Raw genomic sequence first — 57671 nt, 5'->3', positions numbered from 1 at the left:
CACCATTTGTGGTCGACGATCAAGACTTCGACTATACATCAACGACCGGGGAAGATGGTGCACGGGTTCAGCACATCAGCACGGCACTGGGCCTGAGTCGTCGTCAATTCCTGCTGTTGGCTGATAGGATCGCCTGCCAGTACGGCGATGTCATTGAGTCTAAGTTGACCTGTAGCTTGTCGATGGTGTCAGCATTCTACCGGCTCACCACGCTGGCGCGCACGTTGGGCTTCAGTGTCGAAGCTTTTTGTGTGCTGCTCGATCGGTTGGATAACGGCACGGGCGGGGCGGCAGCCTGGAAACACAAAGGCGCGCTTTGGCAACAGTTGGCTAGGCAACCGTCCGTCAAACAGCTGGCACAGTTTGACGCAATTACCAGCGATGTCTTATCCCTGCTGCAAGCTTTGAGCACGGTTGCGCAGTGGCAGCATCAGCATCAATTGCCGATGCAAGCGCTGCAACTGCTGACGCTTCCGCCTGCAGGCTACTATGGCGTCGTTTCCACAGGCGATCAGATGCAGCGCGTCTCCGTTGGTTGGAAAGATCTCCTCTATGACAGTGGCACAGGTGAATTGACACTTACTCAACAAATTAAATTTCGCGGAGGCGAGCGCGCTAAGACCGATGGGATTTCAGTATTTCAATATACGCTTCCCAACGGATTAAGCCGAAATGGTGACTTGAATTGGCAAGGGGAAGCTCTTAAAGATGCGGTTCTGCAAAACGACAAGTACGATGGCAAAGGCGCTAACAGTGACAGGCCGATCGATTGGCCAGGTACGTGGTTGTATCCTGATAAAAATAAAACGTATGTTCTCAACATTCCGCTCAAAGGGAAGTTTAAGGATATTTCTAAACTAAATGTGTTGTCGTCAACATTAATAATACATAGTTATAATTTTAATACCACCTTGACTTTTTCTGAAGGTGCGATACTGACAGAAAATATGGGGTTGGCCGCGCAAGGTACGACCGATCAGCTGAACTTTATTCAGCAGGTATGCAATAGCCTGACGAACACCTTTGTGGATGCTGCACTACTGAATCGCAGCGGCGCGCCGGTGGTGGATGATAAGAACCAAGCCATTGACTGGCTTAATTTGTTGTCCCCCGGTTTGCTCGACCTGGATGTTGTAAAGGACCATAGTGGCCACAGCAAGCCCAGGTATGGTTTAGTGAAGGACGTAGAAATTACCGAGGAGACGGTAGGCGCGGTACTCAACGCAAAATTTTATGATAATGGGAATGCCCAACCGGTTGGTGGTAAGCAGCCTCTTTCTAAGCAAGCTCAAATCCAAGCCAGTAAAGCGTTAACCAACACGCTGATTCAGGCACAACAAGCCCAATATGGGGTGGCGATAGGCCTTTTGGCCCAATCGCTAAACGTCAACCAATCGCTGCCTGCATTGCTGCTGCGCTGGACCGGGCAAAGCGTCTACAGCTGGCTAAAAGACACCTGGGTGCTAAATAACAACAATGACGCAAAACTCGAGACAGCAGCCGATATTCCAACAGACTATCTGCGTCAATTGCGCGAGGTGGTACGCTGCGCGCTGCTTACTACGCAGTTCGCGCTCAGCCCCGCGCTGGTACAGACGCTATTGGACCATCCGGAGTATTTTGGCTTCACCAAAGAAAACGTTAGTCGCATCGACTTACAAGCACTTTACCTGCTTAGCCGCTACCATGATCTATTAACCCAAGTAGGTGCAGTGCATGGCGGTACCGAAGACGATGTGCTGGCCTATTTGCGAGCTGCTAATGCGACTCCGCCATTGAACAACACAGAAGCCGCTAAACTGTTGGCGCCATTGCTAGGGTGGGAGCAAAATGAAGCGCTGCACGCGTGCGACATGTTTGACGGCAAGGTCGCTAAAACTATCGCACAACTCGATACGGTACTGCGGCTGCAACAAGCTCAAAAGCAAACCGGCCTGAGCGTACAGCAGCAGCGGCAAGGTTTTTTATTGAATCGAGACAGCGCTTATGAAGACTGGCAGAGCGCGGGCCGCGCGCTCGTCACCGGGGTATCGCATCTGAAAGGTAATCTCTGATAAGAGTCAGGTAAGCGTCAAAAGAATTAGCTATCTGTGTGTATAGGTGGTATTCGGGCGATAGATTCGCACCCGGTCTTCTATAAAAGGTAAATAAGGATGCTATCAAAAATCGAGAAACAGCTGAATGAATCGCAGCGCGACGCGCTGATTACAGGCTACCTGACGTTTGTGGCACCGAACTTGAAAGACGCCGCCGGCCTAAAAATTGGCGACCAACAGGAACAGGTTACTGTCGAAGATTTGTATGAATATTTGTTAATCGATCCAAAAGTCGGCGATGAAGTTCAGACGAGCCGGGTCGCGCAGGCGATTGCGAGTGTGCAGGAGTATATGACGCGTATCATCAACGGTGTCGAGCCGGGATTTCAAGCAGTCGAGCCGTCAGTGGTTAAAGCTTGGCGCGAGACGGAGAACCAGTATGCGATTTGGGCCGCCAGCATAGATGTGCAGAACTACCCGGAAAATTATATTTCGCCGACCACGCGTCTGGAAAAAAGCCATTATTTTAAAGAGCTGGAGACGAAGCTGAATCAAAACCAGCTCGATCCGGACCGCGTACAAAATGCGGCGCTCGCATATCTGAACGACTTCGAGGCGGTCAGTAACTTGACTGTGCTTAGCGGTTACATCAATCAAGACGACTTAAGCCAAGCCATCTACTACTTTATCGGTCGGACCACAACCAAGCCGTACCGATATTACTGGCGGCAAATGGATTTGAAGAAGAATCGTAAAGACTACCAGGCGAAACCTGTTACGCCAAATTGCTGGAGCGACTGGCAGCCGATTAACTTACCACTCTCGGGTGATAATGTACTCGAGCATACGGTGCGGCCTGTATTTTACAACGATCGCTTATTTGTGGCGTGGGTTGAGCGCGACCCAACGCCGCAAAAAGGTGAGGATAATAAGAATACGAAAAAGCACGCCTATCGTGTAGTCTTCGGCTACAAGCGCTACGATGGCTCATGGACGGCGCCGAACAGCACGACCCTAGCGACTCGTCAAGACGACGATCCAGTTGATGGTAACGACATGCAGGAGTTCGAGCGTGCTGCACTAATGGTGGATGAAAAAGATTCATCATTTAAACTTAGTGACATTAATTTACTCGCGACGACTGATTACAGTATCGATCCGGCCGGCGTGACCGAAAGCAATCCGTACGGCCGACTGATGCTCAGTGTGTTCGTGCGAAATTTTATAAGCGGAAGCGATAAGGAAAAGAATGTCCCAGACGTATATGGCTATCTGTACTGTGATTCAGCCTTTAACCGTCGTGAATTGATGCCGCTGCTTAAAAAGCAGTTGTTCACCTCCTTTAAGGACAAGACCGACACGAAGACGCTGCAGTATGGGATTTACCAGGAAGAGTATGTAATCGAGAAGGTCGAACCCTACGGTGAGCATGAAGAGGCGCCCGATGGCTACAATATCCACTGCTCAAGTCGAGACGACCTTGGTGACTGGTGGAAAAAGATTTCGGGTCTTGTTGAGACGGAGACTGGTTCGACATCGCGCGTCTATATGAAGGACTCTCAGACGATGCGCATTGAGATGGCACTCACAGACGACTTTTTAAATGATTTTGAGTTCACTCGACAAGAAACTACTTTAGATAGTAATACGGGTTACGGTTTCTGTCGACCTGGCGGTTACGCGGGCGTGACTATACGCTATCATGATAACGATTCGTACACGTTTGAAGATACCGTATTTAAATATAATCCCGTTTTATTTTCTGGAGGGGGGTGAGCGATGAAACTAATGCTATTGTTTTTCCTGTTGATGAGCTTGAGGCTACGGGTGATATAATAAATATTGATGTTAAATCAAATAAAATTAGATTTTCTGGGTCTGGTGAATATGCTGACAGTCTCGTTTTATCGGGACGGTCTCTGTCAAATAAATCCATGAAATATGCGATCGCTTGTAACTCATTGAAGCCGTTCTTCCAGGGCGGTGGTGTGAGCGACTGGCCCGCCTCAATTAAAAAATTTGATAAAACCGCTGAGATACGTAAATTCTTTGAGTTGATCCAAATTTGGACGCCCAAAGGCGGAAATTCTTGCTGGCGCAGCTCGGGCTATACGTACGAACTCAAGGCTAATTCGAAAGCAGCACATTTTTCTCACGAATACACGCTATCTGAAAGCGACTTTACAGAGAGTGAGCGCTATCTGAGTGTTAAATTAAGCGTAAAATGGGATCACATCAAACACTTCTCCGGAGAGACGGGTACTCAATGTGGCGTCTGGAAGTGGTTCAAAGTCTACGTTGAAAAGCGGGACGTCGACGCGCCGGCCAATCTGCCGCAGTTGAAATCACGCTATGACAGCAAGCGCGGTCTGGTTCAGTACTTAGATTTTTGCGACACTTCGCTACCAGCTAAAACACGCCTGAATACGACTTTCGTGCGTACGCTGATTAAGAAGGCAAACCAAGGCCTCGATAGCTTGCTCGATTATGCGTTGCAGGCTAACGCCTCACTTGAGGCGGACCTCGTGACCGACGGTAAAAGTGAGGCGATGGACTTTAATGGCGCCAACGGCTTGTATTTCTGGGAGTTATTTTTTCATATGCCGTTTCTGGTGGCCACGCGCTTTGCAAGTGAACAGCAATTCGATCTGGCGCAAAAGTGGTTGCATTACATCTTTGATCCGTCGGCGCGTAATAAAGGTGAGGACTCAGATTCAGGCGTTACCCCGCCCGATTACTGGAACGTGCGACCGTTGATGGAGCACAACGGCGATTTATCACGCTTGCTGGCCGATTCGCTGGATCCTGACACCCAAGCGTATGCGAACCCTGAGGTGTATCAAAAGGCGGTGTTTATTGCCTATGTCCGCAACCTGATCGCGCAAGGCGATGCATGGTATCGTCAGCTGACCCGTGATGGACTGACGCAAGCACGCGTCTATTACAATTTCGCGGCGGAGCTGCTTGGTCCCCGTCCTGACGTGTCGATCAGCAGCAACTGGCAAGCACGGTCACTGGGCAAACTGGCGGAAAAAGAACCTATTGAAAATTCCGCTATACGTCGGTTTGAGCATACGCTTGATCCTACCGTCTTGCCGGCCCTGCCGGGTCGCTATACGAGCTATTTGAGTTCGGCTGACAACCCGTATTTCACCGAGCCACTGAACACGCTGATGCTCTCGCATTGGGATACGCTCGAGGCGCGCCTGTATAACCTGCGCCATAACTTGACCGTGGATGGCAAGCCGTTGTCGCTGCCGCTGTACGAAGCGCCAGCTGATCCGGTTGCGCTGTTGAGTCAGCGTGCTCAGGCCGGTACGCTGAGTGCAGGGGTGAGTGGCGCGATGCAGATTGTGCCGCCGTATCGATTCAGCGCGATGCTGCCGCGTGCCTACAATGCTGTCGCGACACTCAGTCGCTTTGGCGAGACGCTGCTCAGCTTACTTGAGCGCAGCGAGCGCGCGGGCCAGGAAGAGCTGGCACAACAGCAACTGCTTGATATGTCTAGTTACGCGATCACGCTGCAGCAGCAAGCGATCGACGGTCTAGTGGCCGACCGCGCGGCGCTGCAGGCGAGTCAGGTTACCGCGCAACTGCGCCATGATCGCTACTATGCGCTGTATCAAGAGAATATCTCCGATGCCGAGCGAAAAGTGATGGATACACATACGCTTGCGCAGGGCTTTTTTGTCGGCGCACAGGGAGTACAAACTGCAAGCGGCGTGGCCAAGGAAATGCCCAACATTTTCGGCATGGCGGACGGAGGTTCTCGCTACGAGGGCGTGACCGAGGCGGTGGGCGGCGTGATGCAATTACAAGGTCAAGTCGCGACGCTGATCGCCGAGCGTTTGGCCACAGCGGAAGGTTATCGACGTCGGCGTCAAGAATGGCAGATCCAGTACGAGCAGGCGCAAGCGGAAGTCGATGCATTGACTAAGCAGCTCGATGCACTAGTGATTCGCGAAAAAGCGGCCCGCACTGCATTGCAGCAAACGCAGGCGCAGATGAAGGCGATGCTGACCTATCTCAAATCGCGTTTTACGCAGGCGACGTTGTATCAGTGGTTGTCTGGCCAGTTGGCTGCCCAGTACTATCAGGCGTATGACGCGGTGGTCTCGCTGTGCTTGTCTGCGCAGGCGTGCTGGCAATATGAGATGGGAGACTTTAGCACTAGATTTGTGCAGACCGGTACATGGAACGACCACTATCGAGGCCTGCAGGTTGGAGAGACTTTGCAGTTGAACCTACACCAGATGGAGGCGGCGTATCTGGCGCGGCACGAGCGGCGTTTAGAGATTACGCGCACCGTGTCATTGAAGAAACTACTAGGTGACTTTGAGATACAGAGAGACAAAAAGGGCTGTTTTGTATTTGACCTAGAAGAAGAATTGTTTGATAAAGATTATCCAGGTCATTACCTGCGTCAAATTAAATCCGTGTCCATTACTTTGCCAACATCGCTAGGCCCGTACCAGGATGTGAAAGCAACACTAACGCAAACGAAAAGCAGCACGTTGCTGCAGGCCGATCTGAATGGCGTGAAGTATTTGATTAAGAAAGGTAAAGATGGCACGGCCGACGCTATTATCACCAACCTGCGTGCGAGTCAGCAGATTGTGCTATCGTCCGGCTTGAACGACGCTGGCCAGTTTGAATTGAACTTTAGCGATGAACGTTACTTGCCGTTCGAGGGGACGGGGGCGGTGTCCAGTTGGGTGCTGAAGTTTCCGCGTCCTGATAAATCGACACAATCCGATCTGTTGACTAAACTTGACAACGTAATCGTGCATGTGCGTTACACTGCACTGGATGGCGGAGAGAGCTTTGCGCAAGGCGTGGAAAAGCTGTTGAATTAATCGATTAAGCGCTGATCAATGCACAGTTATGCCGGGACAATTGCCTTTGTGTAATGGTCCCGGTTTCCTACCGACTACTGACACAGTGGCTGGCGCACTCGCGCTAGCTACTTTGAGGAAGCAACCGATTATGCAGATGGATTCGACTGTTTCCATCCAGACTCCGTCTTTACCCAAAGGAGGCGGAGCCATTCAAGGCCTGGGCGAGTCCCTGAATCTAGGCGGCCCCAGCGGCACCGCTTCGCTGACGCTGCCCTTGCCGATTTCTGCGGGCCGGGGTTACGCACCCGCACTGACCCTCGCGTACAGCAGCGGCAATGGCAATGGGCCGTTTGGTATTGGCTGGGACGTGGGGTTGAGTGCGATCCGCCGCCGTACCAGTCGAGGCGTGCCCCAGTACGATGGCACCGACACGTTCATTGGGCCGGACGGCGAAGTGCTGGAGCCGGAACGGGATACGTCCGGCAACATTCAAATCACCCAATATTCCACATTTCGAGATAAGCCGCTCAATGCGACTTTCACGGTGACACGCTATTATCCGCGCATCGAGGGCGCATTTCATCGCATTGAGCGCTGGCAGAAACAAGACGTGGACTTTTGGCTAATCCACAGCGCCGACGGTCAACTACACTGTTTGGGCAAAACCGGCCAGGCGCGTATCGCTGACGCCGCTTACCCCAATGCGCGGATTGCTCAGTGGCAGATTGAAGAATCGCTGTCGCCTACCGGCGAACATATCCGTTACGTGTACGAAAGCGCTCAATCGGCCGGGATCGTGGATAATGATGGGCGCGATACCAAAGCAAATCGGTATTTAACACGCGTGCATTATGGAAACCAGGCTGCTTACGATGGCTTATACACGTGGGCCGATTTATACCGCAACACGGAAGACCAGCCACAAGACAGTATCAACTGGCTCTTTACGCTAGCGTTCGATTATGGCCAGCGCGGCATAGACGCACGCATCCCACCGTCGTTTGACGACAAAAGCCAAGCCTGGCCACCTCGGCTAGATCCTTTTTCGCACTACCGCTATGGGTTTGAAGTGCGAACGCATTATTTGTGCCGCCAGGTGTTGATGTTTCATCATTTTGGGCCGGAACAAGGCGAGCCGAACACGCTGGTGAGCCGATTGTTGCTCGAATATGATGAAACGCCCATCATGAGTTGTTTGCAGGCCGCGCAGCGCTTGGCCTATGAGCCGCAAACATCTGCTTTACAAGAACTGCCGCCGCTGGAATTGGGCTACACGGCTTTTGCTCCTCTGCCTGCTGCGCCTGAATGGCAGCCATGGCCGATGCCAGAAGGACCAAACCAGTCTCCCTATCAGCTCGTGGACCTGTACGGTGAAGGGCTGCCCGGCATGCTGTATCGGGCCGGCACCGACTGGCGTTATCGTCCGCCGGTGCGAGATGCTCAAAAGCCAAAGCAGCCCGATGCCGTCACTTACGATGCTTGGCAGTCGTTGTCGCAGGTGCCTGCGCTGCAGGGGCAGCATGCGACGCTGATCGATATCAATGGCGATGGCCGGCTCGAATGGCTGGTGACGCCTCCAGGCGGGCCGTTTGGCTATTACACGTTGAGTGCAGATCGCAACTGGTCAGCTTTTACGCCGCTCACGCAATGGCCGATTGAATACCTGCACCCACAGGCAACACTGGCCGATTTGCATGGCGCGGGCCTGCCGGATTTGGCGATGATCGGGCCTAAAAGCGTGCGTCTGTATACCAACCAGCGCACTGGATTTAGCACCGCATGTACGACGCCACAGGATCACGCTGGTTCGCTACCGATTCGCGGGCGTGATGAGACTGAACTCGTTGCGTTTAGCGATGTGCTCGGCTCAGGCCAGGGGCATCTAGTTAGCGTGCGCCATGATCAGCTCACATGCTGGCCCAATTTAGGCAATGGTCGGTTCGGCGCGCCGTTGACGTTACGCAGCTCCCAACCGTTTGATGCAGAACAGACGTTTGACCCACGCCGGGTCTTCCTGGTGGATGTAGATGGCTCAGGCGCGGCTGATCTTGTGTATGCACAACCGAACTGTCTGCGCCTATTCTTTAACGAGTCCGGCAATCGGTTTGCTGAGCCAATCGAGCTTAAATGGCCGGATGGCGTGCACTACGATGATCTGAGTCAGCTCAGCTTCGCCGATGTGACGGGCCAAGGCACCACCAGCGTGATTCTGAGCCAATTATATTCGGGACCCGATCTCGCGCCGCAGCACTGGCGTTATGACTTCGCGCCAGCCAAGCCTTATTTGCTCAATGCGGTGGACAATAACCGAGGTGCCCAAACCACCTTTGAATATCGCAGCTCGGCGCAGGAATGGCTCGATGAAAAGCAGGAGCTAAAAAACGAGGTGCTTAGTTTTCCGTACCCAGTGCATGTTACCTCGCGTCTGCTCGGTGTGGTAGACAATGACGAAGACGCCCAGACCACCTTTGAATATCGCAGCTCGACGCAGGAATGGCTCGATGAGAAACAGGCGCGGAAAAATGGGATGCCCGGCTTGCCTTTTCCAGTGCATGTTGTCTCGCGCATCACCCATACGGACGCGATTACCGGCAAACAGTTGACGCAATGCCATCGCTATCGCAAAGGGTTCTATGACGGTCGGGAGCGAGAATTTCGCGGGTTCGGCTATGTGGAGAGCATCGATAGCGCGCCTGCGTCAGCCACTCACGGCAACGATGACGTGCAGCCGCCACCGTTGCAGACCCGGAGTTGGTATCACACTGGTCAGCAAAACGATGAAAACAGCTTGTATGGTGCGCCTTATAAAGACAGCTCGGCGTTCACGGTGGGAGCCACGTGGCTGACCTGCTTTGACGGTCACCAAGATGTTGACCTGGTCCCATCTCCCGAGCAGACATGGTGGTTATATCGGGCGCTGAAGGGTCACTTGTTGCGTCAGGAAGTCTACGGTCTGGGCCAAGCTGGCCACGCGTTCACACCTTACAGCGTCAGCGTATCGCGTTATCAAGTCAGAGAGCAGCAGTCAACACCGACGAGCGGGCACTCTTCGGCTGTGCCGGTTGCGTTGCCGTTGGCGCTGGAGCATACGACTTATACGTACGAGCGCATCGCGCTGGATCCGGTAGTCAGCCAAAGCGTGCAACTGCAGTACGATGCGTACGGGTATCCGACCTGCAGCGTCACGATTCAGTATCCGCGCCGATTACAGTCAATTGATTCGAGCAACAATCCTTATGCTGACACAGCGCTGCCATCGATCAGCTTAAGCAGCATTTTTGATCCGCAGCAACAGGTGTTGCGTCTGCAAGAGCACCGTAGTGCCTATCTGCATCAGGACAAGCCGGATACGTGGCGGATAGGGTTGCCACATCAAGCACGTCAAAATGCGCTGGCGTTTTCTTCAGCGCAGGTGCCGCCGGGCGGGCTGTATCGCGAGAACCTCGGTACCTTGCTGGGCGCTGATCAGCCGCGCGTGCTGATCGGCCAAAATGTGGTGCACTACACAGCGGGGCTGCCTGACGTCGTCAAACTGGTTGCGTATCACGAAACCGCGGTACTGGATCAGGACAGCGTCAAAGCCTACGCGGACAGCCAGTTTGGCGAAACAATTGAAACGCTGTTGCAAGGGCAAGGCGGGTATTGCAAGGGCCAATACGTGCTGTCCGTGCCCGGCCAAGATGAAGCGCGGACAGCACCATTGTGGGTCAGCCAACACAGCTTGACGACCTATGCGCCACCCGATCAATTCTATCGTCCGATTACGCAGCAAAGCACGAAGCTTACCGGCGTTACCACGTACACCTACGATCGGTATAACTGCTGTCTGATCCAGACGAAAGATGCGCTGCAAAACGAGGTACAAGCTGAATACGACTATCGTTTCCTGGCTCCGAAAAGCATTATTGATATCAATAACAATGTTCATGAAGTGCAGTTTGATGCGCTAGGCCGGGTGATCGGCAGCACCTTCTATGGTGAAGAGCTTGGCGGGTCGGATGGCTCTCAGCCCACTAAGGTCGGATTTGAGTCGGTCTCGAAAGCGCCCGTGTCGGCGGGCTGGACGGTGACTGAGGCCATCGCTACTGCGTTAAAAAAAGAAGCACAGCAGTTCGAAGGTGCAGGTGAGCCAGCGCAATTACTGGCCGCGATCAGCGTCTACGATGCATTAAGCTGGATGGGCAACGCGTGTGAGTTGTCGATCAACGGGCAGAAGATTAAAGAGACGAATCTTTGGCAAACGCTCATAGCGCTGCGCTTTATCACCGTATCCGGCGCGGTGCGTGCCCGAGGCTGGCAATGGGCGGAGTCGGATGACACTGTCGAAGGACTGTCCGAGGACCTGCGCCGTCTACTAAAGGCTTTGCCACGTTGGCCCGCCCACGGTGCGACATTAACCGCGGATGCATATCCGCCTATTGAGTCGCAGCCGAAGGTCAAGCAACAAATCCATATCATCGTCGCTTATACGGACGGCTTCGGGCGCGCGCTGCAAACTGCGACGCGCGTGCCAGCGGGTAATGCCTGGCAACGGACAGGCGACGGTGAACTGGCCGCTGAGACAGATTCCAAAACTCCCGTTTGTGCGCCAGCCAACCCCCGCTGGAGCGTGACGGGCCGGATCGAATACAACAACAAAGGTCAGCCGATGCGCGTGTACCAGCCGTATTTTATAAACGATTGGCACTATGTGGCGGACCGCGCGCTGCGTGCTGGTGGTTATGCCGATACGCATTGCTATGACGCGCTGGGGCGCGAGGTGCGGGTCGTGACAGCGAAAGGCTATGAGCGGCGCAACCATTATTTTCCGTGGTTCACGATTGCCGAGGATGAAAACGATACCGGCGTTCTGCCAGCGCCAGAAGAGGAGCTACGCGATGCCTGAGACACTTCATAGTGGTACGCCGACGATTACGGTCACGGACAACCGCGGTTTGATGGTGCGCACCGTGCAGTACAGTCGTGAGAAACTGGGCAGCCCGCTGGACGAACGCATCACCGCAACGACTTATTCGCCAGCGGGTTTGGTGCAACGCCAGACAGACCCGCGCTTGTTCGCGCAATCCGATCCGTCGGTTGCCAATTTTAACTACGGCCACGATTTGCTGGGCCACACGTTGTGGACCCGTAGCGTTGACGCGGGCGAGCACTGGAGCGTGTTAAACAGTGAAGGGCAGCCAATCGCGCAACAAGATGCGCGTGGCACGGTGACTCGCACCGAATACGACAGCCTCGGGCGGCTCACGCAAGCCATCGAACAGCTCACCGGTCATGATCCAATTGTGCTGACCAAATTGACTTATGGTGATGCAGATAATAATGATCCGGAGAAAAAAGTCGCCGCGCAGCGGGCCAATCTGTGCGGTGTGGTGAGTCAGCAGTGTGACACGGCCGGGCAATTGACGACACCCGGCATGACCGTGACTGGCCAGCCGCAAGCGCAGCTTCGCCGTTTACTCAAGGCGACGCAAGGCGACGCTGATTGGGGGGCGGCAATGCCACCTGACCTGGAGATAGACGCCTACACGACAGCCTGGGCCTATAACGCGTTGGGCCAGCCACTGACACAGATTGACGCGATAAGCAATGTGCAGCAGTCAACTTATGATGTGGCAGGCCGACTCGCATCAGTTAAGCTGAAACAAAAACAGGACACAAATTTTAAAACGCTGCTCGCGTCGATTCAGTATAGCGCACAAGGTCAACTCGAGCGCGAGGCGGCGGGCAATGGCGTAACGACGACCTACACGTATGATCCGAAAACGCTTCGCTTGATGCAGAGCCAGGCGAAAGATGGTAACGGTACAGTTAGGCAGCAGCTGGCCTACGAATATGATCCAGTGGGAAATATTGTAAGCGTTGAAGATCAAGCGATCGCGCCAGCGTTTTTTAATAACGAGCAAATTCAAGCCAAAGCTACATACGCATACGATTCACTGTATCAGCTGGTGCGTGCGACGGGACGAGAGCAAACGGACGCGCAGCAGTCTAGCCAATTGCCACCACTAATCCATCCGCCTTCGCCAGGCACACGAACTAATTACACTCGAACTTATACGTATGATCGGAGTGGTAATTTGATTGGTATCTGCGGTGAGCGGGGCAGCCGTTTTACGCAAAATATGGCGATTGCGCAGGGTAGTAATCGACTCGCAGCGGTCACGGGTTCAGGCCTACAAGCGGGCAATACTATCAGTAATATGCAATATGATGCCAATGGCAATCCGGGTGCGTTAGGCACTAATGTCCTGAAACAGCTGCAGTGGGATGGACGCAACCAACTGCGTCATGTGATCATGCTCGAACGCACGGGTGGGGCGCCAAACGATGAAGAGTGGTACCAATATGACGGCAATGGGCAGCGGGTTAGGAAAACCACGTCTACGTTAGCTAAGGAGGAGGACCAATCCCAGCATACCGACGAAGTGATCTATTTGCCTGGGCTGCAATTGCGCCGACGCTTTAACATAAAAAATGATGTTGTCGAGGAATTGCATATCGTCACGGTTCAAGCAGGTCGTGCTCAGATACGCGTGCTGCATTGGAATAAAGGCCAGCCAGGTAAAATAGAAAACAATCAAATTCGCTATAGCCTCGATAATCATTTGGGCTCTAGTGTGATGGAGCTTGATCAAAACGCACAATTGCTGACGTATGAAGAATATTATCCATATGGCGGCACGGCGGTGTGGGCGGCGAAAAGCGAGCTTGAAGCAAAATACAAAATTATCCGCTATTCGGGCAAAGAGCGCGACGCGACTGGACTGTACTATTATGGCTTCCGGTATTACGCGCCATGGCTAGGGCGATGGCTAAATCCTGATCCGGCAGGAACGATCGATGGTTTGAATCTATTTATGATGGTGAGGAATAATCCAATATCTTTGTATGATTTACATGGGAACAATTCTAAGCCATTTGATTTTAATTTTATTGTCTTGGCGAAAGGGGATAACGATAGCTATAAATTGGCGGAAAGGTTATTTAATAAGCCATCTTTAAGAGATAAGGCAATTTTATTGGAGTGGAACCCGAGAATGGAGGATAGGGGGGATAGTAATTGGAACCCAATGGATGATGGTAAGTGTGGGTCATTGAGGTATATTAAAGGAAGGACGACGAATATACCGCTGCTCGGAGAAAATACAAGATTATATTTTGTTATGCATGGTACCATTGGTCCTCGTGACCGTGGCTTTGATGATCATCCTGATTATCTAAAATATAACATTGTTAACTGGAATCCAGCTGAAAAAATCAAGGGATTTCATGGTGGGAGCCCCAGGTTTGATGATCTCTTTGAGAGAGAAGGTTTCCGCTCATTTGTAAAGGCGATGGGAAAAACAGATTTGCTAAAAAGGCTGGGTTTCCCGGAGAGGGAGAAGGGCGAGATAAGAAATATAGGTAGAATAAGTATTGTTGCTTGCAATGCGATATCCCCTGATAAATCGCATGGTTTTGCGGTTCAATTATATAATGAATTTTCTAGAAGAAATATTTCTACAGAGGTGTCGGTAAGACTTGGACCTGTTTGTATAGGGGAGGGTGGTGAGAAATATGTGGCGCAATATTCTGAGCGCCTTAAAAATAAGGAGTGGGTTCGTGTTAAAGGAAATGGGCAATTAAAACATGTTTTAGGGGGCAATCGTAATCAAGGCGTCACTCTTAGTCACGGTGAGCCTATGGAATGGGAGTAAATGGATGGCCGGAGTTAGCGAAAGTTTGAGGGGCGATATGTGCGGGGGCGCAATGTTATATACGCGGCGACCGCGGCAGTTGTCGTGCCGGTGAAAAGCTATAAGTGTCACAACAGCTATTTTTAGTGCTTTACAATTGCCCAAGATGAAAATTACACCAGTGATAAAGCTGTGGGACAACAATAGGGACCACCTAACGTGACTGACACACACTATACAGGCACGCCGACGATTACCGTCACCGACAATCGCAAGCTTGTAGTACGCACGCTGCAATACAACCGTACCAAGCTAGCAGAGCCAGTCGATGAACGCATTACCACAACCACTTATTCTGCCGTAGGGTTACCACTGAACCAGACCGACCCGCGTCTCGGACAACTGCCAGCTAATATCGATGACACGCCACTTGCAAATTTTCGCTACAGTCATGATCTTGCTGAGCGGCCGCTGCTGACCGACAGTGTGGATGCTGGAGCGCAATGGTGTTTGTTCGATATCGAAGGCCGCCCGATCTGGCAACAAAATGCGCGCGGCACATTGACCCGCACCGAGTACGATAGCCTCGGACGACTCTCGAGGGTGACTGAACAGCAAGCTGGTCAGCCCGAGCCCATCGAGCTAACTCGCCTGATCTATGGCGACAACGATAGTGCACTGGATCGGGTCAGTGCGCAGTCGGCCAACTTGTGCGGTGTGGTCACGACCCAGCTCGACACCGCGGGAAAGCTCACGACGCCGGGTGTGACACTGACCGGTCAGCCGCAGGCGCAGACTCGACAACTGTTGGCGAACCCGGAAGAAGATCCGAATTGGAGCATGACGCCACCACCCGAGCTCGGGACTCAAGCCTATACCACTGCTTGGTCCTATAATGCGCGGGGCATGCCGCTGACGCAGACCGACGCGATGGGTAACCTCCAGGCGACAGACTATGATGTTGCTGGCCGACCGGCTGCCATCCATTTGACACCAGTAGATGGTAACGCGCAGATGCTGCTTGCGTCGATCAGTTATAGTGCGGCCGGTCGAGTGAAAGCCGAAACTACTGGCAACGGTGTGACCACGACCTACGGCTATGAGCCGCAAACTCAGCGGCTGATCAGTATTGTCACGCAACGGCCAAACATGGATCGCCAGGGCCGGCTTCGCGCAGTTTATCTACAAAATATCCATTACACATATGACCCGGTTGGCAACATCATCGGTAGCGAGGACACGGCTCAGCCTGTTGGTTACTATCGTAACCAACAGGTCGGTGCTCAACATACGTACCAGTATGATGCGTTGTATCAGCTGATTTTTGCCAGCGGACGCGAAAATGCAAATGCCGGGGCTCAGACGGCGGCGAATTACCCGCTGATTCCGCTGCTGCAGGATGCCGCGCGATTGACCAACTACATGCGCCGCTACACTTACGACCGAGGAGGCAACCTCACGCAAATCCAGCACCAGGGCGCGAGCCCTTATACCCAGACGCTTGTGGTGTCGAATCGCAGCAACCACGCGGTGATGCAAAACAGCGCTGGCATGCTGAAACCGGCAGACATCGACCGGAAAGCGGAACCGTATTTCGACGCATGCGGCAATAGCTTGCAGCGGGGGCCAGACGTGGTGCAGCCGCTTGTGTGGAATGGTCGCAATCAGCTCAGTCAGGTGACCCAAGTCGTACGCGAATCCCTCGACGACCGGGAAACGTATCAGTATGACGGGGGCGGCATGCGGGTGCGCAAAGTGACGTACCGCTATGACAATGACGGCCAGACACAACAGCGGCAAACGGTCGTATATCTGCCGGGGCTGGAGCTACGCACCACCGAGACGCTGACGGACAATCACGACGCACGGTTGACGGAGGCCCTGCAGGTGATCACTGCAGGGCGATCGACTCAAGTTCAAATACGCGTGCTGCATTGGGATGCTGGTCAGCCTGATGACATCGAGAATGATCAGGTGCGCTACAGCCTAGGCAACTCCATCGGTTCGGTGACGCTGGAACTGGATGACAAGGCGCAGCTGCTGACTTGGGAAGAATACTATCCGTACGGTGGCACCGCAGTTTGGAGTGGCAAAAGCCAGAGCGAAGTGAAGTATAAATTTGTTCGTTATTCAGCCAAGGAGCGCGATGCGACCGGATTCTACTACTATGGCTTTAGGTATTACGCCCCTTGGATGGGAAGGTGGCTCAATCCTGATCCCGCTGGTACCGTCGATGGCCTCAATCTTTATCGAATGGTAAGAAACAATCCTATCCTGATGGCGGATATCAAGGGATTGGCGCCCGATACTGGAAAATATCAAATTGATGTCGGAATTAAAGTAAAGTTTTTGCTGAAAATAAAGGCATTCAAAACTAAAATAAAGGTTTTAGATAAAGAGGGCGGAAAATTTTCAAAGGCTGATAAGTTTAAGTTGGTTGAGGTCAATGATTTCCGTAGTGGGTTCATGCTGGGAGGAAAGGAATTCAAAGAGCAATTAATGGATTATAAAAGATTGTATGAAAGTTATGCGAGGATGTCTAATATGCCTGAGGGAGTTGCGGAAAATATACGTTTGGGAGAAGAGATATCCGGTTATATGATGAAATCTGCGGAAGGTATAATGCCAGACGAGGATCTATCTGAATACGATTTAAGTTGTCATTCCAATACGTCAGCAAACACTCATTTTTTTGCCCTTTTAAGCAAAGCGGACGAAATGAAGGTGCCTGGCAAAAGGGCTATATACGGCATGGCGGAATTAAAAACGTTTACAGAGAATAATAAAACGGAAGTTATATTTAATTATGCTTTGGCCCATCCAAGAGCGCAGCTGCATAATGCTAATTGTTTCGTGGAAAGCGTTTCGGAGGGTGATGATAATGAGAAGGAACTTAATATTAAAGGGGTGGGAACTTATTTGACGGTCAAATCCATAAAAAAGCTTTCAAAAAAATATAATATAAAATCAATTCAAACGGAGGCGATTAATGTTAGGTCTGCCGCAATTGCCCAAAAATTTGGAGCAAAATTTTTAAGGGCATAAAATAGGATACAGTAATTGAAGGCGGCCCCACCTCACAACTACCGCCCGCACCACGCCCTCGTCTTGTCAGCGGTGTGTTGACTATTGTGGTTGTGAGGCTATCCCCAATCAGGCCGTTCCGCTTAATCTTTGATACCCCAAAGCACGCCGATGTGCGCCTGGGTGAGCCGCTAACCGCCATCAGTCAGTCCATGTCTAGCGGTTCAAGCTCCGGGCAGCGACGGTAACGGCTCTGTTACCATTTCAGGCCTACGCCCTTCGCGCTACGCAGTGTCGGATCGTGGCGGGCCATATGCGGGGGATCCATGTTCAATCGCGAAGTCGTGCAGATCGTCGAAGTGCTGGGTCGTGCCACGCAGGGTATTACCCAACCATTCATCTGCCGGGGCGACGATAAGCAGCTATATTTTGTAAAGGGGCTTCATGCTGGGCGCCGGAGTCTGGTCGCCGAGTGGCTTGGGAGTGCGATGGCCGAGGCGTTCGGGTTACCCGTTGCACCGTTTCGGATTGCGCAGGTGGCCGACGAACTAATCAAAATCGGCCCTTCACATTTCGCCGAACTTGGCGCAGGCTATGCTTTTGCGTCCTGCGCGGTGCCAAACGCACTAGAGATGTCATGGACGCTGCTTGGCCATGTCGATCCCGAACTGCAATTGGACGTCATCGTGTTCGACTGGTGGATTCGGAACCAAGACCGGACGCTGACCGAGAAAGGCGGCAATCCAAACTTGCTCTGGGACCCGGGAGCAAGTCGGATGCTGGTGATTGACCAAAACCAGGCATTCGATCCCTATTTTGACCGCTCAGCCTTTCTCGAGCTTCACCCGTTCTCGCCGGTATGGCACAGAGTCTATGAGGACTTCGTGACCCGGCAGGTTTACAAGATGAGGATGCTAAACGCGCTCGAACAGTTCGAGTGCGCGTGCGATAAAATGCCAGCTTCGTGGTCTATCGTCGGTGACGACGTGCCGCTCGGGTTCACGCCCGACGAGGCATACGGCCTGCTGCTTAGGTATTGCCACGAGGATTTCTGGAAACCATAATGAAACACGCGTGCCGTTACGCCATTGTCCGCTTCATGCCGTATTTGGAGACGGGTGAGTTCGCGAACGTGGGACTCCTGCTGATGAGCCCTACGGCGAGGTTTTTTGGTTTCCGCATGCTCGATAGCGTGCGGCGGGTGACTGCGTTCTTTGACGAACTTGACCCGAACATCTTCCGCCGTGCGAGGAAGACCTACCAACAAGAGCTGATGCGTATCGGCGCGTCTATCGAACATGCATTCTGCAACGTATCGTCCGGCGCGGGTCCGGACTATGCGAAATTCGCGTTCACCGAACTGGTGAAGCCGAGGCAGGCGATCATGTATGCCGACGCGGAACGGGCGGTTTTGGCGGAGGATCCAGCTGAGAAGCTGCTTGAGCTTTTTGATCACTATGTGGGCCGTGTGTTCGTGACCCGGGCCTATCAGGAGCGGGAAGTCGAAAAGGGCGTGCAGCGCATTCTGAAATCCGCAGAACTGGCTACGCTGTACAAACAGCAGGTGTTGATCGGTGATGACGCCTACCGTGCGAGGTTGCCGTTCGCGCGGATAAACGAGCGCGGCCAGGCGCTACGTGCGATTAAGCCGCTGTTTCTCGCGCATGACGACCCCTCACGGCTGTACGACCATGGCTGGGACTGGTTGGGCAAGGTCAAGAAGCTGCGTCGCGACGACAAGCTCATTGGCGACGTTATGTTTGCTGTCCGGCGTCCGGCAGAGGAATTTGGGCCGCATGCAGATGCTTTCGCCGATGTAAAGCAGGATTTGGAACGCGAGGATTTCATCTCAGTTGTATCTGACAGCGACGAACGTAGCATTCTTGCGTTTGCTCGCGACTGAGCTACAGATGGGTACCGGCGCCTCGGCCGTACCAGCCATAGGTGACTGGACTCGGCACGTCGCGCCCAAGCTTCAACGGCGGTCTTGGTATTGAAACTGTGAGACAGCGACAGCCACCTGCGTCGCCGAGTTTGTGCTTCCCAGTATTTTCCTCATTGCCGAATTGTTGCCATGCAAATGCGTCGCCAAGTGAACAGTGGCAAATTTGTGGCAAACAACCCGATTCAGGGAAGGACAGAAATCGAACGAGGAGGGTGTTCGATCGCCAGAAAGTAAGAAGGGCCGGCGTTTGCCGGCCCTTCCGATTCTGGTGGGTAGTACTGGGATCGAACCAGTGACCCCTGCCGTGTGAAGGCAGTGCTCTACCGCTGAGCTAACCACCCAAATGAGTCAGCGATTATGACAGGACTTGCGAGATCCGTAAAGTGCTTTTCACAGGTCCGGGCTGCGTTATCACTATCCGGTGCTCGACTGGTTCCGCAGTGGCGCCGACCTGCTCGCGCGTGGATCACGTGCGCATCCGCGAACACCGTACCGACGCGCGTGGCACGCCGCCGTATCACGCGGCAGCCGCGGGGGCGGTTTCGTTCACCCGCTGCGGCGGCTCCCGCCATACGCACGGCCCTTTGCGTGCTTTGTCGAGTTCGTTGAGTACATCCGCATGGGCGGCAAGCTCGTCATCGCTAGCACTGATAACGGGCAGCTCAAACTGGGCGAGCGACACGCGCGCCGTGGCTACCGACCCTGGGCCCGGCGTGTCGGCCAGCATGTCGATGACCAGACTTTCTTGGCCGCGCGTCATCGCTAGGTAGACGTCGGCCAGCAATTCCGCATCAAGTAGCGCGCCATGCAGCGTGCGGTGCGCATTGCTGATGCCGAAGCGCTCGCACAGCGCGTCCAGTGAGTTACGTTTGCCTGGAAACATCGCCTTGGCCTGCACCAGCGTGTCGATCACTTCGCCGCAATGATCGCAAAATGGCGGCAGCCCCAGCATCGCAAATTCCGCGTTGAGAAAGCCGATGTCGAACGGTGCGTTATGAATGATGATGCCGGCATCCTTGACGAAATCGCGCAGCGCATCGGCAATTTCCGCGAACTTCGGCTTGTCGCGCAGAAACTCGGTAGTCAATCCATGCACGGCCAATGCGCCGGGGTCGCTGTCGCGCTCCGGATTGACGTAAAAGTGTAGGTTGTTGCCGGTCAGTTGCCGGTTGACGATTTCGACGCAGCCGATTTCAATGATCCGGTCTCCGCCTTTGGCGTTCAGGCCAGTGGTTTCGGTGTCGAGAACAAGAAGACGCATGGTGGGATGGTGTGTTCAAAAAAGTTCAACATGCAGCGCGTGCGTACACGGCTCATGCTTGTTCGAGCGATGCCACGCCCCGGTTGGCCAGTGCGTCGGCTCGTTCGTTTTCCGGATGGCCGGCGTGGCCGCGGACCCAGCGCCATTCGATCTCGTGCAGCACGCTCAGCGCATCGAGACGTTGCCATAGATCGGCGTTCTTGACCGGTGTTTTCGCGGCAGTCACCCAATTCTTTTTCTTCCAGCCGTGAATCCATTCGCTGATGCCTTTTTGCACGTACTGCGAATCGGTATGGACGACCGCCTTGCAGGGCCGCTTTAGCGCCTCGAGGGCGGCGATCACGGCCATCAGTTCCATTCGGTTGTTGGTCGTTGAGCGCTCGCCGCCAAACAGCTCTTTTTCTTGCGCGCCGAAGCGCAGCAGTGCGCCCCAGCCGCCCGGACCCGGGTTGCCTTTGCAGGCGCCATCCGTATAAATTTCGATGAGGGTGTTGGATTCCATGAGTTCGTCGATAGGGGTGACACGCAAACGCCAGCGTACGCCGGCGTCGTTAGGGAGCGTTCGGTGCCGCAACCGGGTTCAGCGCCGGCGCGAGTGCCTGTTTTTTGACTTTGGCCGGACCGATCAGCCGCATACCATGCACCCGCTTGATCGCGGTGATCATGTATGTCGCGCCAAAAATCGGCCACCAGCGATCACCGGCTGCTTCCATGAATGCATACCGCGCGAGCCATGTCTCGGTGTTCACTGGCGGACGGTAGCAGCCGAAGCGGCCACGGTCCAGTTCGAAGCCGAGCAACTTGATCCAGTCCTTCATTCTCGTAAAGGCGATCAGGTCATGTGCCGCCGGCACGAACGCACGGCCGCCGCGGCGGCTGATCGACTGTCGCATGCCCCACAGGCTCAGCGAGTTGAAGCCGACAATCACGAGCCGTCCCTCTGGCACAAGGACGCGTTCGGCTTCGCGCAGTAGCCGATGCGGATCGCGCGTGAACTCGAGTGTGTGCGGTAGGATCAGCAAGTCCACGCTCTGCGACTCGAACGGCAGGTCCAGGAAATCGCACCAAAGCGTTTCGCGTTGCGGCGGTGCGTGGCGTTGGCCGGTATCGGCGGCGCCATGGCTGTTCTGGTCCGGCAATCGATAGGGCGCGCTCGCGCCGCTGGCTGCGTCCAGCACCAGGCCGCGGCATGGCATGCGGTTCTCGCGCAACGCATCAAGCTGCGGTAAGCCCAACTGCAGCGCGTAATAGCCGAACATGTCGGACACCAGGCGATCGAGTTGGCTTTGCTCCCACGCGAGCACGTATCGTCCCGGTGGTGATTCGGTCCAGGTTGGCCAGTCTATAATCGGTCGGTTCGACATTGTATCTATGGGTTCTGCGCGATGAACGTACCGTTGAAAGCCAGATCAGCCCGTGACGCCGGTGGCGGGTTGCAATACATCCCGGTTCCGGCATTTGAGGACAACTATATCTGGGTCATCTCGAACGGATGTGACGCTGCAGTGGTCGATCCTGGCGATGCCGCGCCGGTCGCCGACTTCCTGCAGCGACAAGGCTTGCGGCTGACCGCTATTTTACTCACCCACCACCATGCCGACCATGTCGGCGGAGTGGTCACGTTGATCCAGACGTGTGGCGCACACGGCCCGGTCCCGGTATACGGTCCGCGCAGCGAGGCCATCCAGGCAGTCACGAACCCGCTTGCGGGCGGGGATGAAGTCCGGATCGAGCCGCTCGGATTGGTATTGTCTGTGATCGACGTGCCCGGCCATACACGCGGGCATATCGCTTATTTCGCGGCGGCCGGCTCGGAACCGGTGCCGCACCTGCTGTGCGGCGACACGCTATTTGCCAGCGGCTGCGGGCGTCTGTTCGAGGGCACCCCACAGCAGATGCTGGCATCACTGGACGCGCTGACGGCGCTGCCCGATGCCACCGAAGTGCATTGCGCGCACGAATACACATTGTCCAATATCGCATTCGCGCTGGCGGTGGAGCCGGACAACGTCGACTTGCTCGCCTGGCGGGACCGGGCTCAGGGGTTACGCGCCGATGGGGTGGCGACTTTGCCGACTACGATAGGTCATGAGAAGCGTGTCAATCCGTTCCTGCGCGCCCATCTGCCGTCGATCCGACAGCAACTAGCCGACAAGCGGCAGGTGTACACGAGCGGGCGGCTCGACACTTTTACTGCGTTGCGTGAATGGAAGAACGTCTTTCGCTGACGCTACCCGCGTCGGTGGATCCGGACGTCATCACTTATCATAACGACGCCGCATGTCGAGACCCTCACATCGATGGCGGATTTCGCACGGGACCTGAAGAACAGGTCTCAACGCACGGATTTTGCAGGCTTTTTTACAGTTTTTAGGTTGACGCGACGCACGCGTTCTGCGTACTATCGGACCCAATTTTCCGGCGCCCCTTTGGAATCCGAGACGTTTAATGCGATTGATACTCAGCGCGCTGTTGACACTGTTGCTCGCCGCCTGCGCGAGCAGCGGCAAGCATACGGCACAACCCTCTCAACCGGCTTCCTCCGCGCTTTCCACTTCGCAGAACCTGCAGCTCGTCGAAGGCAATCCCATTCAGAAGCATGCCGCGCTGTCCTCGTCTAAGCACACCATCGACGTTGATCATGGCAGCGTGCAAGAACTGCAAGGCTCCGATGACTTGTGGAGCCGGATTCGCGCCGGCGTCCAGATCCCGGATCTGCAAAGCAATCTGGTCAACATGCAGACGAATTGGTACGCGCAGCGCCCCGACTACGTCGAGCGCATGACTGAACGCTCGAAGAAGTACCTGTATCACATCGTCGAAGAGCTTGAACAGCGGCGTATGCCAACGGAGCTGGCACTGTTGCCGTTCGTCGAGTCGGCGTTTAACCCGCATGCGCTATCGGTCGCGAAGGCCGCCGGCATGTGGCAGTTCGTACCCGGCACGGGCCGTACCTTCAAACTGAAACAGAACATGTTTCAGGACGAACGGCGTGACGTCGTCGCCTCGACTAGTGCGGCGCTCGATTATCTGACGAAGTTGCACGGCATGTTCGGCGACTGGTATCTGGCGCTGGCTGCTTACAATTGGGGCGAGGGCAGCGTAAAACGCGCGATTGCGCGCAACCTGGCACGCGGGCTGCCGACCGATTATCAAAGCCTGCCGATGCCGTCCGAGACGCGCAACTATGTGCCCAAGCTGCAGGCGGTGAAAAACATCGTAATGAACCCGCGGCAATATGGGCTGACGTTGCCGGATATTCCGAATCACCCGTACTTCGTCACGGTGACGACCGCGCGTGACATTGACGTCAAGGTAGCGTCCAAGCTTGCAGGCCTTTCGCTAGAAGAGTTTCGCTCGCTGAACCCCGGCTTCAAGCAACCGGTGATTCTCGGCGCATCGCAACCGCAGATTCTGCTTCCGTTTGAGAACGCGAATGTGTTTGAGCGCAACTTGAAAGCCTACGACGGCAACCTGTCGACGTGGAAGACGTACAAGGTGACCGAGCGTGCGACCCCGGCGGTGCTGGCCAAGAAAATCGGCGTCGACTTGGGCATGCTGATGGCGGTCAATAAGATTCCCGCCGGCATGCGGCTCAAGCCTGGCTCGACGCTGCTGGTGCCCAAGGACGATGGCGACGACGAGGATATCAGCGCCGACGTCGCGGAAAATGCGGTACTCGCGATGGAGCCGGAGGTGCCCGATACGCGCAAGATGTTGATCCGCGTGCGGCGCGGGCAGTCGATCGCGGCGGTGGCCCGGCGCTATGGCGTGACTGTCGCGCAGATTAAGGCATGGAACCATACGCGGCGCAACACGGTGATGGCGGGTCAGCGGCTGATATTGCACGTACCGGTCCGACGGGCGATCGTTAAAGAGATGTCGGCGCCGCGCGCGGGCCGCGTGGAGAAGTTTTCGGCGCGTGCGCAGAACAGGCGGGCCGTTTCGCGCTACGACGCGCGCAGGGGCCGTGCGAGCATCGTACGCGTTGCCGAGCCGGCTCGCAGCAAGGTAGGCAAGGTGAAGGCGGGCAAGGGGGCGGCGAAGTCGGCGGGCGCTGCCGCGTCTACCGGGGCCGGCAAGGCGGCGCCGGTGTCCGCCGGTCGGGCCAAGGCCGCGGTTGCGAGCCGCACTAAGACCGCGGGCGACGCGCGCAAACGCAAGGCAAAATAGGCGGCCCGTGCCGCATCGAGCGTATCGGTGTTCGGTACCACCTTCATTGTGGGCAACATCGGCTTTGGCGCGCTGGCCCACACATTCGAGCGCTGGGGCGTGTCAGTATATCGGTTCTCCGGCGTCACGATGGTGTTGTTCGTGCTGGTGCAGGGGCTCATTGCCGCCGTGCCGTTGCCGCCGATGGCGGTGTGGGCTGCCTACAGTGTATTGGGCAGCCCCGGCATTCTCACCTATGCCGTACTTGCCGAGCACTTTCCGGCGCGCCTGATCGGCCGCGTGAACACGAGTTTCACGTTGGTGATTTTGGGAGATCTTTGTACTGCAAGTGGCGATCGGCGCGGCGCTGGATCATTGGCCGGCGCGAGGCGGCCATTATCCGGCCCACGCACATCAATGGGTCTGGTTCGTGTTGGTCGTGGTGCAAGGGCTTGCCGCAATCGGATACTTCATGCTGGCGCTGCGATGCGCGGGCGGGAAGTGGGCTTGCGACAGGAAACGACCGGGTCTGCCGAGAACGCGCCGCGCCGAGATCCGGTTGAAAATGGACTAAAACTAAAGCGTGGCCGACAGTGGGTCGTTGGACCGATGGATTTTGAGGCAAGATCGGTTTCAAGCTATAATTTGAAAGTTTAAGTTAATCAACCCGCACCCTAGCGCCTACCTTTCCCAAACCGCTCGTCCGCCGCGCGCCCGATTCTATCGGAGCTGTCGCCCGCAGCGGGGCCGATTGTGCACGTCGTCCGTGAGCCGAATGGGCCCCGAGGCGGACAATGCGCCCCCCGGACAAGGACGGCAGGTCGGCAGCAGGGTGTCCCCGGAAGGAGCCCCCCGTGTTGCCGTCTTTTTCTCCCGCTCTGCTCGCGCTTGCCGATGGCACCGTTTTGCGCGGCTACTCGATCGGCGCCACCGGCCACACGATTGGTGAAGTGGTGTTCAATACTGCGATCACCGGCTACCAGGAAATTCTCACCGACCCCAGCTACGCGCGCCAGATCGTCACGCTGACGTATCCGCACATCGGCAATGTCGGTGTGAACGACGAAGACGTCGAGTCGGGCCGCGTCCATGCCGCTGGCCTGGTGATTCGCGATCTGCCGGTGCTGGCGTCGAATTTCCGCGCTCAGCGCACGTTGTCTGACTATCTGGCCGGCGAAGGCGTGGTCGCGATCGCCGGCTTGGATACGCGCTGCTTGACCCGCATTCTGCGCGAGCGGGGCGCGCAGAACGGCTGCATTCTCGTCGGGACCGACGAACAACAGGCGCTCGAGCTGGCGCGCTCGTTCCCGGGCCTGGCCGGCATGGATCTGGCAAAAGTCGTGTCGACGCACGCGCGCTACGAGTGGACCGAGACCGAATGGCGCCTAGGCGAAGGCTACCGGGCGCAACCAACGCCGCAGTACCGGGTGGTCGCGTTCGACTACGGCATTAAACGCAATATTCTGCGCATGCTTGCCGAGCGCGGGTGCCATGTCACCGTGTTGCCCGCCCAATCGAGCGTCGCTGACGCGCTCGCGCTGAATCCGGATGGCGTGTTCCTGTCCAATGGGCCCGGTGATCCGCAAGCATGCGATTACGCGGTCGCCGCGACGCGCGAATTGATCGAGCGCGGCGTGCCGACGTTCGGCATTTGCCTGGGCCACCAGATCATGGCGCTAGCTGTCGGCGCGAAGACGTTGAAGATGAAGACCGGCCACCATGGCGCCAATCACCCGGTCAAGGATCTGGACAACGGCAAGGTCGTGATCACCTCGCAAAACCACGGTTTCGCGGTTGACGCGTCGACGCTACCGGCCAACGCGAAGGTCACGCACGTCTCGCTGTTCGATGGCACGCTGCAGGGCTTCGCGCTGCAGGACAAGCCTGCGTTCTGCTTCCAGGGGCACCCGGAAGCGTCGCCGGGGCCGCACGACATCGGCTACCTGTTTGACCGGTTCGTTAGCCTGATCAACGCGAGCAAGGCCGGCCGCAACTGCGCCACGAGCGCCGCATAGCACCGCGCGGCGGGCGGCTCATTGCCCCCGCTGCGCGTCAGTCGGCGTGCAGGCGCGTGTGCGACATGCGCCGCACCGCAAACCGAAGACACGAATATCAGCGCGATACACGCGCACACCAGCGAGTAGCGTTATGCCCAAGCGGACAGACATCAACAGTATTCTTATCATCGGCGCGGGGCCGATCATCATCGGCCAGGCGTGCGAGTTCGACTATTCCGGCGCGCAGGCGTGCAAGGCACTGCGCGAGGAAGGCTATAAGGTGATCTTGGTCAACAGCAATCCGGCGACGATCATGACCGACCCGGATACGGCCGACGTCACGTACATCGAACCGATCACCTGGGAAGTCGTCGAGACGATCATCGCGAAGGAGCGTCCCGACGCGATCCTGCCGACGATGGGAGGCCAGACCGCGCTGAACTGCGCGCTGGACCTGCATCGGCACGGCGTGCTGGACAAATACGGCGTCGAGTTGATCGGCGCGTCGCCCGCGGCGATCGACAAGGCCGAGGATCGGCAGAAGTTCAAGGAGGCGATGGACCGGATCGGGTTGGGCTCGGCCAAGTCGGGAATTGCGCACTCGTGGGAAGAGGCGCTGAAGGTCCAGGCCGAGATTGCCCAGGCGACCGGTGGCGCGGGCTACCCAGTGGTGATCCGGCCATCGTTCACGCTCGGCGGCTCGGGGGGCGGTATTGCATACAACCGTGTCGAGTTCGAGGAGATCTGTAAGCGCGGCCTAGATTTGTCGCCCACGCGCGAGTTGCTGATCGAGGAATCGCTGCTGGGTTGGAAGGAATTCGAGATGGAGGTTGTGCGTGACCGGCACGACAACTGCATCATTGTCTGCTCGATCGAGAATCTCGATCCGATGGGTATCCATACCGGCGACTCGATCACTGTCGCGCCCGCGCAGACGCTGACCGACAAGGAATACCAATTGATGCGCGACGCGTCGCTTGCAGTGCTGCGCGAGATCGGCGTGGATACGGGCGGCTCGAACGTGCAATTTGCGATCAATCCGCGCGATGGTCGCATGATCGTGATCGAGATGAATCCGCGCGTGTCGCGCTCGTCTGCGCTCGCGTCGAAGGCAACGGGATTCCCGATCGCGAAGGTTGCAGCCAAGCTCGCGGTCGGCTATACGCTGGATGAATTGAAGAACGAGATCACCGGTGGCCAGACGCCGGCCTCGTTCGAGCCGACGATTGACTACGTGGTCACGAAGGTACCGCGCTTTGCGTTCGAGAAATTTCGCGAGGCCGATCCGCACTTGACCACCCAGATGAAGTCCGTCGGCGAGGTGATGGCGATCGGACGCACGTTCCAGGAATCGTTTCAGAAGGCGCTGCGGGGGCTGGAGGTCGGCGTGGACGGACTGGACGAAAAGTCCACGGACCGCGACGAGATTGTCGAGCAGATCGGCACGCCGGGTCCGGACCGGATCTGGTATGTTGGCGATGCATTCCGCGTGGGGTTGTCGCGCGACGAGATCTTCGACGAAACCGGGATTGATCCGTGGTTCCTCGCCCAGATCGAGCAGATCGTGCTGAAGGAAAAAGCGCTCGCCGCACGCTCGCTGGTCAGCCTGTCGCGCGACGAGCTGTTGTACTTGAAGCAGAGCGGCTTCTCGGACCGGCGTCTGGCCAAGCTGACGGGCGCAAGCCCGGCTGAGGTACGCGCGCGTCGCATCGAGTTGAATGTGCGGCCGGTATACAAACGCGTGGACACTTGCGCGGCGGAGTTTGCGACGAAAACCGCTTACATGTACTCGACGTACGAGCAGGAGTGCGAGGCGCAGCCGACGACGAACAAAAAGATTATGGTGCTGGGCGGCGGCCCGAACCGGATTGGCCAGGGCATCGAATTCGACTATTGCTGCGTGCATGCCGCGCTGGCGATGCGCGAGGACGGCTACGAGACGATCATGGTCAACTGCAATCCGGAAACGGTATCGACCGACTATGACACGTCGGATCGGCTTTATTTCGAGCCGCTGACGCTGGAGGACGTGCTCGAGATCGTCGACAAGGAAAAGCCGCTCGGCGTGATCGTGCAATACGGCGGCCAGACGCCGTTGAAGCTTGCGCTGGATCTGGAGGCCAATGGTGTGCCGATCGTGGGTACATCGCCGGACATGATCGATGCGGCCGAGGACCGCGAGCGCTTCCAGAAGCTGTTGCAATCGCTCGGCCTGCGTCAGCCGCCGAATCGGACCGCTCGCACCGAGGACGAAGCACTGCAGCTAGCCGGCGAGATCGGCTATCCGCTTGTCGTGCGTCCCTCCTACGTGCTGGGCGGCCGCGCGATGGAGATCGTGCATGCGCCGCGTGACCTGGAACGCTATATGCGCGAAGCGGTCAAGGTCTCGAACGATTCGCCGGTGTTGCTGGATCGGTTCCTGAATGACGCGATCGAATGTGATGTTGATTGCATTTGTGACGGCAGTGCGGTCTTCATTGGCGGTGTCATGGAGCATATTGAGCAGGCGGGCGTGCACTCTGGAGATTCTGCCTGCTCGCTGCCACCTTATTCGCTGTCGGCTGCGACCGTGACCGAACTCAAGCGGCAGACCGCGGCGATGGCGCGGGCGCTGAACGTGATCGGGCTGATGAACGTACAGTTCGCCATCCAGCAGGTGCCGCAGGCCAACGGTACGCTCGGCGATGTGATCTACGTGCTGGAAGTCAATCCGCGCGCGTCACGCACGGTGCCGTACGTATCGAAGGCGACTGGGCTGCAACTGGCCAAGATCGCCGCGCGCGCGATGGTCGGACAGACGCTGGTCGCGCAGCGGGTGACACAGGAGGTTGAGCCGCCTTACTTCAGCGTGAAGGAGGCGGTGTTCCCGTTCATCAAGTTCCCGGCTGTCGATCCGGTGCTGGGACCAGAGATGCGTTCGACCGGTGAAGTGATGGGCGTTGGACGCACGTTCGGCGAGGCGCTGTTCAAGTCGCAACTAGCTGCCGGCTCGCGGCTGCCCGCTTCGGGCACCGTGCTGCTGACCGTGATGGACGCGGATAAGCCCAAGGCCGTCGAGTTAGCGCGCATGCTGCATGAGCTAGGCTATCCCTTGGTCGCGACGAAGGGAACGGCCATGGCGATTGCGGCTGCAGGTGTGCCGGTCAAAGTCGTCAATAAGGTCAAGGACGGTCGGCCGCATATCGTCGACATGATCAAGAACGGCGAAATCGCGCTCGTATTCACGACTGTCGATGAAACCCGGACAGCGATCGCTGATTCGCGCTCGATTCGCATGAGCGCGCAGGCGAACAAGGTGACGTACTACACGACGATGTCCGGTGCGCGCGCTGCAGTCGAAGGCCTGCGCTATTTGAAAAACCTTGAGGTCTATGATTTACAAGGGCTTCATGCTCGCCTAAACTGATTGTCGATCCGGCGGCGTGCTTGCGCAGATGAGGTAAGATGCGTTTGTACCCGTCGGTGGTACCCGAAGTAGCCCTATGAGCCGCGGTTGAGCGGTATCCCGAAATGGGATGCGATCAACCGCGGTAATTTTTTTAACCCTGAGCCTGTTATGAGCACTATTCCACTGACGAAGCGCGGTGCTGACCAACTGCGTGACGAATTGCAACGACTGAAGTCGGTCGAGCGTCCGTCGGTGATCCACGCGATCGCCGAGGCGCGTGCACAAGGTGATTTATCGGAAAACGCCGAGTACGATGCCGCGAAGGAGAAGCAGGCGTTTATCGAGGGCCGCATCGCTGAACTCGAATCGAAATTGTCGGCCGCGCAAATTATCGATCCGAAGGCGGTCGATGCGGACGGGCGCATCGTATTCGGCGCCACCGTCGATCTCGAGGATCTCGATTCGGGTGACAAGGTCACCTACCAAATCGTCGGAGACGACGAGGCGGATCTCGAACATGGGCTGATTTCAGTCAGTTCGCCAATTGCTCGCGCGTTGATTGGCAAGTTCGAGGGCGATGTGGCGGCGGTGCAAGCGCCCAGCGGCGTGCGTGAGTACGAGATCATCACGGTACGTTACGAGTAAAATGTCATGCTCCTAATGATTGCGCCATTCGAACGATGATTGCACAGCGCCTGTTCCGCCTGCTCGCGATGCTGTGGGTCGGCAGTCTCGTCAGCATCGGCTACCTGGCTGCGCCGACCCTGTTTGCGTCGCTCGATCGCACGAGTGCGGGCATGGTCGCCGCCTCGCTGTTCCACACGCAGGCGGTGATCGGCGTGGTGGCTGGTATCGTGCTGCTCGGGTGCGCGCACGCGTTTGTTAAACGCGGCGACCGGGCGTACCGGGGCGCGCGCTGGGTGATCATCGCGATGCTGGTATGCGTGCTGGTCGGCTATTTCGCGCTGCAGCCGTTCATGAACGAATTGCGCGTCGCGGCGCAGCAAGCCGGGACGGATGTCGGAGATTCCGCCTATGCGGCGCGCTTTGGTGCTTTGCACTTCGCATCCAGCGCCATCTACCTGGTGCAAAGCCTGCTCGGCCTCGTACTGGTGTGGCGCTTGCCGGTCGCCACGCGGTCAATGTTCTGAGCGATCGCCCGCCGCCATCACGGTGCGCTCGCCGTGCAGGCTGTGTGCAATCGCATGCCGTCAAGCGTCGCGCGTGGACGCCCGGGATTCGGTAGCAGGTCGGTGGTGCCTATTTGTTAGACTGGTGCTGGCGCTTCGGACTTGTCTGTCGCTTTTTCGCCTTTTTGACATTGCCGCCAGCGGTGACGCGTTCATTGCCGAGCACCTTGACCAATTGCGGCTTTGGGCGCCGTATCGTGCTGGACGGTTTTACAACTTTGACGACACGTGGCGCGGCACCGGCCGTCGACGTGTCGCGGCGCGCGGCGCAGCGGGCGGTGCCGGCGCTCGGCACGTCGGCGTTGCGCTGCGGCACGGCGCGGCGAGCCTGGACCGTGCGGGGGGCGCGCGAGGCTGTGCCGCGCGGGGCGCTGGCAGCAGTATCGTCGCGTCGTGGTCTCCAAATTACCAGCAATTTGCCGATATGTTGAATAGGCGCCGCCGACAGACGGTCACAGATCGTGTCGTAAAGCGCCGCGCGCTCGTCGCGCTCGTCGCCAAACACGCGGATCTTAATCAACTCATGCGCGTTCAGGTGCACGTCGATCTCGTTGAGCACCGCGTCGGTCAATCCATCTGCGCCGATCAAGACGACTGGCTTCAGCGGATGGGCTTGCGAGCGCAGCGCGCTACGCTCGGCGTAGGAAAGGGTAAGGGCAGGCATGGGGGTAATCCGGCAAGCAGGGCAGCAGCCAACGCGGCCGCAAAAGACGCTTATTATCCGCCAAAAGAGCCGTCACCGTGTCGCTCGGGCCACATTTAAACTCTTTTATGGCAAAAAACCGTTTCAATCAATCGTGGTTACATGACCACCTCAATGATCCGTACGTCAAACTCGCGCAGCGCGACGGATATCGGGCACGCGCGGCGTACAAGCTCAAGGAAATCGACGAACAGGACAAGCTGATCCGGCCCGGACAGGTGATCGTCGACCTGGGCGCCGCACCGGGAAGCTGGAGTCAATACGCGCGCAACAAGCTGGCAGCCAGCCCCCACCGTGCCGGCGGCGGCATTGACGGCATGATCATTGCGCTGGATATGCTGCCGATGGAGCCGATCGCCGACGTGACGTTCATCCAGGGCGATTTCCGCGATGATGCGATACTGGCGCAGCTGGAGGCGGCCGTCGATGGCCGCGCGGTAGACCTTGTCATTTCCGACATGGCCCCCAACCTGTCAGGTGTCGCGGTGGCGGATGCGGCGCGGATCGAGCACGTGTGCGATTTGGCGCTCGAATTTGCGCAGGATCACTTGACACCACAGGGAGCGCTGTTGGTTAAGTGTTTTCATGGCAGCGGCTACAGTCAGATCGTCGAGCGGTTCAAACACCAGTTCAAGACCGTGGCGGCGCGCAAGCCGAAGGCCTCGCGCGACAAATCATCGGAAACGTTTATTCTCGGTCGGGTGCTGAAGCATCCGCGGGCGTGAATGCAGGAACATTGGTTCGGTAGCGTACTGTTTCGGCATTGCGCGCCGAAACGCGCAAAACGCGTGGGTTTTTTCAAGTTTTTCGCTATCCGCCCGAGAATCAATCGCTCTGGCAGGGGGAAGCGGACTGGATTAGAATGCCCAAAGGTGGTTGGCTTTCTGGCGGGAAGTCGGATGCCGCCCTATATGAGTGAAGGAGTGGTGCGTTGAACAACAACATGTTTTCCAAGGCGGCAGTGTGGCTTGTCATCGCACTGGTGCTGTTTACGGTGTTCAAGCAGTTCGACAAGCCCCGCGTCCAGGAAGGCGTCACGTATTCGCAGTTCATGGACGACGCGAAGAATGGCAAGGTCAAGAACGTCATCGTCCAGGGCCGCAACCTCACCGTTACTCCTGCGGACGGCCAAAAATATCAGATTGTGTCGCCCGGCGACATCTGGATGGTCGGTGACCTGATGAAGTATGGCGTGCAGGTCAGTGGCAAGGCCGATGATGAACCGAACGCGCTGGTGTCCGCGCTGTACTACCTCGGCCCGACGATCTTGATCATCGGGTTTTGGTTTTACATGATGCGACAGATGCAAGGCGGCGGCAAAGGCGGGGCGTTTTCGTTCGGCAAGTCGCGTGCGCGGCTCATCGATGAAAACAACAATGCGGTGAATTTTACCGACGTTGCGGGCTGCGATGAGGCGAAGGAGGAAGTGACCGAGCTAGTCGATTTCCTGCGCGATCCGCAGAAATTTCAGAAGCTCGGCGGCCGTATTCCGCGCGGTGTGCTGCTCGTCGGACCGCCGGGGACCGGCAAGACGTTGCTTGCGCGTGCGATCGCCGGTGAAGCGAAGGTGCCGTTCTTCAGTATTTCGGGTTCGGACTTCGTTGAAATGTTCGTCGGCGTGGGCGCAGCCCGTGTACGCGATATGTTCGAACAGGCGAAGAAGCACGCACCCTGTATCGTGTTCATCGACGAAATCGACGCGGTCGGCCGCCATCGCGGCGCCGGCATGGGCGGCGGCAACGACGAGCGCGAACAGACGCTGAACCAGATGCTGGTCGAGATGGACGGTTTCGAGGCCAATTCGGGCGTGATCGTCATTGCCGCGACCAATCGCTCCGACGTGCTCGACAAAGCACTGCTGCGTCCCGGACGTTTCGACCGTCAGGTCTACGTTGGTTTGCCGGACATCCGCGGACGCGAGCAGATCCTGAAGGTCCATCTGCGCAAAGTGCCGATTTCAAACGATGTCGATGCGTCAGTGGTGGCGCGCGGCACGCCAGGCTTTTCCGGCGCGGACCTCGCGAATCTGGTGAACGAGGCGGCGCTGTTCGCCGCGCGTCGCGGCAAGCGCATTGTCGAGATGCAGGATTTCGAGGATGCCAAGGACAAGATCTTCATGGGCCCGGAGCGCAAGTCAGCCGTGATGCGCGAAGAGGAGCGTCGCAATACCGCGTATCACGAGTCGGGCCATGCAGTCGTCGCGAAGCTGCTGCCGCACGCCGATCCCGTTCACAAGGTGACGATTATGCCGCGCGGCTGGGCGCTGGGCGTCACGTGGCAGTTGCCCGAGCATGATCGCGTCAACCTGTACCGCGACAAGATGCTCGAGGAGATCGCGATCCTGTTTGGCGGCCGCGCTGCCGAGGAAGTCTTCTTGAATTCAATGTCGACCGGCGCGTCCAATGACTTTGAACGGGCGACCAAAATGGCCCGCGACATGGTGACGCGCTACGGCATGTCCGACGTGCTTGGGACGATGGTCTATATCGATACTGAGCAGGACGGCATGTTCGGCCGGATGTCGTCGCGCTCGGTGTCCGAGGCGACGCAACAGAAGGTCGACGCGGAGATTCGCCGCATCCTCGACGAGCAATATGCGCTGGCGCGCACGCTGCTGGAGGATAACCGCGAAAAGGTCGAGGCGATGGTCAAGGCGCTGCTCGAATGGGAGACGATCGACGCCGACCAGATCAATGACATTATGTCTGGCAATGATCCGCGTCCGCCAAAGAACCTGCCCCCGCCGTCCGGCGACGCGCCGAGCGGCGGCACAGGAGGCGGCGCCGAGGTGAAGCCCGCGCCGGGCGCGACCGCCCCCGCGTAAAACCGCAACCGTTTCCCCGCCAAGGGCTGGTGCTGGTGCACCAGCCCTTTGTCATTTATTTTCTCTCGGGTATGCCTATTCGATGTCGAGTACTCCTAGCACAACCGGCCCGGCCGCCGGCACGACGTTGCAATGTGGCCGCTTCAGGCTTACGCTAGCGCGGCCCCTAGTGATGGGCATTTTGAACGTGACGCCAGATTCGTTCTCCGATGGCGGACATTTCGTTGGCTATGATGCCGCGCGTGCGCGCGCCCAGCAGATGATCGACGAGGGGGCGGACCTGATCGACATCGGCGGCGAATCGACGCGGCCTGGCGCACCGCCGGTCTCGCTGGACGAGGAACTGACGCGGGTGCTGCCTTTGATCGACGCGTTGCGCGATACGGGCGTGCCGATCTCGGTCGATACGTACAAGCCCGAAGTGATGCGCGCCGCGCTCGACGCCGGCGCGGACTTGATCAACGATATCTGGGGCCTGCGTCAGCCCGGCGCGCTCGATGCGGTGCGCGACACGCGTTGCGGGCTGTGTGTAATGCATATGCAAGGCGAGCCCGGTACGATGCAACGCGAGCCGCAGTACCGCGATGTCGTCGCGGAGGTTCGCGACTTTCTCGACGAGCGGATCCGGTCACTGGAGCGCGCCGGGATCGCCGCGGACCGGCTCTGTGTCGATCCGGGCTTCGGTTTTGGCAAGACGGCCGAGCACAATTTCACGCTGCTGCGTGAGCTGCCGCACGCCGTGCCCGCCGGCGTGCCAACTCTTGTGGGGCTGTCGCGTAAGTCGATGATCGGCGTGGCCACGGGTCGCAGCATGCCGCAGCAGCGGATGGCCGGCAGCCTGGCCGGCATGCTGGCGGCGGTCGATCGAGGCGCGGCGATTGTGCGCGTGCACGATGTCGCGCCGACGGTCGATGCATTGAAGGTTTGGCAGGCGATGCGGGCACGACCGTGGTGCGATGCCCAGTCTGTGCACGGCTAGAACGATAAACAGCAACCGAGGCGACGCACGTTGCGGCGTGCGCGGCGCACACCGGTGGACGCGTCGCACAGTACGAAAAAGAGGAGTTCAACATGAGTCGTCGTTATTTCGGCACGGATGGTATCCGCGGCAAGGTGGGCGAGCCGCCGATCACGCCGGATTTCGTGCTGCGGCTCGGCTATGCGGCAGGCAAGGTGTTAGCCGGCGCGGACACCCCGGGCAGCGGGCGGCCGACCGTATTAATCGGCAAGGACACGCGGGTTTCGGGCTATATGCTCGAGGCGGCGTTGGAAGCGGGATTTTCGGCGGCCGGCATCGACGTGATGCTGGCTGGCCCGATGCCCACGCCAGGCATCGCGTATCTGACGCGCGCGCTGCGCCTGGCCGCCGGCGTCGTGATCAGCGCGTCGCACAACCCTTATTACGACAACGGTATCAAGTTCTTTTCGGGCCACGGCAACAAGCTGCCCGACGAGGTCGAGCATGCGATCGAGGACCAGCTCGAGCAACCGATGGCGTGTGCGCCGTCCGAGCGGCTCGGCAAGGCGCGGCGTCTGGATGACGCGGCAGGACGGTATATCGAGTTCTGCAAGGGCACGTTTCCGGCCGCATTCGACCTGCGTGGACTGAAGCTCGTCGTCGATTGTGCGAACGGCGCGGCATATCAGGTCGCGCCGCACGTGTTCCACGAGCTGGGAGCCGAGGTCGTGTCGATCGGTGTTGCCCCGAATGGATTCAATATCAATGACGGGGTGGGTGCGACTGCACCTGACACGCTGGTGGCGGCCGTGCGCGCCAATCATGCCGATCTGGGCATCGCGCTGGACGGCGACGCGGACCGGTTGCAGGTCGTCGACGCGTCCGGCCGCCTGTATAACGGCGATGAGCTACTGTACGTGCTCGTGAAGGACCGCATTGTCACACACGGATCGGTACCGGGCGCGGTCGGCACGCTAATGACGAACCTAGCGGTGGAGGTCGCGCTACAGCAGCTTGGCGTCGAATTCGTGCGTGCCGCGGTAGGCGATCGCTATATCTTGGAGCAACTGCGCGAACGGGGTTGGCAACTCGGCGCCGAAGGCTCCGGCCACATCCTGTCGCTGGACCGCCATACGACCGGCGACGGCATCGTATCGGCGCTGCTCGTGCTCGCCGCGATCAAACGTAGCGGCCAAACGCTAGCTCAACTGCTTGGCAGGCTGACATTGTTTCCACAGACGCTGGTCAACGTGCGGATGACGCCGGGTGCCGATTGGAAAGGCAGTACCGCGATTCGCGAAGCTGTCGCGCAGGCCGAGCGCGCATTGGGCCCGTGCGGCCGAGTGCTGATCCGCGCGTCCGGCACCGAACCGGTGCTGCGCGTGATGGTCGAAGCGCAGCGGGCGGATGAGGCAAGCGGCCACGCGCAAGCCATTGCCGAAGTCGCGCGCGCGGCGACCGCGGGGTGAGCTGGGCGCCGGCGCGGTAAAAAAATAATGTGACGGTCACAGTTGATTCACCGAATGTCACATGACTGTCACATACGCCGCCTAAGCTTCGCGATGTCTCAAGTGCGCTCACCCTTGGAGGTCTCATGAAATCGATGCACACCGCGATCGCCGGCGTTGTCGGCGCCCTCTTTGCCTGGTCTGTGCAGGCTGCCGATATCACCGGCGCGGGCAGCACGTTCGCGGCGCCGATTTATACGAAGTGGGCCGATGCCTATCGAAAGTCGGGCGGCGGCAAGGTCAACTACCAGGGTATCGGATCGTCCGGCGGCATCAAGCAGATCATCGCGAAGACGGTCGACTTCGCCGGCTCGGACGCACCGCTGAAGGACGATGTGCTCGCCAAGGATGGCCTGTTCCAATTCCCGACCGTGGTCGGCGGCGTGGTGCCGGTGATCAACGTGCCGGGTATCAGGGCCGGCGAATTGGTGCTGTCCGGCGAAGTGCTGGGCGATCTCTACCTGGGCAAGATCAAGAAGTGGAATGACCCGGCGATCGCCGCGCTCAATCCGAAGGTGAGGCTGCCGGATACTGATGTCGCCGTGGTGCGTCGCGCCGACGGGTCGGGCACGAGCTTCATTTGGACGAACTACCTGTCGAAGGTGAATGCCGAGTGGAGGTCGAAGGTCGGCGAAGGCACGACGGTGAATTGGCCGGTGGGCACCGGCGGCAAAGGCAATGACGGTGTGGCCGCGTTCGTGCAGCGCCTGCCTGGCTCGATCGGCTACGTCGAATGGGCCTATGCGAAGCAAAACCATATGACCTACACTGCGCTGAAGAACCCGGCTGGCACGGTCGTCGAGCCGAAGACCGAAACGTTCAAAGCCGCGGCCGCCGGCGCCAACTGGAAGAAATCCTTCTACCAGATCCTGACGAACCAGCCGGGCAAGCAAGCCTGGCCGGTGGTCGGCGCGACGTTCGTGCTGCTGCACGCCGCGCAGGACAAGCCCGAGCAAGGCAAGGAGACGCTCAAGTTCTTCGATTGGGCATTCAAAAACGGCACGCAGGCTGCGAACGAACTGGACTACATCTCGCTGCCGGAATCGGTTATCAGTGAAATTCGCATGCAGTGGAAGTCGAAGGTGAAGGACGGCGCGGGCAAGGCGCTTGCCGGGTAACCGACATCCCGTGTCGGCGCGGCGGGCGCAACCGCTTCGTGCCGCGCTGGCGCGTGGTGCTTTGACGACAACCGGCTACGCGCGCGTTGCGCCGCGTGGTCTGTTAAGAGGCATCATGGCCGACGTTCAGACTGCATCCGGCTCGGGCGGCAACCGTGCAATGAAAGTGCCGGGCCGCACAGGTGATATCGTCTTCGGTGAGCTGGCGCGGCTTGCCGCGATCGTGACCTTGCTGATGCTTGGCGGGATCATCGTTTCGCTAATCATCTCGTCCCTGCCGACCCTCCGAAAGTTTGGCTTTTCGTTCCTGTGGCGCGCTGATTGGGATCCACCCTCCGATCAATTCGGTGCGCTGGTGCCGATCTACGGCACGATCGCCACATCGCTGATCGCCCTGATCATCGCGGTACCGGTCAGCTTCGGCATTGCGCTGTTCCTGACCGAACTCTCACCTGCCTGGCTGCGGCGCCCGTTGGGCATCGCGATCGAGCTGCTGGCCGCGATCCCGTCCATTGTCTACGGCATGTGGGGTCTGTTGATGTTCGCGCCGATCTTTGCGAGCGGGTTCCAGAAGCCGCTGCAAACCGTGCTCGGTTCAATGCCGCTAGTCGGCGCGCTGGTGGCCGGCCCGCCGGTGGGCATCGGCATCCTGGCCGCCGGCGTTATCCTCGCGATCATGACCATCCCGTATATCTCTGCGGTCATGCGCGACGTGTTCGAAGCGACCCCGGTCCTGCTAAAGGAGTCCGCGTACGGCATTGGCTGTACGACCTGGGAAGTCATGTGGAAAATCGTGCTGCCGTTTACGAAGACCGGTGTAATCGGCGGCATCATGCTCGGCTTAGGCCGTGCGCTCGGCGAGACCATGGCGGTCACGTTCGTGATCGGCAACACCAATCTGCTGTCCGGTGCTTCGTTGTTCGCTCCGGGCAACAGCATCACGTCGGCGTTGGCCAATGAATTCGCTGAGGCCCAGCCCGGGCTGCATACGGCAGCATTGATGGAGCTGGGGCTGATCCTGTTCTTGATTACCTTCATCGTGCTTGCTTTGTCCAAGTTGATGTTGTTGCGTCTGGAAAAAGGGGAGGGCGCACGATGAGCCGACTCGTACATTCTCGTGCTTCGGATCTCGTGTCGCCGGGTAGCACGAACGCCCAGGATGCGACGCGTATCCGGTTGCAGGCGCGTCGCCGTCGTACCAACGCAATCGCGTTGACCCTGTCGTTGCTGGCCATGGCCTTTGGCCTGGTGTGGTTAGTGTGGATCTTGTTCACGACGCTGCGCCTGGGCGTCGATGGACTGTCGCTGACGCTGTTCACCGAATCGACGCCGCCACCGAATACGGACGGCGGTGGACTGGCCAACGCGATCGTCGGCAGCCTTGTACTGGTGGCGTTGGCTACGCTGTTCGGCACGCCGATCGGCATTCTGGCCGGCGTCTATCTGGCCGAGTACGGTCAATCCAACCTGCTAGCCGGCACGACGCGTTTCATCAACGACATCCTGTTGTCCGCGCCGTCTATTGTCGTTGGCCTGTTCGTCTACGCGCTGGTGGTCGCTCACATGGGGCACTTCAGTGGCTGGGCCGGTGTGGTGGCGCTTGCGTTGTTGCAGATCCCGATCGTGATCCGTACCACGGAGAATATGCTGAAGCTGGTACCCAATGCGCTGCGCGAGGCGGCATTCGCCCTCGGCACGCCGAAGTGGAAAATGGTGATATCGATCACGTTGAAGGCGTCGGTGGCGGGCATCACGACGGGCGTGCTGCTGGCGCTCGCGCGTATTGCTGGCGAAACCGCCCCCCTGCTGTTCACCGCGCTATCGAATCAGTTCTTCAGCCTGAACCTGAATCAGCCGATCGCGAACCTGCCCTATACGATCTTCAAGTTCGCGATGAGTCCGTTCCCGCAGTGGCAATCGCTCGCGTGGGCAGGCGTGTTCCTGATGACGCTGAGTGTGCTGGGCCTGAACATTTTGGCCCGCGCGTTGTTTTCGAAGTAAGCGACGGAAGACTACCCATGAACATGGCTGAGCGCCACCTCGACCCTTCTCGTACCGGTGCCAACACGCCGATTCCGCTCGATCCGGCCAAAAGCGGCGCCCGCGTGCTGGTACAGCCAAAGATCGAGGTGAAAAACCTGAACTTTTTCTATGGTAAATATCATGCGTTGAAGAACATCAATCTGAGCATTCCCGAGAAACAGGTCACTGCCTTCATCGGCCCATCCGGTTGTGGCAAATCCACGCTGCTGCGCACGTTCAACAAGATGTTTGCGCTGTATCCAGAGCAACGCGCCGAGGGCGAGATCTTGATGGACGGCGAGAACCTGCTCGCGACCACCCGCGACATCTCGTTGCTGCGTGCGCGGGTCGGCATGGTGTTCCAGAAACCGACGCCGTTTCCGATGTCGATCTACGACAACATCGCGTTTGGCGTGCGGATGTTCGAGACTTTGTCGCGCTCGGAAATGGATGACCGTGTTGAATGGGCCCTGACCAAGGCCGCGCTGTGGACCGAAGTGAAGGACAAACTGCAGCAAAGCGGCTATGGGTTGTCCGGCGGCCAGCAGCAGCGGCTGTGCATCGCGCGTGGCATTGCGATCCGTCCCGAAGTGCTGCTGTTGGACGAGCCGTGCTCGGCGCTCGATCCGATCTCGACCGGCCGCATCGAGGAGTTGATTGCTGAACTGAAGGGCGACTATACGGTGGTCATCGTCACGCACAACATGCAGCAGGCGGCGCGCTGTTCGGACTACACTGCCTATATGTACCTGGGCGAGCTGATCGAGTTTGGGGGCACCGAGAAAATTTTTATCAAGCCGGTGCGCAAGGAAACAGAAGACTACATTACGGGTCGCTTCGGTTAATCGAGCAGATTACCAAGACGGGAGGGCATCATGTCCGACAAGCATTTGTCCAGCCAGTTCGACGCGGACCTGAACCAGGTTTCGTCCAGAGTCCTCGAGATGGGGGGGCTGGTGGAGTCGCAGATCATCAAGGCGATGCAGGCGTTGAACCATTTTGACGCCGAGGTAGCCGACCAAGTGATCGCCGACGAGGCGCGGCTCAACTCGATGGAAGTCGAGATCGACGAGGCGTGCAATCATATCATCGCGCGGCGCCAGCCCGCGGCGCGCGACTTGCGGCTGCTGATGGCCATCTCGAAGACGATCACGAACCTGGAACGCGCCGGCGACGAAGCAGAGAAGATCGCCAAACGCGTGAAGCGAATCATGGAGGATGGCAATGCGCGTACAGTGAACATCGCGGAAATCCGGCTGGCCGGCGACATGGCGACGTCAATCCTGCGTCGCGCGCTGGACGCGTTTGCCCGGCTGGACACGGTCGCTGCCGCGCAGATCGTGCGCGACGACAAGGCGATCGACGACGAATTCCGGACGTTCGTGCGCAAGCTCGTGACATACATGATGGAAGATGCACGCACGATTTCGGCTGGGCTGGATCTGCTGTTCGTCGCGAAGGCGGTCGAGCGTATCGGTGACCATGCGAAGAACATCGCCGAGTTCATCATCTACATTGTCAAGGGCACGGACGTGCGGCACGTGCCACGCGACCAGCTCGAGCGTGAAGCGCTGTTGTAGGACTGCGCTGCTTCGTTTAACTGTACGATCCTAGAAAGGCGAAAGAGGTGCCGATGCCTAGCAGCATTCTCGTGATCGAGGATGAGCCCGCGATTGCCGAGTTGATTTCGGTGAACCTGCAGCACGCGGGACACTGTCCGATTCGCGCGTACAACGCCGAGCAGGCGCTGAATTTGATCAGTGATGTCCTGCCGGACCTGGTGTTGCTCGACTGGATGCTGCCTGGCAAGTCGGGCGTTGCATTCGCACGCGAGTTGCGCAGCAACGAGCGCACCAAGCACATCCCGATCATCATGCTGACTGCGCGGGGCGAGGAGCAGGACAAGGTGCTCGGGTTGGAGATCGGCGCCGATGACTACGTGACCAAGCCGTTTTCTCCCAAGGAGTTGATGGCACGTATCAAGGCGGTGCTACGACGCCGCGCGCCGCAGCTCACCGAGGATGTCGTGTCGATCAACGGCTTGCGACTGGACCCGGCGACGCATCGCGTCGTGGCGAACGGCAACGGCGAGGAAACCCAGCTCGACCTTGGGCCGACCGAATTTCGCCTGCTGCATTTCTTTATGACGCATCCGGAACGCGTGCACAGCCGCACGCAACTGCTCGACCAGGTATGGGGCGACCACGTGTTCGTCGAAGAGCGCACGGTGGACGTGCACATCAAGCGGCTGCGTGCCGCGCTCAAGCCGGCCGGCTGCGATGCTATGATTGAGACAGTGCGCGGCAGCGGCTACCGGCTGGCCAAGACAGTCTGACGCTGGTGCCGTCGGCACCCGCACCTTCGTCGCTTGTTTCGCGGCACTCTTCGCTCCGACATGAATATTATTTGGGCGCGCTCGCTCATGTCGCTGGTCTTGCTGGGTTGTGTCGCCACGGCAATCGCCTTTGCGGTCAATGTGGACGCGGCGCTGTCGTTCGCGTTGCTCGCGCTGCTCGCGCAGTCGCTTTTCAACACTTACCACACGCACCGCCTGTGGCGGCTGCTCGATGCGCCGGTCTATGGGGAAGTGCCGAGTGCACCGGGGTTGTGGGGCGAGATCTATTACCGCTTGCATCGGCTTGCCAAGCGGTGGCACGCACAGGTGCGGCAGGTGGAGCAGCAGCATACGCGGTTCATCCAGGGCATCCAGGCCTCACCCAACGGCGTGATGATGCTCGACGATCACAACCAGATTGAATGGTGCAATGCGATCGGCGAGCAGCACTTCGGGCTTGATGTGAAACGCGATTTGCGCCAGCACGTTACCCACCTGGTGCGCCAGCCCGATTTCGTGCGCTACCTAAACAGCCATCAGTACGACAAGGCGTTGACGATGCGGGGCATGGGTACAAGTCGGCAACATATCCTGTCGGTGCAGGTTTTCCCGTATGGTGACAACCGCAAGCTGATTCTCACCCAGGATATTACCGAGTTGGAGCGCACCGATGCGATGCGGCGCGACTTCGTCGCTAATGTGTCACATGAGCTGAAAACGCCGTTGACTGTGCTGTCCGGATTTCTCGAGACGATGCGCGAGTTGCCGATTTCGGAATTGGATCGCGGCCGATACCTGGATATCATGGCGCAGCAGGCGGCAAGGATGCAGACGATCGTCAACGACCTGTTGGTGCTCGCCAATCTGGAGGGCGACGCCAAGCCGCCGGCCAAGCAGCCAATTGACATGCGTGCGATGCTGCAGCATCTGCGTAACGAAGCGTTGGGATTGTCGGGCGGGCGGCACCACTTCAGCTTCGAAGCCGACGACGAACTCAACGTGGTGGGAACGGAAAGCGAAATCCTCAGTGCGCTCGGCAATCTGGTCAGCAATGCGATCCGCTATACCCCGGCCGGTGGGTCAATCCAGGTGACGTGGCGCGCCGAGCGTGACGGCGCCGTGTTTAGTGTCGCCGACACCGGGCTGGGCATTCCGGCCGAACATATTCCGCGGTTGACCGAGCGCTTCTATCGCGTCGATCGCAGCCGCTCGCGTGACACCGGCGGCACCGGGCTCGGGCTGGCGATTGTCAAGCACGTGCTGCAACGCCACGATGCCTACTTGCATATTGCCAGCGAGGAGGGCAAGGGCAGCACGTTCTCAGTCAGTTTCCCGCCGTCGCGGGTGATACACGGGCGCAGTGGGGCGGCCTGACGTATGCTGGCGCCAACAGCGCTTCACCAACCGCGTTTGGATGCTGACGCCAACGGCGCTTCACCAGCCGCGTTTGAATGCTGGCACCAACGGGGCTTTACCAGCCGTATTCAAGCGCCGGCACCAACGGGACTTCGCAACCTGCGTTCAAGCGTCGGCACCTGGGGCTCAGGCACTTGCGGAAGCTATCACAGTATGATGATAAGGTTATGACGCGCTGTAACCAGAACGGCACTGTCACCCATTCTATCCGTTATTTTGGTACGGTCGGCAATCCGGCCCGCCATTGACCTATGCACAAGACCCCGCACCTGCTCGCTGCCGTCGACCTAGGCTCCAACAGCTTCCGGCTTATCGTCGCACGCGTAGAGGACACTGCCGTCGGCACGCAGATTTACCCCGTGGACGCGTTGCGTGAGCCCGTGCGGCTCGCTGCCGGTCTCACGCGTGACAAGTTCCTCGATCGGCCAGCGCAGTTACGTGGCTGGGACGCGCTCAAGCGCTTCAGCGAGCGGCTGCGCGATTTTCATCCGGACCACGTGCGGGCGGTGGCCACGAACACGCTGCGGGTCGCGAAGAACGCCAGCGAGTTCCTTGGCGAGGCCGAGCGTGCACTGGGCTTTCCGATTGAGGTCATCGCCGGGCGCGAGGAAGCACGCCTAATTTATGCGGGTGCCGCGCATTCGATGCCGGTGAGCCACGGCAAGCGGCTGGTGTTTGATATCGGTGGCGGTTCGACCGAATTCATCATCGGCGAGGAATACGAACCGCTGATGATGGAGAGCCTGTACATCGGTTGCGTGACGCACAGCCGGCAGTTCTTCCCGAGCGGCAACGTCGACGACTACGCGATGCACCAGGCGGGACTGGCCGCCAAGCGCGAGATCCAAATCATCTCCAGTCTGTACAAGCGGGCGGGCTGGGATCAGGCGGTCGGCTCGTCCGGCACGGCGCGGGCGATCGCGGAACTGGTCGAGGCCAATCAATTCAACGACGCTGGCGTGACGCACGGCATCACGCGTGGTGGACTGGAGCGCCTGAAGCGCGCGCTGATCAAGGCGGAAAACGTGAACCGGCTCAAGCTGGTCGCCCTCAAGGCCGACCGTGTGCCGGTGTTGGCCGGTGGCCTATCGATTATGCTGGCGGTGTTCGAGGAGCTGGGCATTGACTACGTGGACACGACCGATGGCGCATTGCGGCTCGGTGTGCTGTACGACCTGCTGGGCCGCTCACAGCACCAGGACAAGCGTGCAGTGACGGTGGAAGGCTTCTCGCGGCGTTATGGCGTCGATCGCGCGCAAGCCGAGCGCATCGCCGCGCTGGCAACCGGTTTTTACGGTCAACTGAAGGAAACCGATCCGCAGCGGCGTACGGAAGGGGCGCTACTGCTCGGCTGGGCCGCGATGCTGCATGAAATCGGCCTGTCAATCTCGCACAGTGCCTACCATAAGCATTCGGCGTACATCGCGAGCTATGCCGACATGCCCGGATTCTCGCGCACTGACCAAGCGCGGCTGGCGGCGCTCGTGCTCGGCCACGCTGGCAAGCTGGGTAAGCTCGCGCAGGCGCGGGATCTGGACTGGTGCCTGTTGTTCTGCCTACGGTTGGCCGTGCTGCTATGCCGTCGCCGGGTTGACGTGGCGATCCCGAGGTTGGCTGTATGCGAGCATGATGGTGGCTTTGAGGTGCGCTTGCCGCGCAGCTGGGTTGACGATAACCCGCTGATTGAGTACAGCCTGGTCCAGGAAGCGGCTGAGTGGAAAAAAATCGGCCGGCACTACCGGGTCGTCTATCTAGATTGACGCGCACTATCTTGACGCGTGGGATCAGAAAAACGCCTGGATGCCTGTTTGCGCACGTCCGAGGATCAGTGCAGGGACGTCGTGCGTGCCCTCGTACGTATTGACGACTTCCAGATTCACCAGGTGTCGGGCCACGCTGAACGCGTCCGAGATTCCGTTGCCGCCAATCACACCGCGCTCGATCAGCGTCTGCATGACCTCGTAACCGTTCGGATGCTCGATGCGCACGGGTCATGGCAGTGTGTCGAGCGGGAGCGATTAGCCAAGGCGGCGGGCCCGTTATATACTCGAAAAGATAAATGGACGGGTATCGAAAGTGCTTGCGATTCGGTGTGCGGTGCCGAACCGAAATCGCATAAAATTCTTTAATGAAGGAGACGGGGAGAATTTTATGCAGTCGATGTCACTCGATGCGATCGATTGCCAGATCCTGATACTGCTGCAGGAGGAGGGCCGCATCAGTAATCTCGAACTGGCGGAGCGGATTGCACTGTCGCCGTCTGCTTGTCTTAGGCGGATGCGGTTGCTCGAGGAGCAGGGCGTGATCGAGTGTTATCGTGCGTCGTTGTCCCGCGAGAAGCTGGGCTTCGAGCTGGAGGCCTTCGTCCAGGTATCGATGCGCAATGACCAGCCGAATTGGCACGAGAAGTTCGCCGCCGCATTGCGCGATTGGCCTGAAGTGGTCGGCGCATTCGTCGTGACCGGGGAAAGCCACTACGTGTTGCGTGTGCTATCACATAACCTGAAGCACTTTTCGGATTTTATCCTCAGTCGGTTGTACAAGGCGCCGGGCGTCATGGATGTTCGTTCGAACATCGTGCTGCAGACGTTGAAAGACGGCGCTGGCGTTCCGGTCGAACTGCTGCTTCGCGCGCGTTGAAGCCTGCGCGGAATTCGGCCGAGCGGATTCGGTTGCGCCGGGTTTAACCGAACTGGGCTCAGCCGAGCGGATCGACAGTATGAAAGCCGCCGCGATGGAACACCAGCGGTTCGCGCGAATCACCCGTGACGCCGCAGCGCTCGACCTCGCCGACGAAGATCACGTGATCCCCCTCGTCGTAGCGGCTGCGATTGTGGCACTCGAACCACGCGAGGGCGCCATCCAGTATTGGCATGCCGGTGTCGCCAGCCGCATGCGCCACGCCGGCAAATCGATCGCCTTTCAGCGTCGCGAAGCGGCGGCACAGTGCGAGCTGCGACGCGGCAAGCACATTGACAACATAATGTGTATTGACTTCGAATACGGTCATCGAGCTTGCCCGTTTCGCCAGACTCCACAGCACGAGGGGGGGCGTCAGCGAAACGGAATTGAACGAACTGGCGGTGATGCCGATTAATTGTCCCGATTCGGCGCGCGTCGTGATGATAGTCACGCCGGTGGCGAATTCGCCCAGTGCGAGCCGGAACGCGGCAGTATCGAAGTTGGGAGGGGCGGCGGACTTCATGGTTGAGTGCGAGCGGCGCGCCGGGGGCGCATACGTGAACAGTAAAGCATTGAGTGAGATGAAGCGGTGATTGTAGCGGATCGGGCGCGGGCCGGCTGATCGAGCAGCCGGGGGCGTCCCGGCGGTATCTCACGCCGATGGGACGGGCGGGCAGCAAGGCCCGGTGGGCATGTCGCACGATGACGGGAGGCGACTCGATGGGGATCCCTGACTCGGCGGGGACTGACTGACTAATAGGGGCAATGATGAGCGAAGTGGCGACGCTGGGTGGAGGATGTTTCTGGTGCCTCGAAGCGGTGTTCCTGGATGTCGAAGGCGTCACGGCCGTGGAGTCAGGTTATGCGGGCGGCCATGTCGACGCTCCATCGTACGAAGCGGTGTGCAGCGGCGAGACTGGGCATGCGGAGGTCGTCAATCTGACGTTCGATCCGGCGGTGATCGATTATCGCGAAATCCTGGGAATTTTTTTTGCTACGCACGATCCGACGCAACTGAATCGGCAAGGTAACGACGTTGGCACCCAGTACCGGTCGGTGATCTTTACGCATTCGGATGAACAGGCACGCATTGCGATGGCGATGCGCGATGAGCTGGCGGAGCGCCGACTCTATGATGCGCCCATCGTCACGCGGATCGAGCCGCTGGCGGGGAACTATTGGCCGGCCGAAGCCTATCACCAGAACTACTTCGCGAACCACCCGGCACAGGGCTACTGCTCGTTCGTGATCGCGCCGAAGGTGGGCAAGTTCCGGCAGCTTTTTGCGCATCGGCTCAAGTCGCGCCGTGCATAGCGCAGTCCCGTGCTCGCGCCGGCACGCTGAGACAGGGCCCCTGGCCAAGCCCGCTGCGCGACACCACGCACAGCGGCGAGACTATGCAGGAGGAGCTAGATGGGCAGCGATTGCGTCGGCCAGCGCGATGCATGAGAGCGGAGCACATCCTTCGGCGTTGTTGCTGGCTGTGATCAGCACGGACTGACCTGCGCGTGCGTGGCGCGCTGCCAGCGCGGCGAGCGCCTCGCGCGTGTCGTGGTCCTCATCGAGCATCGTGTCGAAAGGCGCGTACCGCGCTTCTGCCTGCTGGTGCTTCAACCCCGCGTGAAGATTCCAGCGCACGACCAACGGGCCAGGTGTGTCGCCGTCGAGCAGCGCCAGCGCGGCAGCCTGGCGTTGCACGGATGGCATCCGGGTGTGGATGCCGATGCAGTAGCGCACGCGCGCGGCCCGCAGGGCCTTCATCAGCCGGGGCGTCAGCAGGATTGCGTCGCGGATCTCCACTGCGTACACGACTCCGTCGGGCAGCGCGGGTAGTGCCTCCAGAAACGGCTGCAAGCGCTGGACGAACGCGGCTGGATCGGCGATCCATCTGTCGGGCAACGGCGGAAACTGGAACACCAGTGCGCCCGCCTTGTGGCCGAGCCCTTGCAGGCACGGCTCGATGAACTCGCGCTGCGCCAGCTCGGTATCGAGGAAGCATGGATTGGCTTCGCCCGGCATGCCGCGCTCGCCACGCACCGTCGCATCGGTAATGCTCGACGTTGCCTTCACCGTGAAGCGGAAAGCATCGGGCACCTGCGACGCGTAACGTGCATAGTCGCTGACGGTCAGTGGCGCATAGAAGGTCCGGTCGATGCTAACACTGCGCAGCAGCGGATGCGCACTGTAGGCGGCTAACCCATGGCGCGACAGACGGCTGTCGCTATATTCGTCGTCATAGACGATGCCGTTCCATCCCGGGTACGACCACGACGATGTGCCGAGGCGCACGTTGGGCGGCAACGCGGCGCCCAGTCGCTGACAACGCTCGTCGATGCGCGCCGGCAGGATCTCCCCGCGCGAGCGATGGCGCGCCGACGCGGCGGCCGCGGGCTTGCCGGTAGCGGCCGCCGGCGGGGGCGTGCCGAACAAATGAAATTGGCCGTCGTCCGGTGGCGCTTGCTCGGTCACAGTGGATTGGCGTACATGTAGCGGCGCGACCAGGGCAGCGTGTACGCGGGTCGTCCGGCTTTGCGGCATACCACTTGATAGATCGACACATCATCGTTGTCGAACGCGTACGCGCATCCAGCTAGGTACACACGCCAGATGCGGAATTTCTCGTCATCGACGAGTGTTTTCGCTTCGGCCGCGCATTGCTCAAAATTCTCGGTCCACAACTCGAGCGTGCGCGCGTAGTGGCGACGCAAGCTCTCGACGTCGATGGCCTCCAACCCGCCGCGCTGCATCGCTTCCAGCGCCAGGCTGATATGGGGCAGTTCGCCGTCGGGGAAAACATACTTATCGATGAACTCGCCGCCGCCCAGCGCGGTTTCGCCGCTGGCGAAGTCGCTCGACGTGATGCCATGGTTCATGGCGATGCCATCGTCCGTGAGCAACTCGCGGATCTTGCTGAAGTACAGCGGCAGGTTTTTGCGACCGACGTGTTCGAACATGCCGACGCTGGTGACGCGATCGAATTGCCCCGACACGTCGCGGTAGTCCTGCAGCCGAATCTCAATCTTGTCCTGCAGTCCCGCGTCCTTGACGCGTTGCGTGGCCAGCGCGAATTGATTTTCGGACAGTGTGACGCCAACGCACTGGGCGCCGAACTTCTGCGCTGCACGCAGCACGAGCGTGCCCCAGCCGCAGCCGATATCGAGCAGCCGCTGCCCAGGTTGCAGTTGAATCTTGGTCAGAATGTGGTCGATTTTCTTCAGTTGCGCGGTATCCAAATCCTCGTCGCCATTTTCGAAATAGGCGCACGAATAGACCATGTTCTTGTCCAGCCACAGCTTGTAGAATTCGTTGGACACATCGTAGTGGTACTGGATCGCCTTTTTATCCGAGGCTTTCGTGTGCGTGAAATAGCGCCGCACGCGCGCCAGCTTGCTGGCATGGGTGACCGTGCTGCGAGCCAGCGAATAGCCGATGCGGATCACATCGGATAGCTTACCCTCGATGTCAATCTTGCCCTTGATATACGCTTCGCCGAGGTGGTCCAGGCTCGGGTCTAGCAGCAGCGGCAGCGCCGCCGCCGTGTTGACCTTCAGCGTGACCTGCGGTGCCGCAAACGTGCCGAAATCATGTTGCTGTCCGTTCCATAGGACCAAACGTGCGGGCAGATTGGTCTTTTCGCGCACCTGCGAAACCCATTGCGCAAGCTTTTTTTCCCAGAACATAAGAATTCTCCTGTTCGTTGAAACGCAAGCAAAGCAACTATTGTTCGTCTGTGATGCAAACCTCCCGGTCCGCGACGCGACCCCGCGTGAAGCTTGGCTTCACAAGGTGCCGGCATCGGCGGACAGGGTCACGGCGACAGGCGCACGATCTTCCACGTGTTGTCCGGATTGCGCAGGTACTGGATTCGATCGTGCAGCCGCGATGGCCGCCCCTGCCAGAACTCGATCGCGTCTGGCACCAGCCGGTAGCCGCCCCAGTGCGGCGGCCGCGGCGGGTTGTCGCCGAATTGTGCCGCGAAGTGTGCTTCACGCGCTTGCAGTTCCGCGCGATCGTGCAGCACCGCGCTTTGCTCCGACGCCCATGCACCGATGCGTGAGCCGACCGGACGGGATGCGAAATAAGCGTCGCTTTCGGCGTCGGTGGTCTTGTTCACCTTGCCTTCAATGCGGATCTGGCGTTCTAGCTCAATCCAATAGAAGAGCAGCGTGGCGTATGGGTTGTGCGCCAGTTCGCGACCCTTGCGGCTTTGGTAGTTGGTAAAGAATGTGAAACCTTGCGCATCGACCCCCTTGATCAGCACGATGCGGGCGTCCGGCCGGCCACGCTCGTCGACGGTGGCCAGTGTCATCGTATTCGGTTCGGGGAGCTGGGCATCGAGCGCCTGTTCGAACCAGCGTTCGAACTGCTTGATCGGATCGGCGTCGACATCGGCCTTCGATAATGTGCCAAGCGCGTAGTGCTTGCGTAGATCAGCGAGGGAGCTCATCTTTTTATGCGGTCGCTTACTATGGGTCGAGTATATCGGAAGACGACGATAGCCGCTCGACGGGGCGACGCGGCAGCCTTAGGCAAGGCACAATAGCGGTTTGGCCGCCGCATCGCGCATTACGCGCGGCGGGGCTTCTCTTGCCTCTCCAGCGTCAGACCATGTCCATTCCGCATGCTATTCACAACGCGTCATCCGAGTCGTGCGCCGCGCGCGCGGCGCCAGCCAATTCGGCCCCGGAAACCGGGGAATTCGAAACAGCTGACCATCCGCGCCGTTTCGGCGGCATAGCACGATTGTACGGCGCAGCCGCGCTGCAGGCATTCGAGCGCTGTCATGTCGCAGTCGTGGGCATCGGTGGGGTCGGCTCGTGGGTGGCCGAAGCACTAGCGCGCAGTGCAATCGGGCGCTTGACGCTGATCGACCTAGACCACGTCGCGGAAAGCAACACGAATCGCCAGATCCATGCGTTGAACGGCAACTATGGCAAACCGAAGGTCGGCGCAATGGCTGAGCGGATTGCGGCAATTCACCCGCAGTGCGTAGTCACGCAGGTCGAGGATTTTGTCGAAGCCGACAACCTGGACGTGCGGCTGGGCGTCGGGTACGACTTCATCGTCGATGCCATCGATAGCGTACGCACCAAGACGGCGCTGATCGCATGGTGCGTCCGGCACCGGGTGCCGCTGGTGACGGTGGGCGGCGCGGGTGGGCAACTCGATCCGACGCGTATTCGCATCGACGATTTGGCCCGTACCATTCAGGATCCGCTGCTATCCAAGGTACGGGCACAGTTGCGTCAACACCACGGATTTCCACGCGGGCCGAAGGCCAAGTTCAACGTTCCGGCAGTCTACTCCGATGAGCCGTTGATCTATCCGCAGGCGGCCGCTTGCGACCTGGACGGCGAAGAGGCCGCGCGCGCTACCGCACCGGACGCCGGCACGGCGCCGATCGGGCTCAACTGCGCGGGCTTCGGCTCGAGTGTATGCGTGACCGGCGGCTTCGGCTTTGCCGCGGCAGCTTACGTGCTGCGCGCGCTGGCCTTGCGCCAGCCGGATGCGGCGCGCGGCGGCTCAGAATAGCGCGCTGCTCAGCTTGCGGCGCCACTCCGAGACCAGGTGCGGCTGCCCTGATGCGAGATCGAATACTGACAGCATCGTCTTGCGGCCGATGTCGTCACGGAACGAGCGGTCGCGCTTGACGATCTCCAGCAACTGCTCGAGCGCGCCAGCATAGTGACGTGCGGTGATCCATTGGCTAGCAAGGTCAAAGCGTGCTTCCAGATCCCCCGGATCGTTCGCGATGCGCGCTTCCAGCGCGCTCGTATCGGGCAACTCGGTGGCCACCGCGGCTGCGTCCAGCCGGGTCTTCAGCGCGTTGTAGCGCGCGTCGATGCCCTGCGTGGTCCGTGGCGACAGAAATTCGGCCTCAGCCCGCGCGTCATCGAAACGATCGTCGTCGAGCAGCCACTCGATCAGATCTAGGCGCGCCTCGTCAAATCCTGGGTCGAGTGCCAGTGCCGTGCGCAACCGGCCCAGCGCTTCGTCGGTGCGGCCCTGGGCATGCAGTGCGTGCGCGGCGCGGCGCTCGGTTTCAGCGGCGTCGGGCACCAACTGGTCAATGAAGCGGCGCAATTGCCCTTCCGGCAGCACGCCGACGAACTGGTCCACTGGCCGGCCGTCGACGAACGCGATGACGTGCGGAATGCTGCGAATGCCAAGATGCTGTGACAGCTGCGGATTTTCGTCCGAGTTGACTTTCGCGAGCTTGAAGCGTCCACCGTACTCGCGCTCGATTTTCTCCAACAGCGGGCCGAGGACCTTGCACGGGCCGCACCAGGGCGCCCAGAAGTCAACCAATACCGGCACGTTTCTCGATGCGGCGATCACGTCCTGCTCGAAAGTCTCAAGCGTCGTGTCCATCATGTTCCTCGCAAAAAAGAAATGGGCTATCCGACTGACAGATGAGGTCGAGCCCACGTAATTCAACGGTCCGGCAGCGGAACCAGTCGGCCTCGCCGGGCACCTTGTCCATCGTCTGCTGCCGCCACGCCTGTCGCGTGCGCTTGGTCTTCTCGCGTGAGCTGGAAACGAAATTCCAGTGGATAAAGCGCTCGCCGTCAAGTGGCGTGCCACCGGCGAGCATCACATGAGCGCCGCCCGCTCGTTCGCCCTGCGGTGTGCGTTCCGAGTGCACGATACTGCGGCCGGCGATCATTCAGTTGACATCGCTCGGCTCGATGCGCTGAATCGAGCCGAGCGAGTTGCGATGTAGCAGTGCGCCGTTGAGCAAATAGGTCACGGTGGCCAGTCCGCTGTGTGGGTGAGGGCGCACATCGAGGCCGCTGCCGGCGAGAAAGCACGCCGGTCCCATGTGGTCGTCGCCGTGTACGTGGCGCTGTACGGGGCGTTACAACTGCTTACTTTTTGCCGTCAACGGTGTCATTGGTCATCGCGTTTTTGTAGCCAAGCGCGACTGTTTCGCGCGTTCGGAAAAGGAGTCCGACATGAGCAAGCTGCTGATTGCATTGACCGCTAGTCTGTTTGCCGCTTCCGCGGCATTCGCGCAAGGCGCGGCATCGACGCCCGCGGCGGCGTCCGCGCCTGCCGCAACCGCGTCCGCGCCGGCGGCCGCCAGCGGCGCGAAGGCTAAAAAGCACCATGCACGCCACCATCACGGTGCGAAGGGGAAGAGCGCCGAGCAACAAAAGGCGGCGCGCAACGCCGACAGCAGCGGTACCGGTTCGAAGTAACCGATCCGGGTGCGGCCGCGGGGGCGGTCGCGTTCGATGCGTCGCGCGCCGCGAGCGCGGCATCATCGTGTTTCACACAGCCTCTCCCGCATCGGCGGGCGAGGCTTTTTTGATCGGCGCGGCGTGCTGCCGATCCTCTCACCTGCTCCATAAGCGCGATAGGCGGGTTATCCTGATAGCTATTCGCGTGGCTCAGGCAAGGCCGCCGCGCGGCACACACACCACAACACACCCCGCAATCATCCGCCAAGGAGTGCCCGATGTCGCCAAAGGACCTGCTGCTCGCGTTCGTTGTGATCGCGGTATGGGGTGTCAATTTTGTCGTCATCAAGGTCGGGCTGCACGGCGTGCCGCCGATGCTGCTCGGTGCGCTGCGTTTCCTGCTGGCGGCTTTTCCCGCCGTGTTCTTCGTCAGGCGGCCAACCGTGCCGTGGCCGCTTTTTCTGGCTTATGGCGCGACCATCGCATTTGGCCAGTTAGCGTTGCTGTTCATGGCCATGTACGTTGGGATGCCTGCCGGACTGGCGTCGCTGGTGCTGCAATCGCAGGCGTTCTTCACACTGGTGTTCGCTGCGCTGCTGCTCGGTGAGCATTGGCGAGCGCACAACCTGCTCGCGCTGGCGATTGCGGCGATTGGGTTAGCAATCATCGGCATACAGGGTGGTCATGCCATGACGGTTGCTGGCTTTGTACTCACGCTGCTCGCGGCATCGATGTGGGCGCTGGGCAATGTCGTGATGCGCAGAATCGGCAGGGTCGACTTGTTGGGGCTGGTGGTCTGGTCCAGCCTGATCCCGCCATTGCCTTTCCTCGCACTGTCCTTTTGGTTCGAGGGGCCGGCGCAGATCTGGTCGTCGCTTGGCCAGATCTCGGCTGCGTCGGTGTTCGCGGTAGTCTACCTGGCATTCGTCGCCACGTTGCTCGGCTACAGCTTGTGGGGTGGCTTGTTGACGCGCTATCCGGCCGCGCAGGTCGCGCCGTTTTCGCTGTTGGTGCCGATCGTCGGGCTGAGCGCCGCGGCGCTGTGGCTCGGCGAGGCGCTCACCCTGCCGCAATGGCTCGGTGCGGTGCTGGTGATGGGCGGCTTGCTGGTGAACGTGTTCGGCCGCGGGTTGAGCGATCGGCTGGCGCGCGTACGCCGAGCTTGAGCATGGCGGCGCCAACCCGGCGCGGCTTGTGCAACGACGCCGTCCACCGCATGCAACCCGTTACGCGGATTTGCCCCAGCTGTCGCGCAGGCTAACGATCCGGTTGAACACCGGCTGGCCGGGCACCGAATCGACACGGTCGGCGACAAAGTAGCCGTGCCGCTCGAACTGAGTCCGGTCCTCGGGCAGGAACTGTTGTGCGCCTGGCTCCAGGTAGGCAGTCACCACGCGCTTAGCATCCGGGTTCAGCGCCTCGAGGAAGTCGCGACCGCCGGCATCTGGCTGCGGCTCCTTGAACAGCCGGTCGTACAGGCGCACCTCGGCGTGGTACGCATGCGCGGCGCTGACCCAATGAATGTTGCCCTTGACCTTGTAATGGTTTGAACCTTCGGTCCCTGACTTGCTGTCCGCGAAATAGTGGCAATGCACCGCGACGATGTTGCCGTGATCATCCTTGTCCACGCCCGTGCATTCGACGACGAAACCATAGCGCAACCGCACGCGATTGCCCGGGAACAGCCGGAAATAGCCCTTTGGTGGGTTTTCGTTGAAGTCCTCGCGCTCGATCCACAGCTCCCGCGAGAACGGAAAGGTCCGCGTGCCGCGCTCCGGGTGATGGGGATGCACCGGTGCGCTGCATAGTTCTTCACTATCCTGCGGATAGTTGTCCACGATAAGCTTGAGCGGATCGAGTACGGCGATCGCGCGAGGCGCCTTCTCGTCCAGATCCTCGCGCAGCGCCGCCTCGAGTAGTCCGAAATCGATCCACGAGTTAACTTTGGTCAGCCCGGTGCGTTCGCACATCAGCCGGATGCTCTCCGGCGTGAAGCCCCGACGGCGCAACCCGACGATTGTCGGCATGCGCGGATCGTCCCAGCCGTCCACGTGCTTGCCCTCAACCAGCTGCAGCAGCTTGCGTTTGCTCGTGACTACGTACGTTAGGTTGAGCCGCGAAAACTCGATTTGCTGTGGCAGCGGACGCGTGAAGACGCCGGCATCGGCCAGCTCCGCGAGAAACCAGTCGTACAGCGGCCGATGATCCTCGAACTCGAGCGTGCACAGCGAATGCGTGATGTTCTCCAGCGCATCGCAGATGCAGTGCGTGTAGTCGTACATCGGATACACGCACCATGCGTCGCCGGTGCGATAGTGATGGGCGAAGCGGATTCGGTAGATGACCGGGTCGCGCATGTTGATGTTCGGCGACGCCATGTCGATCTTGGCGCGCAACACATGCGCGCCTTCGGCGAATTCGCCCGCCTTCATCCGGCGAAACAGCGCCAGGTTTTCCTCCGGCGTGCGGTCGCGATACGGTGACGGCGTGCCCGGCTCGATCAGTGTGCCGCGCGTGGCGCGCATTTGCTCCGCGCTCTGGCTGTCCACATAGGCCTTGCCGCGCTGGATCAGCAGCTCGGCGAACGCGTACAGCTTGTCATAGTAGTCGCTGGCGAAGTACAGGTGCTCGCGACCGTCCTTCTGCCAATCGAAGCCGAGCCACCGGACCGCGTCGATGATCGAGTTCACATACTCGACATCTTCCTTTTCCGGGTTCGTATCGTCAAAGCGTAGGTGGCAAACGCCGCCGTAGTCGCGCGCGATGCCGAAATTCACGCAGATGCTCTTGGCGTGACCGATGTGCAGGTAGCCGTTCGGCTCCGGCGGGAAGCGCGTCTCGACCCGTTGGCCCCACTTCCCGGACCGGTTGTCGTCGTCGATGATGTTGCGGATGAAGTTCGACGCGGCGGCCGGTTCGGCCGATGCGTTCGTTGGCGCGCCCGGACCGCTGCCGCCTGGCGGCGCGCCAGCAGGGGTGACAGGGTGTTGGCCGGGCTGGGCGCCCGATCTTGCGTCTTTGCGTTCGATATTCATGAGCGGGCAGGGTGGGCCGGCCCGTGCCCGGGCCGGACGATGTTCATGACATTGCATTTTACCCGACGTGACGGCGCGGCGCGGGCCATGCAGCGCGATCACGCTGGGGGCTGCCGCGACCATAGCACCTGTAACAACGCGTAAAAGCGATTGCCACTCCGCGCCCCGCTCTCTTACGATCCTTGCGCTCGCGCATGCGCGAGGATCCGGTCATAAGGAGAAGAAATGAACGCGAAGGCGTCGACGCTTGCAAAAGTGGTGGTCCTGGTATCGCTAGTTCCGGCATTGTCCGCATGCGGATCGTTGTCGCGTTCGGAAAAACACGCGGCGATTGGTGCGGCGGCCGGGGGCGCGCTGGGTTATGTGCTAACCGGTGGGC

Annotated in this window: 43 protein-coding genes, 1 tRNA gene and 2 pseudogenes (2 of these 46 cut by a window edge); 33 read left to right on the top strand and 13 right to left on the bottom strand. The window is 59.0% G+C overall.

Annotated features, from left to right (window positions below):
• The 8 genes from RA167_RS08460 to RA167_RS08425 form a co-directional block, all read left to right on the top strand.
• A protein-coding gene (locus RA167_RS08460; RefSeq protein ID WP_076785209.1) for a Tc toxin subunit A crosses the window boundary here: on the top strand, positions 1-2054 show its 3' portion. It extends 1474 nt beyond the left edge of the window; only the last 2054 of its 3528 coding nucleotides appear in the window; its start codon lies off the left edge, out of view; its stop codon occupies positions 2052-2054.
• Positions 2055-2153: 99 nt separating this feature from the next.
• Positions 2154-3812, top strand: a complete 1659-nt coding sequence (locus RA167_RS08455) for a neuraminidase-like domain-containing protein (RefSeq protein ID WP_076785208.1) — start codon at positions 2154-2156, stop codon at positions 3810-3812.
• Entirely contained in the window at positions 3809-6892 is a 3084-nt protein-coding gene (locus tag RA167_RS08450; RefSeq protein WP_139336981.1) for a hypothetical protein, read from the top strand. The genes RA167_RS08455 and RA167_RS08450 overlap by 4 nt, the downstream gene beginning before the upstream one ends.
• A 136-nt stretch (positions 6893-7028) precedes the next feature.
• The gene (locus RA167_RS08445) at positions 7029-11759 is read left to right on the top strand and encodes a SpvB/TcaC N-terminal domain-containing protein (protein ID WP_175972403.1); all 4731 of its coding nucleotides are present in this window, start codon (positions 7029-7031) and stop codon (positions 11757-11759) included.
• Positions 11752-14571 carry an RHS repeat-associated core domain-containing protein gene (locus tag RA167_RS08440; protein ID WP_175972402.1) on the top strand — a complete coding sequence of 940 codons (2820 nt, stop codon included), beginning with the start codon at positions 11752-11754 and terminating at the stop codon, positions 14569-14571. The genes RA167_RS08445 and RA167_RS08440 overlap by 8 nt, the downstream gene beginning before the upstream one ends.
• Positions 14572-14769: 198 nt before the next feature.
• The gene (locus RA167_RS08435) at positions 14770-17595 is read left to right on the top strand and encodes an RHS repeat domain-containing protein (protein ID WP_076785204.1); all 2826 of its coding nucleotides are present in this window, start codon (positions 14770-14772) and stop codon (positions 17593-17595) included.
• A 305-nt stretch (positions 17596-17900) separates the two neighbouring features.
• Entirely contained in the window at positions 17901-18638 is a 738-nt protein-coding gene (locus RA167_RS08430) for a HipA family kinase (RefSeq protein WP_076785203.1), read from the top strand.
• Entirely contained in the window at positions 18638-19477 is an 840-nt protein-coding gene (locus tag RA167_RS08425; protein ID WP_076785202.1) for a DUF3037 domain-containing protein, read from the top strand. The genes RA167_RS08430 and RA167_RS08425 overlap by 1 nt, the downstream gene beginning before the upstream one ends.
• 308 nt (positions 19478-19785) lie before the next feature.
• Here RA167_RS08425 and RA167_RS08420 read toward each other — a convergent pair.
• From RA167_RS08420 to RA167_RS08405, 4 genes are all read right to left on the bottom strand, one after another.
• Positions 19786-19860: transfer RNA gene (locus tag RA167_RS08420), tRNA-Val, on the bottom strand.
• A 176-nt stretch (positions 19861-20036) separates the two neighbouring features.
• Positions 20037-20780, bottom strand: a complete 744-nt coding sequence (gene dnaQ, locus RA167_RS08415) for a DNA polymerase III subunit epsilon (protein ID WP_076785201.1) — start codon at positions 20778-20780, stop codon at positions 20037-20039.
• A 52-nt stretch (positions 20781-20832) separates the two neighbouring features.
• Positions 20833-21282 (bottom strand): ribonuclease HI, encoded by a 450-nt coding sequence (rnhA, locus tag RA167_RS08410; RefSeq protein ID WP_076785200.1) that lies wholly within the window; start codon positions 21280-21282, stop codon positions 20833-20835.
• Between the two features lie 49 nt (positions 21283-21331).
• Positions 21332-22144, bottom strand: coding sequence for a class I SAM-dependent methyltransferase (locus tag RA167_RS08405; protein WP_076785199.1), 813 nt, complete (start codon positions 22142-22144; stop codon positions 21332-21334).
• Between the two features lie 21 nt (positions 22145-22165).
• Here RA167_RS08405 and gloB point away from each other — a divergent pair, with 21 nt between their 5' ends.
• The 7 genes from gloB (at position 22166) to RA167_RS08370 (ending at position 31468) form a co-directional block, all read left to right on the top strand.
• Complete coding sequence (gene gloB, locus RA167_RS08400) at positions 22166-23008, top strand: hydroxyacylglutathione hydrolase (protein WP_076785198.1); 843 nt, start codon at positions 22166-22168, stop codon at positions 23006-23008.
• Between the two features lie 220 nt (positions 23009-23228).
• Positions 23229-24953, top strand: coding sequence for a transglycosylase SLT domain-containing protein (locus tag RA167_RS08395; RefSeq protein WP_076785197.1), 1725 nt, complete (start codon positions 23229-23231; stop codon positions 24951-24953).
• Positions 24954-24980: 27 nt separating this feature from the next.
• On the top strand, positions 24981-25589 hold the full coding sequence (locus RA167_RS08390) for a hypothetical protein (protein WP_076785196.1): 609 nt from the start codon (positions 24981-24983) through the stop codon (positions 25587-25589).
• Between the two features lie 197 nt (positions 25590-25786).
• Positions 25787-26947, top strand: coding sequence for a glutamine-hydrolyzing carbamoyl-phosphate synthase small subunit (carA, locus tag RA167_RS08385; protein WP_076785195.1), 1161 nt, complete (start codon positions 25787-25789; stop codon positions 26945-26947).
• Positions 26948-27080: 133 nt separating this feature from the next.
• Positions 27081-30335, top strand: a complete 3255-nt coding sequence (gene carB / locus RA167_RS08380; RefSeq protein ID WP_076785194.1) for a carbamoyl-phosphate synthase large subunit — start codon at positions 27081-27083, stop codon at positions 30333-30335.
• A gap of 150 nt (positions 30336-30485) precedes the next feature.
• Complete coding sequence (greA, locus tag RA167_RS08375) at positions 30486-30962, top strand: transcription elongation factor GreA (RefSeq protein WP_076785193.1); 477 nt, start codon at positions 30486-30488, stop codon at positions 30960-30962.
• Between the two features lie 38 nt (positions 30963-31000).
• Positions 31001-31468, top strand: coding sequence for a DUF4149 domain-containing protein (locus RA167_RS08370; RefSeq protein WP_237574234.1), 468 nt, complete (start codon positions 31001-31003; stop codon positions 31466-31468).
• 109 nt (positions 31469-31577) lie between these two features.
• Here RA167_RS08370 and RA167_RS08365 read toward each other — a convergent pair whose 3' ends face one another.
• A complete protein-coding gene (locus RA167_RS08365; protein ID WP_076785191.1) occupies positions 31578-32171 on the bottom strand; it encodes a YhbY family RNA-binding protein in 594 nt (197 codons plus the stop codon).
• A gap of 107 nt (positions 32172-32278) precedes the next feature.
• Between RA167_RS08365 and RA167_RS08360 the strand changes: the two genes are divergently transcribed.
• The 12 genes from RA167_RS08360 (at position 32279) to ppx (ending at position 46151) form a co-directional block, all read left to right on the top strand.
• Entirely contained in the window at positions 32279-32935 is a 657-nt protein-coding gene (locus RA167_RS08360) for an RlmE family RNA methyltransferase (RefSeq protein WP_076785190.1), read from the top strand.
• Between the two features lie 206 nt (positions 32936-33141).
• Positions 33142-35034, top strand: a complete 1893-nt coding sequence (gene ftsH, locus RA167_RS08355) for an ATP-dependent zinc metalloprotease FtsH (protein ID WP_076785189.1) — start codon at positions 33142-33144, stop codon at positions 35032-35034.
• Positions 35035-35116: 82 nt separating this feature from the next.
• On the top strand, positions 35117-36013 hold the full coding sequence (gene folP / locus RA167_RS08350; protein ID WP_076785188.1) for a dihydropteroate synthase: 897 nt from the start codon (positions 35117-35119) through the stop codon (positions 36011-36013).
• Positions 36014-36105: 92 nt separating this feature from the next.
• Positions 36106-37461: a phosphoglucosamine mutase gene (glmM, locus tag RA167_RS08345; protein WP_076785187.1), complete on the top strand. Its 1356-nt coding sequence runs from the start codon at positions 36106-36108 to the stop codon at positions 37459-37461.
• Between the two features lie 125 nt (positions 37462-37586).
• A complete protein-coding gene (pstS, locus tag RA167_RS08340; protein WP_076785186.1) occupies positions 37587-38618 on the top strand; it encodes a phosphate ABC transporter substrate-binding protein PstS in 1032 nt (343 codons plus the stop codon).
• A 115-nt stretch (positions 38619-38733) separates the two neighbouring features.
• Positions 38734-39717 carry a phosphate ABC transporter permease PstC gene (gene pstC / locus RA167_RS08335; RefSeq protein WP_076787284.1) on the top strand — a complete coding sequence of 328 codons (984 nt, stop codon included), beginning with the start codon at positions 38734-38736 and terminating at the stop codon, positions 39715-39717.
• Complete coding sequence (gene pstA / locus RA167_RS08330) at positions 39714-40619, top strand: phosphate ABC transporter permease PstA (RefSeq protein ID WP_175972401.1); 906 nt, start codon at positions 39714-39716, stop codon at positions 40617-40619. Before pstC ends, pstA begins: the two co-directional genes overlap by 4 nt.
• 23 nt (positions 40620-40642) lie before the next feature.
• Complete coding sequence (gene pstB, locus RA167_RS08325; RefSeq protein ID WP_170872472.1) at positions 40643-41485, top strand: phosphate ABC transporter ATP-binding protein PstB; 843 nt, start codon at positions 40643-40645, stop codon at positions 41483-41485.
• 30 nt (positions 41486-41515) lie between these two features.
• Positions 41516-42220: a phosphate signaling complex protein PhoU gene (gene phoU, locus RA167_RS08320; RefSeq protein ID WP_076785184.1), complete on the top strand. Its 705-nt coding sequence runs from the start codon at positions 41516-41518 to the stop codon at positions 42218-42220.
• 53 nt (positions 42221-42273) lie between these two features.
• On the top strand, positions 42274-42975 hold the full coding sequence (gene phoB, locus RA167_RS08315; RefSeq protein WP_076785183.1) for a phosphate regulon transcriptional regulator PhoB: 702 nt from the start codon (positions 42274-42276) through the stop codon (positions 42973-42975).
• A 60-nt stretch (positions 42976-43035) separates the two neighbouring features.
• On the top strand, positions 43036-44349 hold the full coding sequence (phoR, locus tag RA167_RS08310; RefSeq protein WP_076785182.1) for a phosphate regulon sensor histidine kinase PhoR: 1314 nt from the start codon (positions 43036-43038) through the stop codon (positions 44347-44349).
• A 293-nt stretch (positions 44350-44642) separates the two neighbouring features.
• Positions 44643-46151 carry an exopolyphosphatase gene (ppx, locus tag RA167_RS08305; RefSeq protein ID WP_076785181.1) on the top strand — a complete coding sequence of 503 codons (1509 nt, stop codon included), beginning with the start codon at positions 44643-44645 and terminating at the stop codon, positions 46149-46151.
• A gap of 24 nt (positions 46152-46175) precedes the next feature.
• Here the strand turns inward: ppx and RA167_RS08300 are convergent.
• Positions 46176-46322: pseudogene (locus tag RA167_RS08300) on the bottom strand (acyl-CoA dehydrogenase); the annotation flags it as partial.
• 220 nt (positions 46323-46542) lie between these two features.
• Between RA167_RS08300 and RA167_RS08295 the strand changes: the two are divergent.
• Positions 46543-47031, top strand: coding sequence for an Lrp/AsnC family transcriptional regulator (locus RA167_RS08295; protein WP_076785179.1), 489 nt, complete (start codon positions 46543-46545; stop codon positions 47029-47031).
• 58 nt (positions 47032-47089) lie between these two features.
• Here the strand turns inward: RA167_RS08295 and RA167_RS08290 are convergent, their stop codons facing one another.
• Positions 47090-47596 (bottom strand): flavin reductase family protein, encoded by a 507-nt coding sequence (locus RA167_RS08290; protein ID WP_076785178.1) that lies wholly within the window; start codon positions 47594-47596, stop codon positions 47090-47092.
• A 245-nt stretch (positions 47597-47841) separates the two neighbouring features.
• Here RA167_RS08290 and msrA point away from each other — a divergent pair, with 245 nt between their 5' ends.
• Positions 47842-48387, top strand: coding sequence for a peptide-methionine (S)-S-oxide reductase MsrA (gene msrA / locus RA167_RS08285; protein WP_076787280.1), 546 nt, complete (start codon positions 47842-47844; stop codon positions 48385-48387).
• 81 nt (positions 48388-48468) lie between these two features.
• Here msrA and RA167_RS08280 read toward each other — a convergent pair whose 3' ends face one another.
• From RA167_RS08280 to pdxH, 3 genes are all read right to left on the bottom strand, one after another.
• On the bottom strand, positions 48469-49542 hold the full coding sequence (locus tag RA167_RS08280; RefSeq protein WP_370642909.1) for a DUF72 domain-containing protein: 1074 nt from the start codon (positions 49540-49542) through the stop codon (positions 48469-48471).
• Positions 49539-50753: an SAM-dependent methyltransferase gene (locus tag RA167_RS08275; protein WP_076785176.1), complete on the bottom strand. Its 1215-nt coding sequence runs from the start codon at positions 50751-50753 to the stop codon at positions 49539-49541. Before RA167_RS08275 ends, RA167_RS08280 begins: the two co-directional genes overlap by 4 nt.
• Before the next feature lie 128 nt (positions 50754-50881).
• Positions 50882-51520: a pyridoxamine 5'-phosphate oxidase gene (pdxH, locus tag RA167_RS08270; protein WP_076785175.1), complete on the bottom strand. Its 639-nt coding sequence runs from the start codon at positions 51518-51520 to the stop codon at positions 50882-50884.
• 161 nt (positions 51521-51681) lie between these two features.
• On the opposite strand from pdxH, the gene tcdA reads away from it, so the two are divergent.
• Positions 51682-52605 carry a tRNA cyclic N6-threonylcarbamoyladenosine(37) synthase TcdA gene (gene tcdA, locus RA167_RS08265; protein ID WP_139336979.1) on the top strand — a complete coding sequence of 308 codons (924 nt, stop codon included), beginning with the start codon at positions 51682-51684 and terminating at the stop codon, positions 52603-52605.
• Here the strand turns inward: tcdA and trxA are convergent.
• Positions 52597-53445 carry a thioredoxin gene (gene trxA / locus RA167_RS08260; protein ID WP_076785174.1) on the bottom strand — a complete coding sequence of 283 codons (849 nt, stop codon included), beginning with the start codon at positions 53443-53445 and terminating at the stop codon, positions 52597-52599. The genes tcdA and trxA overlap by 9 nt on opposite strands.
• Before the next feature lie 62 nt (positions 53446-53507).
• Positions 53508-53902 (bottom strand): annotated as a pseudogene (locus tag RA167_RS08255) (pirin family protein); the annotation flags it as partial.
• 127 nt (positions 53903-54029) lie between these two features.
• On the opposite strand from RA167_RS08255, the gene RA167_RS08250 reads away from it, so the two are divergent.
• Positions 54030-54275, top strand: a complete 246-nt coding sequence (locus tag RA167_RS08250; protein WP_076787276.1) for a hypothetical protein — start codon at positions 54030-54032, stop codon at positions 54273-54275.
• A gap of 260 nt (positions 54276-54535) precedes the next feature.
• The gene (locus RA167_RS08245) at positions 54536-55423 is read left to right on the top strand and encodes an EamA family transporter (protein WP_076785172.1); all 888 of its coding nucleotides are present in this window, start codon (positions 54536-54538) and stop codon (positions 55421-55423) included.
• A gap of 60 nt (positions 55424-55483) precedes the next feature.
• Here the strand turns inward: RA167_RS08245 and RA167_RS08240 are convergent, their stop codons facing one another.
• Positions 55484-57292, bottom strand: coding sequence for a glutamine--tRNA ligase/YqeY domain fusion protein (locus tag RA167_RS08240; RefSeq protein ID WP_237574232.1), 1809 nt, complete (start codon positions 57290-57292; stop codon positions 55484-55486).
• Positions 57293-57517: 225 nt separating this feature from the next.
• Here RA167_RS08240 and RA167_RS08235 point away from each other — a divergent pair, with 225 nt between their 5' ends.
• Positions 57518-57671, top strand: partial view of an ornithine carbamoyltransferase gene (locus tag RA167_RS08235; RefSeq protein WP_076785170.1) — the 5' portion only. Its footprint extends 56 nt past the window's final position; 154 of the gene's 210 nt are visible here — the first part of the coding sequence; it begins with the start codon at positions 57518-57520; its stop codon lies beyond the right edge, outside the window.

It is taken from the genome of Mycetohabitans endofungorum (genome assembly GCF_037477895.1).
Taxonomy (GTDB): domain Bacteria; phylum Pseudomonadota; class Gammaproteobacteria; order Burkholderiales; family Burkholderiaceae; genus Mycetohabitans.
The sequence above is the reverse complement of the archived record's forward strand: the minus strand, read 5'-3'. Positions and strand labels throughout refer to the sequence as shown.

Coding starts and splice junctions, on each gene's coding strand:
- pdxH (WP_076785175.1), bottom strand. CDS start 51,520: ATGAGCTCCCTCGCTGATCTACGCAAGCACTACGCGCTTGGCACATTA.
- carB (WP_076785194.1), top strand. CDS start 27,081: ATGCCCAAGCGGACAGACATCAACAGTATTCTTATCATCGGCGCGGGG.
- RA167_RS08455 (WP_076785208.1), top strand. CDS start 2,154: ATGCTATCAAAAATCGAGAAACAGCTGAATGAATCGCAGCGCGACGCG.
- RA167_RS08360 (WP_076785190.1), top strand. CDS start 32,279: ATGGCAAAAAACCGTTTCAATCAATCGTGGTTACATGACCACCTCAAT.
- rnhA (WP_076785200.1), bottom strand. CDS start 21,282: ATGGAATCCAACACCCTCATCGAAATTTATACGGATGGCGCCTGCAAA.
- RA167_RS08245 (WP_076785172.1), top strand. CDS start 54,536: ATGTCGCCAAAGGACCTGCTGCTCGCGTTCGTTGTGATCGCGGTATGG.
- RA167_RS08445 (WP_175972403.1), top strand. CDS start 7,029: ATGGATTCGACTGTTTCCATCCAGACTCCGTCTTTACCCAAAGGAGGC.
- dnaQ (WP_076785201.1), bottom strand. CDS start 20,780: ATGCGTCTTCTTGTTCTCGACACCGAAACCACTGGCCTGAACGCCAAA.
- RA167_RS08240 (WP_237574232.1), bottom strand. CDS start 57,292: ATGAATATCGAACGCAAAGACGCAAGATCGGGCGCCCAGCCCGGCCAA.
- msrA (WP_076787280.1), top strand. CDS start 47,842: ATGAGCGAAGTGGCGACGCTGGGTGGAGGATGTTTCTGGTGCCTCGAA.
- RA167_RS08250 (WP_076787276.1), top strand. CDS start 54,030: ATGAGCAAGCTGCTGATTGCATTGACCGCTAGTCTGTTTGCCGCTTCC.
- trxA (WP_076785174.1), bottom strand. CDS start 53,445: ATGGACACGACGCTTGAGACTTTCGAGCAGGACGTGATCGCCGCATCG.
- glmM (WP_076785187.1), top strand. CDS start 36,106: ATGAGTCGTCGTTATTTCGGCACGGATGGTATCCGCGGCAAGGTGGGC.
- pstA (WP_175972401.1), top strand. CDS start 39,714: ATGAGCCGACTCGTACATTCTCGTGCTTCGGATCTCGTGTCGCCGGGT.
- RA167_RS08295 (WP_076785179.1), top strand. CDS start 46,543: ATGCAGTCGATGTCACTCGATGCGATCGATTGCCAGATCCTGATACTG.
- pstS (WP_076785186.1), top strand. CDS start 37,587: ATGAAATCGATGCACACCGCGATCGCCGGCGTTGTCGGCGCCCTCTTT.
- gloB (WP_076785198.1), top strand. CDS start 22,166: ATGAACGTACCGTTGAAAGCCAGATCAGCCCGTGACGCCGGTGGCGGG.
- phoB (WP_076785183.1), top strand. CDS start 42,274: ATGCCTAGCAGCATTCTCGTGATCGAGGATGAGCCCGCGATTGCCGAG.
- RA167_RS08425 (WP_076785202.1), top strand. CDS start 18,638: ATGAAACACGCGTGCCGTTACGCCATTGTCCGCTTCATGCCGTATTTG.
- greA (WP_076785193.1), top strand. CDS start 30,486: ATGAGCACTATTCCACTGACGAAGCGCGGTGCTGACCAACTGCGTGAC.
- RA167_RS08275 (WP_076785176.1), bottom strand. CDS start 50,753: ATGTTCTGGGAAAAAAAGCTTGCGCAATGGGTTTCGCAGGTGCGCGAA.
- phoR (WP_076785182.1), top strand. CDS start 43,036: ATGAATATTATTTGGGCGCGCTCGCTCATGTCGCTGGTCTTGCTGGGT.
- folP (WP_076785188.1), top strand. CDS start 35,117: ATGTCGAGTACTCCTAGCACAACCGGCCCGGCCGCCGGCACGACGTTG.
- RA167_RS08395 (WP_076785197.1), top strand. CDS start 23,229: ATGCGATTGATACTCAGCGCGCTGTTGACACTGTTGCTCGCCGCCTGC.
- pstB (WP_170872472.1), top strand. CDS start 40,643: ATGGCTGAGCGCCACCTCGACCCTTCTCGTACCGGTGCCAACACGCCG.
- RA167_RS08430 (WP_076785203.1), top strand. CDS start 17,901: ATGTTCAATCGCGAAGTCGTGCAGATCGTCGAAGTGCTGGGTCGTGCC.
- ppx (WP_076785181.1), top strand. CDS start 44,643: ATGCACAAGACCCCGCACCTGCTCGCTGCCGTCGACCTAGGCTCCAAC.
- phoU (WP_076785184.1), top strand. CDS start 41,516: ATGTCCGACAAGCATTTGTCCAGCCAGTTCGACGCGGACCTGAACCAG.
- RA167_RS08365 (WP_076785191.1), bottom strand. CDS start 32,171: ATGCCTGCCCTTACCCTTTCCTACGCCGAGCGTAGCGCGCTGCGCTCG.
- tcdA (WP_139336979.1), top strand. CDS start 51,682: ATGTCCATTCCGCATGCTATTCACAACGCGTCATCCGAGTCGTGCGCC.
- pstC (WP_076787284.1), top strand. CDS start 38,734: ATGGCCGACGTTCAGACTGCATCCGGCTCGGGCGGCAACCGTGCAATG.
- RA167_RS08290 (WP_076785178.1), bottom strand. CDS start 47,596: ATGAAGTCCGCCGCCCCTCCCAACTTCGATACTGCCGCGTTCCGGCTC.
- RA167_RS08405 (WP_076785199.1), bottom strand. CDS start 22,144: ATGTCGAACCGACCGATTATAGACTGGCCAACCTGGACCGAATCACCA.
- RA167_RS08440 (WP_175972402.1), top strand. CDS start 11,752: ATGCCTGAGACACTTCATAGTGGTACGCCGACGATTACGGTCACGGAC.